Source organism: Streptomyces sp. NPDC002209, assembly GCF_042890265.1.
Classification (GTDB): Bacteria; Actinomycetota; Actinomycetes; order Streptomycetales; family Streptomycetaceae; genus Streptomyces.
This window is the reverse complement of record NZ_JBIARX010000002.1, coordinates 564,947-620,099: the sequence shown is the minus strand read 5'-3', so window position 1 is coordinate 620,099 and position 55,153 is coordinate 564,947. Positions and strand designations below refer to the sequence as shown.

The following is a 55,153-nucleotide window of genomic DNA, read 5'->3' as shown; positions in this document are numbered from 1 at the left end:
ATCCACCGAAGTGGACGGGGTATCAACTTCTGGCGTTGATTTTTGGCACGCTGTTGAGTTCTCAAGGAACGGACGCTTCCTTTGTACTCACCCTCTCGGGCTTCCCTCCGGGCTTTCGTTCTTGCGTTTCCGACTCTATCAGAGTCGGTCCCGCTTGCTTTCCAGGTCCTTCGCTTTCGCGCTTTCCCTTTCCGGCGGTTCCAACCTTACCAGATTCTTTCCGCACCGTTTCCGGAGTGGATTTGAATTCGGTGGCCGCTGGAGGGCCTTTTCCCTTTCGGGCGGATCAGACTTTATCAGGTCTCCCTGGGTCTTGAATCCCACCCGCTCGCCGAACACGTCCGGGCACGCGTGCGTGCCGGGGGTCCGTGCGAGGTGGAGCCGTAAACGTACTGGAGCGGGGCCCCCGGATGCAAATCCGGTTGCCCCGCTCCAGTGACGGCGCTACGGCGAGGCTCAGACCTCGACGACGACCGGGAGGATCATCGGGCGGCGGCGGTAGCCGTCCGAGACCCACTTGCCCATGGTCCGGCGGATGAGCTGCTGGATCTGGTGCGGCTCCGCGACGCCGTCGGCGGCGGCGCGGGCGATGGCTTCCTCGATCTTCGGCAGGACCGAAGCGAAGGCCGAGTCCTCGATGCCGGAGCCGCGGGCCTGGATGTTCGGGCCGCTGACGACCTTGCCCGTGGTGCTGTCCACCACGACGAAGACCGAGATGATGCCCTCGTCGCCGAGGATCTTGCGGTCCTTGAGGTGGACTTCCGTGACGTCGCCGACCGACAGGCCGTCCACGTACACGTAGCCGGCCTGGACCTTGCCGGAGATCCGGGCCTTGCCGTCGATCAGGTCGACGACCACGCCGTCCTCGGCGATGACGATGCGGTCCTTCGGGACACCCGTCATGGCGCCGAGCTCGGCGTTGGCGCGCAGGTGGCGCCATTCGCCGTGGACCGGCATCAGGTTCCGCGGCTTGCAGATGTTGTAGAAGTACAGCAGCTCGCCTGCGGAGGCGTGGCCGGAGACGTGCACCTTGGCGTTGCCCTTGTGCACGACGTTGGCGCCCCAGCGGGTCAGGCCGTTGATCACGCGGTAGACCGCGTTCTCGTTGCCCGGGATCAGCGACGACGCGAGGATCACGGTGTCGCCGGGGACGATCCGGATCTGGTGGTCGCGGTTGGCCATGCGGGACAGGGCCGCCATCGGCTCGCCCTGGGAACCCGTACAGACGAGCACGACCTCGTCGTCCGGCAGGTCGTCGAGGGTCTTCACGTCGACGACGAGGCCGGCCGGGACCCGCAGGTAGCCCAGGTCGCGGGCGATGCCCATGTTGCGGACCATCGAGCGGCCGACGAACGCGACGCGGCGGCCGTACTCGTGGGCGGCGTCGAGGATCTGCTGGATGCGGTGCACGTGGCTGGCGAACGACGCCACGATGATCCGCTTCTGGGCACCCGCGAAGACGCCGCGGATGGCGTTGGAGATGTCGCGCTCCGGCGGGACGAAGCCCGGGACCTCGGCGTTCGTCGAGTCCGAGAGGAGGAGGTCGATGCCCTCTTCGCTCAGGCGCGCGAAGGCGTGCAGGTCGGTGAGGCGGTTGTCCAGCGGCAGCTGGTCCATCTTGAAGTCGCCGGTGGCGACGACGAGACCCGCGCCGGTGCGGATCGCGACGGCCAGGGCGTCCGGGATGGAGTGGTTGACCGCGATGAACTCGCAGTCGAACGGGCCGAGGTTCTCGCGCTCGCCCTCCTTCACCTCGAGGGTGTAGGGGCGGATGCGGTGCTCCTGGAGCTTGGCCTCGATGAGGGCCAGCGTCAGCTTGGAGCCGATCAGCGGGATGTCCGGCTTCTCCCGGAGGAGGTAGGGGACGGCGCCGATGTGGTCCTCGTGGCCGTGCGTGAGGACGATGCCCTCGATGTCGTCGAGCCGGTCCCGGATGGACGAGAAGTCCGGCAGGATCAGGTCGATGCCCGGCTGCTCCTCCTCGGGGAAGAGGACGCCGCAGTCGACGATCAGCAGGCGGCCGTCGAACTCGAAGACGGTCATGTTGCGGCCGATCTCGCCGAGACCGCCCAGGGGGGTGACCCGCAGGCCGCCCTTGGGGAGCTTCGGCGGCGGGCCGAGTTCAGGGTGCGGATGGCTCAAAAGTATCTCCTCACCACACACGCCACGTACCTCGTAAGGCACGTGGCGCGCATGTCATTCGTGCACTTGCATTCGTCTGTTTTGTTCGTCTTGCGTATTCAGTTGTGAAGTCTGATGTCAGAGCTGTACCCCGCCGGCGGCAAGATCGATCTTGAGCTGGGCCGTCTCTTCGGCCGTCAGCTCGACGAGCGGGAGCCTCAGCGGGCCCGCGGGCAGGCCCTGCAGGTTCAGGGCGCCCTTGGTGGTGATCACGCCCTGCGTACGGAACATGCCGGTGAAGACGGGGAGCAGCTTCTGGTGGATCTCGGTGGCCTTCTGGACGTCGCCGCCCAGGTGGGCCTCGAGCATCGCGCGGAGCTCGGGGGTGACCACGTGGCCGACCACGGAGACGAAGCCGACGGCGCCGACGGACAGCAGCGGCAGGTTCAGCATGTCGTCGCCGGAGTACCAGGCGAGTCCGCTCTGGGCGATCGCCCAGCTGGCGCGGCCGAGGTCGCCCTTGGCGTCCTTGTTGGCCACGATACGGGGGTGCTCGGCGAGCCTCACCAGGGTTTCGGTGTTGATCGGGACACCGCTGCGGCCGGGGATGTCGTAGAGCATCACCGGGAGCTCTGTGGCGTCGGCGATCGCCGTGAAGTGCCGGTAGAGGCCTTCCTGCGGCGGCTTGCTGTAGTACGGAGTCACCGCGAGCAGGCCGTGTGCGCCGGTGCGCTCGGCCTGGCGGGCCAGCTCGAGGGTGTGGCGGGTGTCGTTGGTGCCGATGCCGGCGACGACGTGGGCACGGTCGCCGACCGCTTCGAGGACGGCTCGTACGAGGTCGTTTTTCTCCGCGTCGGTGGTGGTCGGGGACTCGCCGGTGGTCCCGTTGATGATCAGGCCGTCGTTGCCTGCGTCCACCAGGTGGACGGCGAGCTGCTGCGCGCCGTCGAGGTCGAGTGCGCCATCCGCCGTGAAGGGCGTGATCATGGCGGTGAGGACCCGCCCGAAGGGGGTCTGCGGAGTCGAGATCGGAGCCATGGGTAACACGCTACTCGCTGCCATGCTCACGGTGTCCCCTCGGGGGACGTCAACGGGGTGTGGCTCCCGGCACGGGCTGTCAGGACTGTTGGATCCCGGCACTGCCTGCTCGGGGGTTCAAGCAGTGCCGGGTCCGTTTGATCAGCCTAGATGAACTTTACGAAACGTGGCAATACGGACACTTCGGACTTGACTCCGTACATCTGTACGGAGTGGGTCCATCCGTGCCCATCGGGGTGTACCGACCCTTACGGGGCGACGCGACCGTTGGCGTTGTACGCCGCGTACGTCAGCGGCATGAGCGCGGCCCAGTGCTGCTCCATCTTCTCGCCGACCATCTCGATCTCCCGCTGCGGGAAGGAGGGAACGGTCGCGAGCTCGTGCTGCGTGCGCAGGCCGAGGAAGTGCATGAGCGAGCGTGCGTTGCAGGTGGCGTACATCGAGGAGAAAAGTCCGACCGGCAGGACCGAACGGGCAACCTCGCGGGCCACGCCCGCGGCCAGCATCTCCTGGTAGGCCTCGTAGGCCTGACGGTACGAGTCCTCCATCACCCGGCCCGTCAGTTCCTGCTGGGCCGTGGTGCCCTCGACGAAGACGTACTTGCCCGGGCGGCCCTCCTGGACGAGCTTGCGCTCGGCGTCCGGGACGTAGAAGACCGGCTCGAGCTCCCTGTAGCGGCCCGATTCCTCGTTGTACGACCAGCCGACGCGGTGGCGCATGAACTCGCGGAACACGAAGATCGGGGCGCTGATGAAGAAGGTCATCGAGTTGTGCTCGAAGGGGCTGCCGTGGCGGTCCCGCATCAGGTAGTTGATGAGGCCCTTGGAGCGCTCCGGGTCCTTCTGGAGCTCCTCGAGCGACTGCTCGCCGGCCGTGGAGACACGGGCGGCCCACAGCACGTCGGAGTCGGCGGCGGAGTGCTTCACCAGCTCCACCGTCACATCACTGCGGAAGCTGGGTTTCAGGTCTGAAGCGGCGGTCTCGCTCACCGGGGGTCCTTCCGAACGACTCACATGGGGCGCGCCCACTCTACGGCGCGGCCGACGGCTCCCCGCGCAGCTCTCGGGCGGATCGGGCACGGGCCGCGGCGGCGGCTCGGTCACCCTTTCAGCTGACACCCAGCCATAAAATTTGGTTAATGTCCCGAATTCCGGCACCGATTGAGCGGCTCGTACGTCTTCACCAGTACACGCCACACGCACCCGCCACCGCCGCCCCAGGGCCCTGACCGTGAGGAGAGTCGCTCTATGTTCCGCCGGAGCGAACCCGTCCCGTTCGCCTTCGTCGCCGAGGCCGACCGTTTCCGCAGCAATGTCACTCCGCCGCCGCGCGAGCGTCTGGGCGTGGCCCAGATGGCCGCCCGTAGTCTGGTCGGGCTGACCGTGGTGGCGGGGCTCGTCGGTTCCCTGCTCTTCGGCATGCCCGCACTGCAGCCCCACCAGGCGCCCGCCAAGTCGCAGCAGTCGGAGGCCTCCGAGGGGCGGTAGCCTCACGGGCACAGCCCAACCGAACGTGCATGTGAGTGAGGTACAGCCGTGCCCCTGCCCTTCTTGACGGCCGACCGCGCGTTCGACGCGCACGAAGACACCGCCGACGAGGACGTACTGGCCCACGAGGACCCCGACCGCTGGCGCCGGCCGTACCGGCCCGGGCCCTGGCGGGTGGCCGGCGCCGCCCTGCTGCTCCTGCTGGCCGCGTTCATGCTGCTCGCCACGATGATCATCGCGTTCGCGGGTGCATGGGCCGGTGCCGGTGTCTGCGTGGCCGCCGCGCTCGCCGTGATCGGGTCGGCGCTGCGCCTGCTGATGGCGGGCGTCTGGGTGAGCCCTGCGGGGCTTCGCCGGGTGGGCTTCTTCCGGACCCGTTCGATCGGCTGGGACGAGATCACCGAGGTCCGTACGGTCCAGCAGCCGGTGCGCTGGCTGGGGCTGCCGCGGACCGTTCAGGGTCAGGCCCTGACGGCGGCCGCGCGCGACGGTGCGGAACTGCCGGTGCTGCTGACCGACCACAACGCCGATTTCCTGTCGCGGACCGAGGCGTTCGACCGGGCCGCCGACATGGTCGAGGCCTGGGCCGACGAGTACCGGGCCGTGCCCGCCTGACACCGACGTGCAGTGCCCCGGAAGCCCGTACAGCCCCGCCTGGGCGGGGGCTGTACGGGCTTCCGGGTTCTACGGGCCTGCGGGCTTCGTGGGCCGGCTCAGCGGCGCGGTCCGCCGTGCAGGGCGATGGCCCGCTGCATGGCCTTGCGGGCCCGCGGGGTGTCCCGGGCGTCGTGGTAGGCGACGGCGAGGCGGAACCAGCTGCGCCAGTCCCCCGGCGCGTCCTCCGTCTCGGCCTTGCGGCGCGCGAAGACCTCGTCGGCGGAGTCCCGCACGATCCGGCCGTACTCGTCCCGCTCCAGCTCGTCCACGGGCAGTCCGCCCTCGGCCTCCAGCTCGGTCGCGAGCTGGTTCGCCTTCGTCACGAACTGCGTGTTCTTCCAGAGGAACCAGACGCCGATGACCGGCAGGATCAGCACGGCCGCCCCGAAGGTCACGGTCAGCCAGGTGCCCTGCCGGATCAGCAGCACGCCGCGGCTGCCGACCAGGACGAAGTAGACGACCAGGACGGCGGCCGTGAGGAAGTAAGTGATCTTCGCGCGCATGGGTACTACTGCCTGCTCATCAGCCGAGGTCGAGGAAGTTTTCCAGGCCGAACGTGAGGCCCGGGTGCTGCACGACGCGGCGCGCGCCGAGCAGGATGCCCGGCATGAAGCTGCTGTGGTGCAGGGAGTCGTGACGGATCGTCAGGGTCTCGCCCTCGCCGCCGAGGAGCACCTCCTGGTGGGCCAGCAGGCCGCGCAGGCGGATCGCGTGCACCGGGACGCCGTCGACGTCCGCGCCGCGCGCGCCGTCCAGGGCGGTGGCGGTGGCGTCGGGCTGCGGGGCGCAGCCGGCCTCCGCGCGGGCGGCCGCGATGAGCTGCGCCGTACGGGTCGCCGTGCCGGAGGGGGCGTCGACCTTGTTGGGGTGGTGGAGCTCGACGACCTCGACGGACTCGAAGTAGCGGGCGGCCTGGGCGGCGAACTTCATGGTGAGGACCGCGCCGATGGAGAAGTTCGGGGCGATGAGCACGCCGGTCTGCGGGGAGGCGGCGAGCCAGGTGTCCAGCTGGGCGAGGCGCTCCTCGTTCCAGCCGGTGGTGCCGACCACGGCGTGGATCCCGTGGCGGACGAGGAAGTCCAGGTTCTCCATGACCGAGGCGGGGGTGGTCAGCTCGACCGCGACCTGCGCGCCGGCCTCGGCCACCGTCTCCAGCTTGTCGCCGCGGCCGAGGGCGGCCACCAGCTCCATGTCCTCGGCGGCCTCGACGGCCTTGACCGCCTCGGAGCCGATGCGGCCCTGGGCGCCGAGAACGGCCACCCGCAGCTTGCTGCTCATGCTTCTTCGCTTCCTGTCGTACGGGCCGGGCACCGGCCGGCGGCCGGTGCCCGGCCCCAAGGTATCCAGGGTCTCGGGGTCTCAGGACACCGCTTCGTCGAGGCGGGCGGCCTGCTTCTCCTTCAGCGGGCCGATCACCGCGAGCGACGGCCGCTGGGCCAGTACATCCTGCGCGACCGAGCGGACGTCGTCCGGGGTCACGGACGCTATCCGGGCCAGCATGTCGTCGACCGACATCTGGTCGCCCCAGCAGAGCTCGCTCTTGCCGATGCGGTTCATGATCGCGCCGGTGTCCTCCAGGCCGAGGACGGTCGAGCCGGACAGCTGGCCGATGGCCCGCTTGATCTCCTCGTCGGTGAGCCCCTCGGAGACGACCTTGTCGAGCTCGCCGCGGCAGATCCGCAGTACGTCGTGGACCTGGTTCGGGCGGCAACCCGCGTACACGCCGAAGAGCCCGGTGTCGGCGAAGCCCGAGGTGTACGAGTACACGCTGTAGGCCAGGCCGCGCTTCTCCCGGACCTCCTGGAAGAGGCGGGAGGACATGCCGCCGCCGAGGGCCGTGTTCAGCACGCCGAGCGCCCAGCGGCGCTCGTCGGTGCGGGCCAGGCCGGGCATGCCGAGGACCACGTGGGCCTGCTCGGTCTTGCGGTTGATCAGGTCGACGCGGCCGGAGGTGCGGATGCGCTTGGCTCCGGAGCGCGGGCCGATCGGCTCGGCGTCGGTGTGCCGCAGGGCGCCGGCCTTCTCGAAGGCCGCGCGGACCTGACGTACGACCTTGTTGTGGTCGACGTTGCCGGCCGCGGCCACCACCAGGTGGCGGGGGTCGTAGTGCTTCTTGTAGAAGCGACGGATCCGGTCGGCGCCGAGGGCGTTGATCGTGTCGACGGTGCCGAGGACGGGACGGCCCAGCGGGGTGTCGCCGTACATCGTGTGCGCGAACAGGTCGTGCACGCAGTCGCCCGGGTCGTCCTCGGTCATCGCGATCTCTTCGAGGATGACGCCGCGCTCGGCGTCGACGTCCTCCTCGCGGATCAGCGAGCCGGTGAGCATGTCGCAGACGACGTCGATCGCCAGCGGCAGGTCGGTGTCGAGCACCCGTGCGTAGTAGCAGGTGTACTCCTTCGCCGTGAAGGCGTTCATCTCGCCGCCGACCGCGTCGATCGCGGAGGAGATGTCGAGGGCGCTGCGCTTGCCGGTGCCCTTGAAGAGGAGGTGCTCGAGGTAGTGCGTGGCGCCGTTGAGCGTGGGCGTCTCGTCGCGGGAGCCGACGTGCGCCCAGATGCCGAAGGTGGCGGAGCGGACCGAGGGCAGCGTCTCGGTGACGATGCGCAGTCCGCCGGGGAGGACGGTGCGCCGGACGGTGCCGATGCCGTTCTCGCCCTTGAGGAGGGTTTGGGTACGTGTGACGGCCCGCCCCTCCGAAGAGGGGCGGGCCGTCACACGGGAACTACGCGACGTCACTTGTCGGAGTCGTCCTTGTCAGCGTCGTCGCCGGCGGCCTCGCCGTCGATCACGGGGATCAGGGAGAGCTTGCCGCGCTGGTCGATCTCGGCGATCTCGACCTGGACCTTGGTGCCGACCGCGAGCACGTCCTCGACGTTCTCCACGCGCTTGCCACCGGCGAGCTTGCGGATCTGCGAGATGTGCAGCAGGCCGTCCTTGCCCGGGAGCAGGGAGACGAAGGCACCGAAGGTGGTGGTCTTGACGACCGTACCCAGGTAGCGCTCGCCGACCTCCGGCATGGTCGGGTTGGCGATGCCGTTGATCGTGGCGCGGGCGGCCTCGGCGGCCGGGCCGTCGGCGGCACCGATGTAGATGGTGCCGTCGTCCTCGATCGTGATCTCGGCGCCGGTGTCCTCCTGGATCTGGTTGATCATCTTGCCCTTGGGGCCGATGACCTCACCGATCTTGTCCACCGGGATCTTGACGGTGATGATCCGCGGGGCGTTCGGGGACATCTCGTCCGGCGTGTCGATCGCTTCCATCATCACGTCGAGGATGTGGAGGCGGGCGTCGCGGGCCTGCTTGAGGGCCGCGGCCAGGACGGAGGCCGGGATGCCGTCCAGCTTGGTGTCCAGCTGGAGGGCGGTGACGAACTCCTTGGTGCCGGCGACCTTGAAGTCCATGTCGCCGAAGGCGTCCTCCGCACCGAGGATGTCGGTGAGGGCGACGTAGTGCGTCTTGCCGTCGATCTCCTGGGAGATCAGGCCCATGGCGATGCCGGCGACGGGGGCCTTGAGGGGCACACCGGCGTTCAGCAGCGACATGGTGGAGGCGCAGACCGAGCCCATGGACGTCGAACCGTTGGAGCCGAGGGCCTCGGACACCTGGCGGATCGCGTAGGGGAACTCCTCGCGGGTCGGGAGGACCGGCACGATCGCGCGCTCGGCGAGCGCGCCGTGGCCGATCTCGCGGCGCTTCGGCGAACCGACGCGGCCGGTCTCGCCGACGGAGTACGGCGGGAAGTTGTAGTTGTGCATGTAGCGCTTGCGGGTCACCGGGGAAAGGGTGTCCAGCTGCTGCTCCATACGGAGCATGTTGAGGGTGGTGACGCCCAGGATCTGGGTCTCGCCACGCTCGAACAGCGCCGAGCCGTGCACGCGCGGGATGGCCTCGACCTCGGCGGCGAGGGTACGGATGTCCGTGATCCCGCGGCCGTCGATGCGGACCTTGTCCTTGATGACGCGCTCGCGCACCAGGGCCTTGGTCAGGCTGCGGTAGGCGGCGGAGATCTCCTTCTCGCGGCCCTCGAAGGCCGGGAGGAGCTTCTCGGCGGCGATCTCCTTGACGCGGTCCAGCTCGGCCTCGCGGTCCTGCTTGCCCGCGATGGTCAGCGCCTGGGAGAGCTCGCCCTTGACGGCGGCCGCGAGGGCCTCGTACACGTCGTCCTGGTAGTCCAGGAAGACCGGGAACTCGCCCTCGGGCTTGGCGGCCTTGGCCGCCAGGTCCGCCTGGGCCTTGCAGAGGGCCTTGATGAAGGGCTTCGAGGCCTCGAGGCCGGCGGCCACGATCTCCTCGGTCGGCGCCTCGGCGCCGCCCTTGACCAGGGTGATGGTCTTCTCGGTGGCCTCGGCCTCGACCATCATGATCGCGACGTCGCCGTCCTCCAGGACGCGGCCCGCGACGACCATGTCGAAGACGGCGTCCTCGAGCTCGGTGTGCGTCGGGAAGGCCACCCACTGGCCGCGGATCAGCGCGACGCGGACGCCGCCGATCGGACCGGAGAAGGGCAGGCCGGCCAGCTGCGTGGACGCGGACGCGGCGTTGATCGCGATGACGTCGTACAGGTGGTCCGGGTTCAGCGCCATGACGGTGGCGACGACCTGGATCTCGTTGCGCAGGCCCTTCTTGAAGGACGGGCGCAGCGGGCGGTCGATCAGACGGCAGGTGAGGATCGCGTCCTCGGAGGGGCGGCCCTCGCGGCGGAAGAAGGATCCGGGGATCTTGCCGGCCGCGTACTGGCGCTCCTCGACGTCCACCGTCAGGGGGAAGAAGTCGAGCTGGTCCTTGGGCTTCTTCGACGCGGTGGTGGCGGAAAGCACCATCGTGTCGTCGTCCAGGTAGGCAACGGCGGAGCCGGCGGCCTGGCGGGCCAGACGGCCCGTCTCGAAGCGGATGGTGCGGGTGCCGAAGGAACCGTTGTCAATGACGGCCTCGGCGTAGTGGGTCTCGTTCTCCACTAGCGTTTTCTCCATTTTCGTCGTCTCCGTCCGCTGCCCGTGTGGCTGCGGACGGTTGCGGAGAAGCGCTCCTTGCGTGCGGGCCGGTCTTCGATCGAAGTACCCGGTTCGGTGCCCGTGGGGCTTTCCGGGTACCACTACCGAGGACCGGCGGCCTGGGAGGGCGCTCCTCCTCTTCAGTTGTGCACGTGGTTCGCAGTGCACCTGCGTCCAGACTACAAAGCGTCCGGTACGTCCCGCACGTAGAGCGAGCGCACGTACAGCAAAGGGAGCGGCCCCCTCAGTGTGGGAACCGCTCCCTTCACAGCGTCTTTACTTGACGCCGGCCGCACCGCGGCGGATGCCGAGGCGCTCGACCAGCGTACGGAAGCGCTGGATGTCCTTCTTGGCCAGGTACTGCAGCAGGCGGCGACGCTGGCCGACCAGGATCAGCAGACCACGACGGGAGTGGTGGTCGTGCTTGTGGGTCTTGAGGTGCTCGGTCAGGTCCGTGATGCGCTTGGAGAGCATGGCGACCTGGACCTCGGGGGAGCCGGTGTCGCCCTCCTTGGCACCGAACTCGGCGATGATCTGCTTCTTCGTAGCGGCGTCGAGCGACACGCGTACTCCTCGTTTAGGTCTTCGTGGCCACCGAGTGCCCCAGGTCGAATTCTCTGGGGATCTTCCGTAACTCGGGAGGCGGGGTCCGCTGAGCGCAGTCCACAGACCCCTTGTCGAGGGATCCGGGGGCGCGTACACAAACGGCCGTCACACAGCGTACCAGGCTGCCGCCCGGCCCCGTCTCAGCTGGTGAGAGACCGGGCCCTGGCGTACACGTCCAGCACGGCGAGGGCCAGCGGGACAAGACTGAGCAGTACTGCCGCCTCGGTGAGGTCGAGCAGCCGTCCCCAGAAGGGTGACAGGCCCTTGCGGGGGATGACAAGTGCAATACCCGCGAGGAGGGCGGCGCCGGCGGCGACGGCTGCGGAGAGCCAGATCGTACGGAGGTCCAGGCCGCCGTGGTCGTGGTACTGGACGAGCTCGCGGACCAGGTCGGCCGGCGGGCGCAGGGCCAGGCCCAGGATCAGCAGTGCGATGGCGGCCAGGCCGGCGACCAGGGTGCACACGACCTGGGAGGTGTAGCGGAAGAGGCGGGCGCGCAGCAGCATGGCCAGCCCGGTGGCGAGGGCCAGCAGCCGGCCCCAGGTGTTGTCGGAGAAGCCGAGGACGGCGGCGGAGCCGACGACGACCGCGGCGCAGCCGCCGACCAGGCCGAGGAGCATCTCGTGGCCGCGGCGGGCCTGGGTGGCGATGGCCTCGGCGTCGAGCGGGGCGCCCGTGTCGTGCTGCTCGGAGCCGGCGGGGTCACCGTACGGCTCGGTCTCGTAGCGGTCCGGGGTCTCGTAGCTCTCGACGGCGCTCTGCGGGGCGGCGTAGCCGATGGGCAGCCGGGCGAAGCGGGCGGAGAGGCCGGGCAGGAAGGCGACGAGGCCGATGGCCACCGGGGCGCAGACGGCCGCGGTCGCGGTGGCCGAGGCGTCGGTGACGATGGCGACGAACGTGGCCAGGGTTCCGGTGGTGGCGAGGAAGGTGGCCGCGACGAAGGGGGCGTCCCCGTTCGGGGTGAGCGCGACCAGGGCCACGGAGGCGACCAGGACGCAGACGCACCCGAGCAGGAACTGCAGCCGGCCGGGTCCCTCGCCGGCGCCGGCGGCGATGATGCCCGAGCCGGCGATCAGCAGGTGCGGAAGGGCGCCGAGGCCGAGGGCGACGGCGGAGCCGCGGTCGCGGTAGACCCGGGCGCGCACTCCGGCGGCGGCGGTGAGCAGCACGCCCACGGCGCCGGCGATGATGCCGGGCAGGCCGTGCATGTCGTGGCGGACGGGGTCGGCGTACCAGAGGACGAAGCCGAGCAGGACGAGCAGCAGGGCGGCGCCGGCCAGGCCCGCGCCGCGCAGCATGTCGTCGCTCCAGAGGTGGCGGTCGCGGACGACGGCGGAGGCGACGGCGTCGGAGACGTCGTCGAACACGGCCGGCGGCAGCGACTCGGCGAACGGACGCAGGCTCAGCACCTCGCCGTCGAGGACCTGCTGGGCGGCGAGGGTGCGGGCGCCGTCGAGGACCGTGCCGTCGCGGCGGACCAGGTGGAAACCGGTGGGGGCGCCGACGGGCTGGGTCTGGCCGGTGAGGCGCAGGAGTTCCGGATAGACGTCGGCGACGGCGATGTCCTCCGGGAGGGCGACGTCGATGCGGCTGTCGGGGGCCACGACGGTGACCCTGCAGAAGCCCGTCGTTGCGGCCGTACTCACCTGTGTGACCCCCCTGGTTGGCGAAGCGGGTGCATGGGCTCTCGCCTTGGATTCGCGGATGCGCATACTGCGCGGGCCACCCTACCGGGAGTATGAGTGACTGTCGGCAAGTAGGATCACCGTCGCGCAGGGGAGACCCCCTTCGCGCCCGGGACTTGGGGGCGCCGGTTGCGACGTCCCGTCCGTTTTCGAGGGATTGATGCTCCGGTGAGTCAGATCGTCGTCAAACGCCCGCCGCGGTCCTTGCCGCCCGAAGTTCCTTCGGACGAGCTGAGGCTGGAGGCTCCGCCGGAGCTTCCCCGCGGGCAGCAGGAGGGCATGCTGATGCAGCTCCTGCCGATGCTCGGCATGGGCTCGTCGGTCGTCTTCTTCTTCATGCCGGGTGCGGCGCCCTTCATGCGCATCATGGGTGTGCTGATGCTGGTGTCCACGGTGGGCATGGTCCTCGCCCAGCTGGTGCGCCACCGGCGCGGTACGCAGGGGCAAATGGCCGATGTGCGGCGGGACTACCTGAAATATCTTGCGCAGACCCGGCGTCAGGTCCGCAGGACCGCGCGGGCGCAGCGTGACGCGCAGCTGTATCTGCACCCGGCCCCCGAGCAGTTGTGGTCGGTCGTGGCCGAGGGTTCGCGGCTGTGGGAGCGGCGCGTCGGCGACGAGGACTTCGGCCAGGCCCGGCTCGGGCTGGGCGCGCAGCGCCTCGCGACTCCGCTGGTGGCGCCGGACACGGCGCCGGTGGACGAGCTGGAGCCGCTGACGGCGGGCGCGATGCAGCGCTTCCTGAAGGTGCACTCCTCGCTGGACGGGCTGCCGGTGGCGGTGTCGCTGCGGGCGTTCTACCACGTGACGGTGTCGGGCGAGCCGGAGTCGGCGCGCGGGGCGGCGCGGGCGCTGGTGGCGCAGCTGGCGACGCTGCACTCCCCCGAGGACCTGGTGGTGGCCGTGGTGGCCGCGCCCGGTGCGGCGCCCTCGTGGGACTGGACGAAGTGGCTGCCGCACACGCAGGTCCCCGGCCAGGTCGACGGGGCCGGCACGAAGCGGCTGTTCAGCGATGACCTGACCGAGCTGGAGGGGCTGCTGGCACCGCGGCTGGAGGGGCGGCCACGGTTCAGCCGGGACGTTTCCCCGGTGCTGGACCAGCCGCACCTGGTCGTCGTACTGGACGCGAACTCCCGGGGCGGCCTGGTGCCGCCGGACTCGGCGTTCGCGGCGGCCGAGGGGCTGCAGGGCGTGACCATCGTCGAGGTGGTCGCGGGCGAGCTGGACGAGCCGCGCGGCGGGCTGTCGGTCGTGGTGCGGCCGGGCCGGCTGCGGCTGGAGTCGGGCGCGGGGGTCGCGTACGAGGGCGTACCGGACACGCTGTCGCTGCCCGCGGCAGAGGCGCTCGCGCGGCAGCTGGCGCCGCTGCGCACCGGTGGCGGGGACGACGACGAACCGCTGCTGGCCAACCTGGACTTCACGGACCTGCTGAACCTGGGCGACGCGGCCTCGATCGACGTGGCCCGTACCTGGCGGCCGCGTTCGGCCGGTGAGCGGCTGCGCGTGCCGATCGGTGTCGGCGAGGACGGCGCCCCGGTCATGCTGGACCTCAAGGAGGCCGCGCAGGAGGGCATGGGCCCGCACGGCCTGTGCGTGGGCGCGACCGGTTCCGGCAAGTCGGAGCTGCTGCGCACGCTGGTGCTGGGCCTCGCTGTCACGCACACCTCGGAGACGCTGAACTTCGTACTCGCCGACTTCAAGGGCGGTGCGACGTTCACGGGCATGGGGCAGATGCCGCACGTGGCCGCCGTCATCACCAACCTGGCGGACGACCTCACGCTCGTGGACCGCATGGGCGACTCGATCCGCGGTGAACTGCAGCGCCGGCAGGAGCTGCTGCGCTCGGCGGGCAACTACGCGAACATCCACGACTACGAGAAGGCGCGCGCGGCGGGTGCCCCGCTGGAGCCGCTGGCCTCGCTGGTCCTGGTCATCGACGAGTTCAGCGAGCTGCTGACCGCGAAGCCCGACTTCATCGACATGTTCATCCAGATCGGCCGCATCGGCCGCTCGCTGGGCGTGCACCTGCTGCTGGCCTCGCAGCGCCTGGAGGAGGGCAAGCTGCGCGGGCTGGACACCTACCTGTCGTACCGGATCGGTCTGCGGACCTTCTCGGCGGCGGAGTCGCGGACCGCGATCGGCGTGCCGGACGCCTACCACCTGCCGTCGGTGCCGGGTTCGGGCTACCTGAAGTTCGGTACGGACGAGATGACGCGGTTCAAGGCGGCGTACGTCTCGGGCACCTACCGCTCGGGCGGGCCGGACCTGTCGGTCGGGCTGTTCCCGGTGGAGCGGCGCCCCGCGCTGTTCACGGCGGCGCCGGTGCCGGTCGTGTACGCGGCGCCGGACCCGGCGTACCTGGCGGCGCAGTCGGAGCGGGAGGACGACGCGCTCGCGGACACGGTGCTGGATGTGATCGTGGCCCGGCTGGAGGGCCAGGGCGTGCCGGCGCACCAGGTGTGGCTGCCGCCGCTCGACCAGGCCCCGCCGCTCGACCAGCTGCTGCCGGCTCTGGCGCCCTCGGCGGAGCGGGGGCTGCACGCGGAGGGGTACACGCGGCCCGGCGGGCTCGTCGTACCGCTCGGCCTCATCGACAAGCCCTTCGAGCAGCGCCGCGAGGTGCTGTACCGGGACTTCTCGGGTGCGGCGGGCCACATGATGGTGGTCGGCGGTCCGCAGTCGGGCAAGTCGACGCTGATGCGGACGCTGATCTCCTCGTTCGCGCTGACGCACACGCCGCGCGAGGTGCAGTTCTACGGACTGGACTTCGGTGGCGGCAGCATGTCGTCGATCGCCGAGCTGCCGCACGTCGGCGGGATCGCCTCGCGCCTGGACCCGGAGCGGGTGCGGCGTACGGTCGCGGAGGTGGGGGGAATCCTCAACCGCCGCGAGGAGTTCTTCCGCGCGAACAACATCGACTCCATCGGCACGTACCGGCGGCGGCGCGCGGCGGGCGAGCTGCCCGGCGAGGCGTGGGGCGACGTGTTCCTCGTCGTCGACGGCTGGGGCGGCTTCCGCACCGAGTACGAGGGCCTGGAGTCGGTGGTCACGGACATCGCCTCGCGCGGTCTGGGCTACGGCATCCACGTGGTGATCACGGCGGCGCGCTACATGGAGGTGCGGGCCGCGCTCAAGGACCAGATGCTGAACCGGCTGGAGCTGCGGCTCGGCGACGTCATGGACTCCGAGTTCGACCGCAAGGTCGCGGCGAACGTCCCGACGGGCATGCCGGGCCGCGGGCAGGTCGCGGAGAAGCTGCACTTCCTCGGCGCGCTGCCGCGGATCGACGGCGCGCACGACCCGGAGGACCTGTCGGAGGCCACGGCCGCCTTCGTGTCGGCGGTGAAGCAGAACTGGGCGGGGGCCGCGGCTCCCGGCGTACGGCTGCTGCCGCGCCTGCTGCACGCCGACCAGCTGCCCCGGGGCGGGGACAACCCCGGCCGCGGGCTGGCCATCGGCATCGACGAGACGAACCTCGAGCCGGTGTTCGTCGACTTCGAGAGCGACCCGTTCTTCCTGGTGTTCGGCGAGAGCGAGTCCGGCAAGACGAACCTGCTGCGGCTGATCTGCCAGCAGATCGCGGAGCGGTACACCCCGGACCAGGCGCGTCTCGTCGTCGGCGACTACCGGCGCAGCCTGCTCGGTGCGCTGCCGGAGGAGCACCTGCTGGAGTACGCGCCGATGGCGAGCTCCCTGCAGACGCACATGGAGGCGCTGGGCGGGGTGTTCTCCCGCCGGCAGCCGCCGACCGACGTCACTCCGCAGCAGCTGCGCGACCGCAGCTGGTGGACCGGCCCCGACGTGTTCATCATCATCGACGACTACGACCTGGTGGCCACGAGCCAGGGCAATCCGCTGGCCCCGCTGGTGGAGTTCCTGCCGTTCGCCCGGGACACGGGTGTCCGCTTCATCATCGCGCGCAACTCGGCGGGCGCCTCGCGTTCGCTGTACGAGCCGTTCATGCAGCGCTTCAAGGAGCTGGGCGCGCAGGGCGTGGTGCTGTCGGGCGATCCGTCCGAGGGCGACCTGATCGGCAACGTCCGGCCGCGGCCGATGCCCCCGGGCCGGGCGTACTTCTCCTCGCGCAAGCGGGGCACGTCCCTGGTCCAGCTGGGCCGCCTGCCGGGAATGTAGGACGGAGACGCGCGCCGACGAGAAAGCGGGGCCCGGCCGGCGGCCGGGCCCCGCTTTCTCGTGATCAACGGCAAACACTCCCCCGGCCCGGTCCGCAGGACCGATAATCGGTGGTGAAGACCGCGGTAGCACCGCACCGCCGAGGGAAAGGCCGCACATGGGCACTCAGCAGGAGAAGGACGAGCTGTACGCGCTCGACATCAGCGGCGTGGAGTGGGAGGGCCCGCCCGGGACCAGCCCCGACGAGGAGCGGGTCGAGATCGCCCGGCTCCCCGAGGGCGCCGTGGCCATGCGGTCCTCGCTCGACCGGGACACCGTCCTGCGCTACACGGCGGCCGAGTGGGAGGCCTTCGTGCTCGGCGCCAGGGACGGGGAGTTCGATCTCGACCGCGGCCCCCGCTGAGGCAGGTACCCCTGGGTACGACGACGGGGCGCGCCCGGTGCGGGCGCGCCCCGTATCCGCATGCGGCTGCGGTCGACCCGGCTCAGTAGGCCTCGGTGAACAGGCGCGAGGCCTTCACGTCGGTGGCGCGGTAGTCGCCCTTGCCGCGCTCGATCAGCGAGGCGACCTGCTCGAGCTGCCTGTGCATGTCGTCGGCCTTGCTCTTGTACTGCTTCTGGAGGGTGAGGTACGCCTGGTGCGCGTCACCGTCCCAGGTGTCCGTGACGACCTTGATGGCCTGCTCCATCTCCTGCAGGTCCGTCACGATCTTCTTCGAGACGACGCGGATGCGGTTCGCCATCTCCTGGACGCTCTCATACCGGACCTTGGTGTGGCCGCCGTCGGAACCAGCCATGTTCTTCTCCTTCGCGCTGAGCTGAGTGGGAAACGACGTGAAGACGTAAAGGGCGGGTCAGATGCCGTTGAGGCCGGAGCCGCCCTGGCCCGCGGAGGCCTGCACGTTCTTGAACGCCGCGCGCACCTCGTCGTCCTGCGCGTTGCTGAGGTTCTTGGTCTGCGAGACCGCGTTGTGCAGCACCCCGAGCAGACGACGGATCGCGTCGTGGTCCTCGTTGACGACCGTCTGGGCGGAGACGAAGCCCGACGCACCCACACCGGTCCAGCCGGCGCTCACCGTGGCGAGGATGTCGGCCAGCTCGCGGGACTGGGTGGTGACGGCGCGGGCCGTCGTCTCGATCTTGTTCTTCGCCTGGACGATCGGATCGTCTGCGAGTCCGAAATTGCTCATCCGAAGCTCCTCACTTCTCAATTCGCCGGCAGAACCGGCGGATTGCGCAGCAGAGCGGGCGTTCCCGGCGTGGATTCGAGCCACGCGCCCTGGAACTCCCCCTCCGCCTCACGCGATCCCCCGATCACAGTCGTGAAGCCTGGTGTCACTCTAGCCAGTTCATCGGACGGTCCCAACACCGGTGGGCCGCTTCCGTTGATGAACTGTGACGGTTCACTGCAAACGACCCCGTCGCTTGCGGGCATCCCGGACCACCGTCGCCGTGCCCGCGATGACCGCGATCAGCACGCCTGCGATCCCGAGAGCGTACGTTCCGAACCGCTCCTCGCGCTCCTGCGCCGTCTCGGACACCCGCAGCGCCGCCGCCTCGGGGGCGGCCGCCGGCGGCGGGCCGGGGTCCGGGACGGGGGCCTTGGGACGGTCGTGGTCCTGGGTGACCGCGCGGACCGGGTCGACGACGCCCCATCCGACGTAGTCGTCACGGCCGTTGATCGAGCGCTCGGCGGTCCCCTGGATCTGCCAGACGATCTCCTGCGGGGACCAGTCCTCGTGCTTCGCGCGCAGCAGGGCGGCGACTCCGGCGACGTAGGGCGCCGAGAAGCTGGTTCCGTTGTCGATGCACTGGCCGAAGCCGGGGACGGTGGAGACCATGTCGACGCCGGGCGCGGCGACCCCGATGAAGTCGCCGGGCTGGGAGAACGGGGACCGCTCGTTGTTGCGGTCCGAGGAGGCCACGGCGAGGACGCCGGGGAAGGCCGCCGGGTAGGTCCTGCGCTTCTCGCCGCTCATGCCGTCGTTGCCGGCCGAGGCCACGACCACGACCTTCGCGTCGATGGCGCGCTGGACGGCCTTGCCGAGCTCGGAGTCGGCGCTCAGGGGGACGTCGGTGTCCTGCGAGATGTTGATGACCTGGGCGCCCTTGGACACCGCGTGGTCGATCGCCTGGCCCAGGGAGAGGGCGTTGCCCTTGCCCTGCCCGTCGTTCTGCCGGATCGGGATGATCGTCGATTCGGGGGCCAGGCCGACGAAGCCGGTGCCTTCCTGCGGCCGGGCCGCGATCAGCCCGGCCACCTTGGTGCCGTGGCCGACCGTGTCGCTCGTGCCGTCGCCGCCCTTGGGGTCGACGAAGTCCTTGCCGGCGCCGACGTCGATGGCGCCGCTGAGCTGCGGGTTCGCCCGGTCCACGCCGGTGTCGATGACGGCGACGCGGACGGGCTTGCCGTTCTTGTCCTTGCCCTTGGTCTGCGCCCAGAGCGCGTCGAGCAGCAGCCGCTGCAGGGCCCAGGGCCGGTCGGCGATCTGCTTCTTCATCGGGAAGGTGCACTCGCCGGCGCCCGCGAGGTCCAGGGCCGGTGCGCGGACGGGTTCCGGGCGCGGCGGCGCGGCGGTGGCGGCCCCGGCCGTGGCGGTCGTGCCGGACAGGGCGGCCACGGCGAGCGCCGCGGTGGCGAGTGCGCTGCGCGCGTACGGGGGCATGGGCATCGGCGGCTTCCTCACGAACCCTGGGGCTGGCGGGCGGAGTTGGTGTCCAGGCGCGGCCCCTTCGAGAGGAACTCGGACCAGGCGATGGGCACCAGGGCCGGGGTGACCGTCCCGTAGCCGAGCCGGATCTGCGCCTGGCTGGCCTCGGGGCGGCCGTCCGCGCCGGCCTGGCCGTTCGGCTGGTCGGGGGCGCCGATCTTCGACTTCTCGGAGTCGCTGTCCCCGTTGGCCTGCACCGCGTACCGCAGGCCGGTGTCGGTGACCAGGAAGAGGGCGCCGCCCGCGGTGGTCTGCTTGCCCTGGACCTGCGTGTAGAGCAGTCCCGAGCCCGGCGTGACGTACGCGCTCGTCCCGCTGGCGGTGATGTCGATGGGGAATCCGGTGCCGGCCCAGGTGCTCAGCGTCTGGTTGCCCTGGCCGTCGACCGAGCGCAGCACGTTGCAGACGGTGTCGCGGGCGCCGGAACCGGCGGCCTGGTTGATCCGCTCGGACTTCTTCTGCGGCCACCTGGCCTCGCCCTTGAACGCCGTGGCGTCCGGGTTGAGCGACTGGAGGTCGACCTCACGGGGCTTGCCGTGCATGTTGAGGCCGTCCGTCGCGGGCGCCGAGATCAGCAGCCACGCCACGAAGTCGGAGACGGGCGCGACCTTCCCGGGCAGCACGACGTAGTGCTGCGTACCGGAGCCGGTCTGTGCCTTCAGCACCATCCCGACCTTGTTGTCTCCGGTGGTCAGGCCCTGCACGTCGGCCTTCGTGCCGGCCGCGACGGGCAGCTGCGGGAAGACCAGGTCGTCACCGGAGTTGAGGGTGGCCAGCCACGTCTCGGTGACCTGCTGCGGGGTGGCGCCGGTGTTGCCGACCAGCGCGTTGGTCATCTTCCCTGCGTCCGCGCCGCCTTCGGGGAACTTGTACTTCGTCCCCGTCGCGTCGACCAGGTAGCGCTCCTTGGCCCCGCCGGTGCTCTGCACGTACAGCATCTGGCTGTCGGTGACCTTGCGGGTGTCGTCCATCAGCCCCGCCTCGCGGTCGGCGAGGACGAACGTCGCGGTCTGCACGGTCTTGCCGTTGCCGCCCGGCGCCTGGCAGACGGCCCAGCGCTTCGCCTTGCCGGCGTCCTGCGGGGCGGGCAGCCGGTCGGGGGCGTACGGGATGCCGATGATGGGCCCGCGCGGCGGCTTGCCCGCGTCCAGGATCTTGTCGTCGATCTGGATGACCTTGAACTTCTGCGGATCCAGGAGGAGTCGGGCGGAAGCCAGGTTGAGCACCGGGTGCAGCCGGGTCTGGTCCTTGCCGTTCACCTTGGTCGTGAGCACCACGTACCGGGTCGTCGACTGCTTGCCGACGATGACCTTGGTGCCGGCCTCGTCCCAACCCTTGGGCGCCTGCGGCTTGAACATTCCCCAGGCACCGAACGCGGCGAGTACGAGCGCCCCCGCCACCAGCCCGGGCAGGACCGCGCGCAGCGGACGCGGCGCACCTTCCTCGGACCCCGTGGCGGAGGGCTGGAGGAACGCGGCCACCGTGCGCCGCTTCGCAAAGGTGTACGCGTTGAGTTCATCACGTCGTGATGCCATGACCGCCTGCTTCTCCCCGCACGGCCCGGTCGGTGAGTACGGTCCCCGGGCCTCGATTGTCGGACCGGGGACCTACTATGCCTCTTGACGGAGGGTGCGCAGGGGCCGGGTAGGGTGAGGCCGCCGCTCACTGTCTTCCGGACCGCGCGATTCAGGGGTCGTCGGGGTATTCAGGGCTTGTTGGGGTGGATTGGGGAGATCCGGGGTCATGCGGCGGGCAGCGCCCGGCTCCGGCACTCACGGGGTACGGCCCCGGGAAGGGGAGGTGGGCGAGTGATGGCCACCGCGACGCAGCCGCAGACGGGTGCACCCGCACCCGCTCGCGGCGGGGTGACGCCGTATCCGAAGTCGAGCCCGGGCCGTTTCGGCCCGTTCCGATTGCAACAACTCGTACTGCTCCAGATCGCCGTGGCCGCCCTGCTGGTGGCCTGGGTCGTGGAGCCGATGCTGCTGATTCCCGCCGGTGTCCTGGCGCTCGTCCTGGTGGTGCTCGCCGTCGTACGCCGCCACCAGCGCTCCCTGCCCGAGTGGATCGGCGGCGCGCTCGCCCTGCGCTCCCGGCGGCGCCGGGCCGCGTCGTTCACGGTGCCCGCGGGTACCGAACCGGGGCTGGCCCCGCTCGTCGAGGCCGATCCGGCGCTGCGGACCCTCACGTTCAGCGACCGCGACCGGCGGCCCGTCGGAATGGTCGGTGACGGGACGTTCCTGACCGCCGTCGTCCAGGTGGACACGGACGCCACCGCGCTGCGGCCCGACCGCGGCGCCCGACCTCTGCCGCTGGCCCTCGTACGGGACATCCTCGAAGTCGACGGCATCCGGCTGGAGTCCGCGCAGCTGGTGCTGCACACCCAGCCCGCGCCGGCCCCGCACCTGCCGGCCCAGTCGATGGCCACGCGCAACTACGCGCCGCTGCAGGCCGCCACGGGCACCCCGGCGGTGCGGCTGACGTGGATCGCGCTCAAGCTCGACCCGGAGCTGTGCCCCGAGGCGGTCACCGCACGCGGCGGCGGGCTGGCGGGCGCGCAGCGCTGCGTGGTGCGGGCGGCCGACCAGTTGGCGAGCCGGCTGACCGGGGCCGGGTTCCGGGCGACCGTGCTCACCGAGCAGGAACTGACGGCCGCACTGGCCACCTCCTCGTGCGCGAACCCGATGGCGATCACGCAGGCGGGGCGCTCGGCGACCACCGGCCGGCGGACGGAGGAGACGGCGCGGATCTGGCGCTGCGACGACCGGCGGCACACCACGTACTGGATAGGCCGCTGGCCGCAGCTCGGCGGCAGCGGGGCGGCGTCCCTGCCCCAGTTCGTGGCGTTGCTGACCTCGCTGCCCGCGCTGGCGACGAACTTCAGCCTGACGTTGGCCCCGGCGGAGCGCCAGGGCGTGACGCTGACGGGGCACGTACGGGTCACGGGGCGCAGCGACGAGGAACTCGTGGCGGCCCGCCGGGAACTGGAACGGACGGCACGGGGCGTACGCACCGGGCTGGTCCGGCTCGACCGTGAACAGGTACCGGGGCTGCTGGCCTCGCTGCCGCTGGGAGGGGCGCGATGAGGGGCGGGTTCGGGCTGATCGGCCCGCGCCGCGAGCGGCATGCGGTCCCCGCGGCGGACCTGGACGCGCTGGCGCTGCCCGTCGGGGACGACGGGGTCGTCATCGGCATGGACGCCGAGGGGCGTCCGGCGGTGCTCGGCATCAACCGGCCGACGCCGTACGAGGTGACGCTCATCGGCGGCCTGTGGACGGCCCAGGTGCTGGCGCTGCGCGCGGCGGCCACGGGCGCGCGGGTGGCGGTGGAGACCGGGCGCGGGCAGGTGTGGTCCGGGCTGGCCCAGGCGGCGGGCGGCGGCCAGCAGTGCGTGACGCTGCACGAGGTCGGCCGGGTGCCGCCGCAGGGCGCGTCGGCGGGCAGCCCGGTGCTGGTGATCCGCGACTGCGGGATGCGGCCGCCGCGCGGGCGCGTGGTGGCGGGACCCTGGCAGTCGGTGCTGACCCTGTTGCCGTACCTGAGCCCGACGGCGCCGCGGCTGCTGCAGAACTCCTCCCTGGTGGGCGTCCAGCGGGTGTCCCCGGACGAGGCGGAGCAGCTCGGCCGCCTGATGAACCTGCCGCGGGCGGCGGTGGATTCCCTGCCGACGCTGGGCGACGGGGTCACCCTGTGGTGCACGCCGAGGGACCGCCAGTTCGTGATGACCCAGGGCACGGAACCGGAAACCGGCCTCCTGGGCCCGTCCCGCCGCATCGACTGACCACCCCGATGCCCCACCGCCAAGCCTGCGCCGGGGCGCGGGTCGTACGGGCGGAACCCCGGGGGCACCTCCCGGCGGGGGCCGGGGGAGAACGGCGAAAGGGCGGGGCGGGAAGAAGGGCCCCGCGCAGCGTCACCCCACCCGGCGGGTGACGGTTGCTCAGGGAGCGGCCACCCTGTAGGCAGGACGGCAAGGACGACGGCACGCGGCCGGCCCGCAAGGCCCCCGCACCGCGGGACGTCCAACGGGGGCGGACACCGCTGTCGGCACGCGATTAGGCTGGACGCGGGCGCGGCGTCGAGGTGGGCGCCGGACCAGTGTTCGACAGACCAGGAGGACCAGTGAGCGGCGATCGGAACGAGAGGCGCGGCGGGACTTGGGACGTCCCGACGGACGATCAGTCCGACGCGGAGCCCGAGGTGACGGGCGAGTTCACCATCGACTACACCCCGCCGGCCTGGTACACGCAGGGCGCGGCCCCGGCCACTGCGGTTCCGGGCCTCCCCGAGGGCAGCGGCTTCGAACCCCACCGCCCGTCGGACGTGGCCTCGCCCTCGACGATGCGGATCGCCCCGCCGGCCCAGCGCACCCCGTCGGACGGGGCGGGCGTGCCCTCGCCGTTCCCGGCACCGGCCCCGCCGGCCCCGGCACCCTTCAGCCCCCCGGCCGACCATGCCGCCCCGCCTGCGGCTTTCCCGCCCGCGGCACCCGCCGACACCACCGGCGCCCCCTCGGCGCCCCCGGCACCCTTCAGCCCGCCGGCCGAGTCCACCACCGGCGCGCCCGCGCCGGTCCCGGCACCCGCCGAGGTACCGGCTCTGCCGGCACCGGCGCCCGTCGGTCCGCCCGCGGCGGGCCCGGCCCTGGACAAGGCACCCGATCTGCCGACCCCGGCTGCCGCCCCCGCACCGGCACCCTTCGACATGCCCCCCGCCGAGGCGCCCACGGATGCACCCGGACCGCTCGTGAAGGCCTCCTTCGAGGGATCCGTCTCCGTCCAGCGGCACGACACCCCGCCCGACGGGACGGCCATCCCGTTCGCGAACCCCGAGCCCGCGGCTCCGCAGGCTCCCCTGGACGCGGCTCCCGCGCCGGTGGCCGACGTCGTCCCCGCGCCCTTCGCGCCCCCCGTACCGGAGGCTCCGGAGCCCGTCACCCCCGTGGATGCGGTTCACCCGCCCGTGGAAACCCCCTTCGGGGGACCCGGGGGCGAACTGCCCGCGCTGCCGCCCGCGTTCCCCGCCACCACGGCACCGCAGGACGGGTACGGCTTCCCGGCTGCCCCCGTCCCCGCCACCACCGCACCGCAGGACGGATACGGCTTCCCGCCCGCGCCGCAGAACGGGTACGGGTTCCCCCCGGCCTCCGGCCCGGCCACCACCGCGCCCCAGGACGGGTACGGCTTCCCGCCGGCCCCCGCACCGGAGCAGCACCAGCCCCAGCCGCAGCCGCAGCCGCCCGTGGACGCCGGCGACTACGCCTTCCCGCCCGCGCAGCCGGCCCCGGCCCCGGCCCCCGCGCCCGTACCCCCGCAACACCAGCAGCCGCAGCAGCCGTACGACCCCCGTACCGGCGGCGCCCCGTGGTCCGCCGGGCCCCAGCCGGGCCCGCAGCCGCACGACCCCCGCTACCAGCCCGGCCCGGCCGGCGGCGGAGCGCCCCTCGGCTACACCGCCGCCGTCGAGCTGTCCTCCGACCGGCTGCTGCGCGGCAAGCAGAAGCCCAAGCCCCAGCGCGCAGGCTTCCGCTTCGGCGGCAAGGCCGCCGAGGCCGAGCGCCTGCGCAAGCTCGAGCTCATCCGCACCCCGGTCATGTCCTGCTACCGCATCGCCGTCATCAGCCTCAAGGGCGGCGTCGGCAAGACCACGACCACCACAGCCCTCGGCGCGACCCTCGCCACCGAGCGCCAGGACAAGATCCTGGCCATCGACGCGAACCCCGACGCCGGCACCCTCGGGCGCCGCGTCCGCCGCGAGACCGGGGCCACGATCCGGGACCTGGTCCAGGCGATCCCGTACCTGAACTCGTACATGGACATCCGGCGGTTCACCTCCCAGGCCCCCTCCGGCCTGGAGATCATCGCCAACGACGTCGACCCGGCCGTCTCCACGACCTTCAACGACGAGGACTACCGCCGCGTCATCGACACGCTCGGCCGCCAGTACCCGATCATCCTCACCGACTCGGGCACCGGCCTCCTCTACTCCGCCATGCGCGGCGTACTGGACCTGGCCGATCAGCTGATCATCATCTCGACCCCGTCGGTGGACGGTGCCAGCAGCGCGAGCACCACGCTCGACTGGCTCTCCGCCCACGGGTACGCCGACCTGGTCTCGCGATCCCTCACCGTCATCTCGGGGGTCCGCGAGACCAGCAAGATGATCAAGATCGAGGACATCGTGCAGCACTTCGAGACCCGCTGCCGCGGCGTCGTCGTGGTGCCGTTCGACGAGCACCTCGCGGCCGGTGCCGAGGTCGACCTCGACCTGATGCGGCCGAAGACCCGGGAGGCGTACTTCAACCTCTCCGCGCTCGTGGCCGAGGACTTCGTCCGCGCCGCCCAGCAGGCCCCCCAGGGCCACTGGGGAGCGCCGCAGCAGCCCCAGCAGCAGCCGCAGCCGCACCAGTCACCGCAGCAGCCCCAGCCTCAGCCGCAGGGCCAGCCGTACGGCCAGCCCCAGGGTCCGTCCCCGTACCAGCAGCCGCAGCCGTACGCGCAGCCGTACCCGCAGCCCGGCCAGCCCTGGCAGCCGCAGCAGCAGCCGCCCCAGCAGCCCCAGCACCCGCAGCAGCCCCCGCGCGACCCGCGCCTCGGCTGACGACGGCAGCAGGAAGGGCCCGTACCTCCCCGGGGAGGTACGGGCCCTTCTCGTGCGCGCCGGGCAGCCGCCCGCGGCTCACCGCTCCGCGTCGTACGCCTCGGTCAGCGTCCGCGCCCGCTTCACGTCGTCGGCGATGGCCTCGAGCAGGCCGTCCAGCGATTCGAACTTCGCCATGCCGCGCACGTACGCGAGGAAGTCCACGGTCACGTGCAGGCCGTACAGGTCCAGGCCGATCCGGTCGATCGCGTACGCCTCCACGGTCCGCTCGGTGGCGTCGAACTGCAGGTTCGTGCCGACCGAGATGGCCGCGGGCATCCGCTCGCCGTTGGCCGTGAGCCAGCCCGCGTACACGCCGTCCGCCGGGATGGCGGTGTGCGGGGCGGTCTCGACGTTGGCCGTCGGGTAGCCGAGCTCGCGCCCGCGCTGGGCTCCGCGTACGACGACGCCCTCGACGCGGTGCGGCCGTCCGAGGATCTCGGCTGCACCCGCCATGTCGCCCTCTGCGACCAGCTTTCGAGCCAGCGTCGAGGAGAACGGCACGCCGCCGCCCGCCGCGCCGCGCTCGACCAGGTCCACGACGTCGACCTCGTAGTCGTACGTGCCGCCCAGCTCGCGGAGGAAGTCGACGTTTCCGGCGGCCCGGTGGCCGAAGCGGAAGTTCGGGCCCTCGATGACGGCCCGCGCGTGCAGCTTGTCGACGAGCACCTTCACGATGAAGTCGGCCGGGGAGAGCTGCGAGAACTCCGCCGTGAACGGCAGGATCAGCAGCGCGTCCACGCCCAGCCCGGCCATCAGTTCGGCACGGCGGTCGTACGGGGCCAGGATCGGCGGGTGGCTGCCCGGGCGTACGACCTCGCTCGGGTGCGGGCTGAAGGTGACGACGACGGACGGGACGCCGAGCGCGCGCGCCTTGGCCACGGCCCGCCCGATGATCAGCTGATGGCCCCGGTGCACACCGTCGTACGAGCCGATGGTGACGACGCTGCGTCCCCAGTCCTGGGGGATGTCCTCCAAGCCACGCCAGCGCTGCACTGTGACCGCTCCTCGCCCGAACCGTGTAGGCCCTGTCCTGGTTGCCGATTGCAGGTCTAAGACTGCCATGCCCGTGCCCGGGGCCCAGCATCGGCATCTGGCTGGGGGCGCTCTGTGTCACCTCGGCAGGGCGGAGCCCCCGCTCGCGGATGTAACGGTGGGGGCGGCTGCGGCCAAGTAAGGGGTGGAGGGGCTCGTACGGGTCCCCATTACGAGGGAGGGGGCCCGGTGAGCAGCACCGAGCAGGAGACCGTGCAGGCGGGGACCGGACCGCCGGATCTGACCACACCCGAAGGATTCGGGGCGTTCTACCAGGAGCACATAGACGCGGTTCTGGGTTTCGTCACGCGCCGCGTCGCGGACCCGCATCTGGCGGCTGACCTCACGGCCGACATCTTCCTCGCGGCGTTGAAGGCCGCTCCGGGCTACCGGCCCGACCGCGGCGTCCCGGTCGCCTGGCTGTACGGCATCGCGCGGCATGTCCTGGCGGGCCATGCCCGCGGCCGTGCCCGCGAGCGCGGTGCACTGGAGCGGCTGAGCGGCCGCCGGCTGCTCGACGAAGAGGACGTCGCCGCGCTGGAGGAGCGGATCGACGCCCAGCGGGCGTTCCGGGCACTCGCCGAGAGACATGCCGCCCTCTCCGATCCGCTTCGGGCCGTCCTCGACCTGATCGTCGTGGACGGGCTCAGCCCGGCCGAGGCCGCGCAGGCCCTCGGCGTCACCCAGGCCACCGTCCGGGTCCGTCTGCACCGCGCCCGGCGCATTCTGCGGACCGCGTCCACCTCTTCCGAACAGCCCGTCCCGGCGCACCAGTTGGAGGCAGCACGATGAACAGCAGGCCCACCCGGTTCGAGGAGCGTCTCAAGCAGGAGCTCCTGGCGATCGCCGCCGACCGGAGCAGGATCGAGGAGCAGGTCGATTTCTCCGTCCGCTCCCCCGCCCGCCGGTTCCGGATGCCGCTCGCCGTCGGCGTGACAGCAGCGGCGGCGGCCGCGGGCCTTCTGGTCGCCCTGCCGGTCCTCGGCGACGACGGGGGCCCCTCGGCCGCGTATGCCGTGTCCAAGGGCAACGACGGAACCATCACGGTCAGGCTCTTCCATCCCGAGGGGATGCCCGGGCTGGAGCGGGAGCTCCGCGCGCTGGGCGTCAGCGTCGCCCTGGTTCCCAGGATCCCGGCGGCTCAGTGCACCGAATGGCCGGCCGGCGGTTTCGACTCCGCAGAGGGGCTGCTCAGCAGCGACGGCAGCGGATTCGTACTGAAGATCAACTCGGCGACGCTTCCGCCGGGGCGCACCCTCGTGCTCGGACGGTCCCGAGCGCATCCCGAGGCCGTGTCCTTCGGCTCGCTCAAGACGTCGCTGGTGCCGTCCTGCCTCCCCGAGTACCCGGGCCCGCCCGCGCCCCCGGCGCCGGACAGCGGCATAAAGCCTGGTGGGGCCGTCGGGGAGTAGCGGACCCGGCGGGGGCGGCCGGCGCATGCAGGCCAAGAGGAGGAGCACAGGTGGCAAAAGCGCCCCCTTACGCTCCCTCCAGTCACTCCGCGCGCCTGCTCGGACGGGTGAATACGGGGGTCCGGCTGGATAGACACCTACCCGAGGGGGGTCGTGGAGCGGTGAGCAGCAGGCGATGTGCGCTCACCGCTCCACGTCAAAGCGGATCAGACGAAGACGGCCAGCGACTTCGCCTTGCCGCCCTTGCTCTCCACCAGCCCGAGCAGCTGGCCCTCCGGCCCGTAGACCGCCACCGTCTTGCCTGCGGGGTACGCGTCCGGCATCTCGATGCGCACGCCGTTGGCGAGCAGCGAGGCCCGCCGGGCGTCCAGGTCCCAGCGCGGGAAGGCCGCGGCCGCCGCCTCGCCGATCGGCATGACGGTCAGCTCCTCCTGGAGCTGGTCCAGGGTCCGCGCCCGGTCGATCTTGTACGGGCCGACCCGGGTGCGCCGCAGCGCGGTGAGGTGCCCGCCGACACCGAGGTCGGCGCCCAGGTCACGGGCCAGGGCGCGGATGTACGTACCGCTGGAGCAGACCACGGAGACGACGAGGTCGACGACCTTGGTGCCATCCTCGGCCTCTGCGTCCCGCATGTCGTACACCTGGAACGAGGAGATGGTCACCGGCCGGGCCGGGATGTCGAAGTCCTCGCCGTCGCGCGCACGCTTGTAGGAGCGCACGCCCTTGATCTTGATGGCGCTGACCTTCGACGGGACCTGCATGATCTCGCCGGACAGCTTGGCGATGCCCTTGTCCACGGCCTCTCGGGTCACCGCGGAGGCGTCCGTCGAGGAGGTGATCTCACCCTCCGCGTCGTCCGTCAGGGTGTTCTGACCGAGGCGGATCGTCCCGAGGTATTCCTTCTCGGTGAGCGCGAGGTGACCGAGGAGCTTGGTGGCCTTCTCCACGCCCAGGACGAGGACGCCCGTCGCCATCGGGTCGAGCGTGCCGGCGTGGCCGACGCGGCGGGTCTTGGCGATCCCGCGCATCTTGGCGACCACGTCGTGCGAAGTGAAGCCGGACGGCTTGTCGACGATGACAAGGCCGTCCGGAGTCTTCCCTGCGTTGGTGCTCATTCCGCGGCTGCGTCCTCGTCGTCGTCCTCGCCCGGCTTCTTGTACGGGTCGGCATCGCCGGCGTACTGCGCGCCGGAGGAGACCTCTCGCACCTGGGCGTCGGAGGCGCGCGCCTTGTCGAGGAGGTCCTCGATGGTCTTGGCGTTCTCCGGGAGGGCGTCCGCGACGAAGGTCAGGGTGGGCGTGAACTTGGTGCCCGCCGCCCGGCCGACCGCGGAGCGCAGTACGCCCTTGGCGCTTTCGAGACCCGCTGCCGCGCTGGCGCGGTCCTCGTCGTCACCGTAGACCGTGTAGAAGACCGTGGCCTCCCGCAGGTCGCCGGTGACCCGGGTGTCCGTGATGGTCACGTGCGTACCGAGGCGGGGGTCCTTGACACCACGCTGCAGCTTCTCGGCCACCACCTCCCGGATGAGGTCCGCCAGCTTCTTCGCCCGCGCATTGTCGGCCACTGGTCCGTCTCCTTCTTTGTCTTGCAATCAGTCTTCATCACCGTGCAGCCGCCGTCTCACCGACAGCAGCTCCACTTCCGGACGTGCCGCGACCAGCCGCTCGCAGCGGTCCAGTACATCCGAGAGGAACCCCGCGTCCCCACTGACCAGAGCGACCCCGATACGGGCCCTGCGGTGCAGATCCTGGTCCCCCACCTCGGCCGCACTGACCGAGAACTTGCGTTGGAGCTCGGCCACGATGGGCCGGACGACGGAGCGTTTCTCCTTCAGCGAGTGGACGTCGCCGAGGAGCAGATCGAAGGACAGAGTCCCCACGTACATTCAGTTCCGGATATCCCGCCGGTGCGGGTTCGGTGGCCTGCCGGGCCGTCGCGCGGCAGGGTCACCAGAACCGTACACGCAACGGCCGGGGCCGATCGACGGATATTCCGCCGACCGGCCCCGGTGTTACGACACGGTACGAACCGCCTCGCGCTTACGCGCGGGGCTTCTCGCGCATCTCGTACGTCGCGATGACGTCGTCGATCTTGATGTCGTTGAAGGAACCGAGGTTGATACCACCCTCGAAGCCCTCGCGGATCTCGGTGACGTCGTCCTTGAAGCGGCGCAGACCGGAGATGGTGAGGTTCTCCGCGATGACCTTGCCATCGCGCAGGAGCCGCGCCTTGGTGTTGCGCTTGACCTCGCCGGAGCGGATGAGAACACCCGCGATGTTGCCCAGCTTGGACGAGCGGAAGATCTCGCGGACCTCCGCCGTACCGAGCTCGACCTCTTCGTACTCCGGCTTGAGCAGACCCTTGAGGGCCGCCTCGATCTCCTCGATGGCCTGGTAGATCACCGAGTAGTAGCGGACGTCGACACCCTCGCGGTCCGCCATCTGCGCGGCACGGCCGGCCGCACGGACGTTGTAACCGATGACGATGGCGTCGGAGCCCATCGCCAGGGCGATGTCGGACTCGGTGACCGCACCCACACCGCGGTGCAGGACGCGGATGTCGACCTCTTCGCCGACGTCGAGCTGGAGCAGCGAGGACTCGAGAGCCTCGACCGCACCGGACGCGTCGCCCTTGATGATGAGGTTGAGTTCCTGGACCAGACCGGCCTTGAGGACCGAGTCGAGGTCTTCCAGGGACACCCGGCGGACGCGCTTGGCGAAGTTGGCGTTGCGCTCACGCGCAGCACGCTTCTCGGCGATCTGACGGGCGGTGCGGTCCTCGTCGACGACGAGGAAGTTGTCGCCGGCGCCGGGGACGTTGGTGAGACCCAGGACCAGGACGGGGGTCGACGGACCCGCTTCCTCGACGTTGTTGCCCTTGTCGTCGAGCATGGCGCGCACTCGGCCGTAGGCGTCGCCCACGACCATCGTGTCGCCGACGCGGAGGGTACCGCGCTGGACGAGGACGGTGGCGACGGCACCGCGGCCGCGGTCGAGGTGGGACTCGATCGCAATACCCTGAGCGTCCTGCTCCGGGTTGGCGCGCAGGTCGAGCGAGGCGTCGGCGGTGAGGACGACGGCCTCGAGCAGGGAGTCGATGTGCAGACCCTGCTTGGCGGAGATGTCGACGAACATCGTGTCGCCGCCGTACTCCTCGGCGACCAGACCGAACTCGGTGAGCTGACCGCGCACCTTGACCGGGTCGGCACCCTCGACGTCGATCTTGTTGACCGCGACGACGATCGGGACGCCGGCGGCCTTGGCGTGGTTCAGCGCCTCGATCGTCTGCGGCATGACGCCGTCGTTGGCCGCGACCACGAGGATCGCGATGTCGGTCGACTTGGCACCACGGGCACGCATGGCGGTGAACGCCTCGTGACCGGGGGTGTCGATGAAGGTGATCTTGCGGTCTTCACCGTTGACGTTGGTGCCCACCTGGTAGGCACCGATGTGCTGGGTGATGCCGCCGGCCTCGCCCGCGACGACGTTCGTCTTGCGGATGGCGTCGAGCAGTCGGGTCTTACCGTGGTCGACGTGACCCATGACGGTGACGACCGGCGGACGCGGCATGAGGTATTCCTCGCCGCCCTCGTCCTCGCCGAACTCGATGTCGAAGGTCTCGAGGAGCTCGCGGTCCTCCTCCTCCGGGCTGACGATCTGAACTTCGTAGTTCATCTCGCCCGCGAGGAGCTGGAGGGTCTCGTCGGAGACGGACTGCGTGGCAGTGACCATCTCGCCGAGGTTCATCATGACCGCGACCAGCGACGCCGGGTTGGCGTTGATCTTCTCGGCGAAGTCGGTGAGGGACGCACCGCGCGACAGGCGAACGGTCTCGCCGTTGCCGCGGGGCAGCATCACGCCGCCGACCGACGGGGCCTGCATGGCCTCGTACTCCTGGCGCCTCTGACGCTTCGACTTGCGACCGCGACGGGCGGGCCCGCCGGGACGGCCGAAGGCACCCTGCGTGCCACCACGGGCACCGGGACCGCCGGGACGGCCACCGAAGCCGGGACGACCGCCGCCACCGGCACCGGCCGGGCCGCCGCCGAAGCCGCCGCCACCCGGACGCGGGCCGCCGAAGCCGCCGCCGCCCGCGGGACGCGAGCCGGGACCGGCCGGACGGCCGGCGAAGCCGCCGCCACCGGGACGACCGGCGCCACCGGGACGCGGGCCACCGGCACCGGGACCACGGCCACCGGGGCCGCCGCCGGGACGGGGACCGGGACCACCGGCAGCGGGACGCTGCGGCATCATGCCCGGGTTCGGACGGTTACCGCCGGGAGCACCACCGGGACGCGGGGCGCCGCCCTGCGGACGGGGCATGCCGCCCGGGGTCGGACGACCGGCACCGGGACCCTGCGGACGCGGAGCGCCACCGGGACCACCCTGCGGGCGGGGAGCACCCTGGCCGCCGCCGGCGCCGGGGGCACCGGGACGGGGAGCGCCGGCCGGACGGGGCGCCTGCGGGCGCGCCATGCCGGTGGAGCCACCAGAGGTGAACGGGTTGTTGCCCGGACGGGGACCGGCCGGACGGGCGCCCTGCGGACGCGGGGCCTGGCCACCGGGACCGGCGGGACGCTGTCCCTGGCCGCCGGGGGCGGAGCCGGCCGGACGCGGGGCGCCGGGACGGGCACCGGCCTGGCCGCCCTGGGCCGCGGGACGCTGCTGCGCCGGACGCGGGCCGGGGGTCGCGCCGGGACCGGCGGGACGCTCGGTGCGCGCCGGGGCGGCCGGGGCCGCCGGAGGCGCGGAGAACTCGGTCGCCACGGGAGCCGCCGGAGCGGGCTTCGGGGCGGCCGGAGCCTTGGGACCGGGACGCGGGCCGGAAGCGGCCGGAGTCACCGGGGCGGACGCGCTGGGAGCCGGAGCCTCGGCAGCGGCCGGCTTGGGGGCCGGGGCGCCGGGCTTGGGGGCAGCGGGACGTGCAACGGCACCCGGGGTGGGAACCCCGGGCTTGGCGGGCGCAGCCTTGCGGGGCGCACCCGGCTTCGCAGCGGACTTGCCGGCGCTGCCGCCGGGGCCCTGCAATGCGTCGGTCAACTTGCGTACAACCGGCGCCTCGATCGTCGAGGACGCCGAACGGACGAACTCACCGAGTTCCTGGAGCTTGGCCATGACGACCTTGCTCTCAACTCCGAACTCCTTGGCGAGTTCGTATACCCGGACCTTAGCCACTTCGCTCCTTTTAGGTCCGGGTTACGCCGGACCGTCGCTACTTCATGGGCGTACTCATCGCGTACTCATCGAGTGCTCATCGCAATCTCGACCTACTTCCAACTCGCGAGGTACCTGACCGCACGGGGCATCCGTGCCGTACTACTTCTTACGGTGTCGCCTCGGCCACGATGGCCACGGCTTTGCTCAGTCCGGTCGTGTCGAGTGCTCCCGGGGACCGAAGGGCCCGGGGGAACGCTCTGCGACGGACCGCCTTGTCCAGACAGACCACGGCAGGGTGCACATAGGCGCCCCGGCCGGGCAGCGTACCGCTTGGATCGGGGACGCATTCGCCCTCGATCGCCACGATGCGCAGCAGATCGCTCTTGGCCGCTCGCTCCCGACACCCCACACAGGTGCGTTCGGGGCATGCGCGGGCTTGCGTCCGGCCAGACACGCCTAAGTCTACCTCCCCGCACCGACCTCACCCCTTCGGGCGAAAAATCGAACGGATGTTGTCGAGATCTGCTGTCTTGATCCTGTCTACCGGCCGGACAGCTCCGGCCGGTAGCGGATTTATTCCCCGCCCCGGTCCCGGTCGGCGTCCGGGGACGCCTCGGTGTCGGGACGGATGTCGATGCGCCAGCCGGTGAGCCGCGCGGCGAGGCGGGCGTTCTGGCCCTCCTTGCCGATGGCCAGCGACAGCTGGTAGTCGGGCACGGTCACCCGGGCGGAGCGCGAGTCCCAGTCGACGACCTCGACCTTGCTCACCCGGGCGGGTGACAGCGCGTTCGCGACCATCTCCGCCGGGTCGTCCGACCAGTCGACGATGTCGATCTTCTCGCCGTGCAGCTCGGCCATGACGTTGCGCACACGGGCGCCCATCGGGCCGATGCAGGCGCCCTTCGGGTTGAGGCCCGAGCGGGTGGACCGTACGGCGATCTTGGTGCGGTGGCCGGCCTCGCGGGCGATCGCCGAGATCTCGACGCTGCCGTCCGCGATCTCCGGGACCTCCAGCGCGAAGAGCTTCTTCACCAGGTTGGGGTGGGTGCGCGACAGGGTCACGGACGGACCGCGGACACCCTTCGCCACCCGTACGACGTACGCCTTGATCCGCAGACCGTGCGTGTACTCCTCGCCGGGGACCTGTTCCTGCACCGGCAGGATGGCCTCGAGCTTGCCGATGTCGACGAGGACGTTCTTGGGGTCCTTGCCCTGCTGGACGACACCGGTGATGACGTCGCCCTCACGGCCGGCGAACTCGCCGAAGGTCAGGTCGTCCTCGGCGTCGCGCAGACGCTGCAGGATCACCTGCTTGGCGGTCGTCGCGGCGATCCGGCCGAAGTCCGACGGGGTGTCGTCGAACTCCTTGGCCTCCTGCCCCTCCTCCAGGTCCCGCGGGTCCTCCGTCGCCCACACGACGACGTGGCCGTTGGTGCGGTCCAGCTCCACGCGTGCGCGCCGGAAGCTGCCCTCGGTGCGGTGGTACGCGATGAGGAGGGCCGACTCGATCGCCTCGACGAGCAGGTCGAAGGAGATCTCCTTCTCCCGGACCAGACCCCGCAGGGCACTCATGTCGATGTCCACGGCTACGCCTCCTCTTCCTTCTTGTCCTTGCGGTTGAACTCGATCTCGACCCGCGCCTTGGCGATGTCGGAAAAAGCAATGCGGCGGGCGGTCGCCTTGCGGCCCTTCACGCCCGGGACCTCCAGGTCCATTCCCTCGTCGTCCACGTCGAGGATGCGGGCGATCACTTCCCCGCCCTCGGCGAGCTGGAACTTCACGAGGCGGCCGATCGCCCGTACGTAGTGACGGTGCTCGGTCAGCGGGCGGTCGGCGCCCGGCGAGCTCACCTCGAGGACGTACTCGTCCTCGCCCATCACATCGGATTCGTCGAGCGTGTCGGAGACCTCACGGCTCAGCTCGGCACACGCGTCCAGTTCCACGCCCTCGTCGGAGTCCACGATGATGCGCAGCATCCGGCGCTTGCCGGCCTTGGACATCTCGATGTCCTCGAGATCCAGGCCCTTGGCGGCGACGAGCGGCTCCAGCAATCCGCGCAGCCTGTCGCTCTGGGTGGTGCTCATCCGGGTGACTCCTCGGCCGCGTGTGCTGTTGTGGTTTACGTCGCGTGTCAGGTCAAAGGGTATCCGGTCGCGGAGGGTGTTGCCGTCCTCCGCGGGGACAGGGCCCCGGGTACGGTGATCACACCCTGTCCCGTCATCACCTCCGAGGACGTCGCCGTGCCCTGGACTTCGCCTTTGCGGCTCTCCCGCAGGAGCCTGCTCTCCGGTGCCGCCGGCGTGGCCGGCGCCGCGCTGCTCACCGGGTGCTCCGACGGGGACGGCTCGTCGGACACCGCCGTCGGGGTTCCACTCGAACGGCGGATGCGTGAGACGGCTGTTCGAGACAGTGAGCGGCTGCTGGAACGTTACGACGCCACCGCCCTCGCCCATCCGGCCCTGGCCGCGCGCCTCGCCCCGCTGCGCGCCGCGGTCGCCGCGCACACCGGGGCGCTGGCCTCCGCGGATTCCGCGGCCGGCAGGCCCTCGGGCTCCGCCTCGCCCTCCTCCTCCGCCGCCGCCGGCGCCGCCTCGTCCGCGCCGGCCGGCGCCCCCGCGGTGAGCGGCGAGCCCGTGCCGCCGAAGCCCGAGGAGGCCCTGTCCGCCCTCGCGGACGCCGAGCGGAGCCTGTCCGAGGCCCGGACCATCGCCCTGGCCGGGGCGCCCGGGGAGCTGGCCCGGCTGCTGGCCTCGGTGGCCGCGTGCGGCGCCGTACACGCCTACCTGCTGACCTCGCCCCAGGGAGCCAAGCCGTGAAGCCCGAACCCTCCCCCGCGAACCGCGCCCTCGAGGCCGCGCAGTCGGCGCTCGCCGCCGAGCACGCGGCCGCGTACGGCTACGGGGTCATCGGCGCGCGAGCCTCCTCCGCGCGCTCCGCCGAGGCCCGCGAGGCGCACGGAGGCCATCTGTCCCGCCGGGACGCGCTCGCCCGGACGGTGCGCGAGATGGGCGGTTCGCCGCGGCCCGCGGAGGCGGCGTACGCCCTGCCCTTCGAGGTCCGCACCCCGGCCGATGCCGAGGCCCTGGCCGCCGAGATCGAGGACCGGGTGGCGGGTGCCTACTCCGACCTGGTGCGGGCGGCGGACGGCCGGCTGCGCCGCGAGGCGGCCGACGCGCTGAGCGCCGCGGCCGTCCGCGCGGCACGCTGGCGTGGGGTCGGCGTAGCCTTCCCTGGGCTCACGGAACGTGGAGAACGAGCCCGGACCAGCTGAAAGGGATCACGCACGCATGGCTTTCGAACCGCCGCAGCGGCTTGTACGGGCGCTCGGCGAGACGCCGGATCCGGCCCAGAACGCGGACTGGCTGGGGCAGTTGCCCCGGCTCGCCGAGGAGGCGCTGGCCCGGCGTGGGGTGCGGGCCCAGCGGGTGCAGGCCCCGGGCGGCCGGAGCAGTCTGGTCGTCCTCGTCCACTACGCCGACGGGACCCCGGCCGCGGTGAAGCTGGCTCCGCCGTCCGCGCGGCCCGACCGGGAGCTGGCCGCGCTGGCGCACTGGGGCGGCTTCGGCGCCGTACGGGTCCTCGACACCCGGCACCACGAGGAGGACGGGGCGCTGCTGCTGGAGCGGCTCCACCCGGAGGTGTCGCTGCGGTCGCTGCCGGAGGCGAAGGCCCTGCTGGAGGCGAGCGGGACGCTGCGCAGGCTGTGGGTGACCCCGCCGCCCGGACACCCCTTCGAGACGGTGGCCGAGCGCACCGCGCAGCAGGCGGAGGTGCTGCGCAAGGCCCCGCCGGAGGCCGAGGCGCTGGCGTCCGCCGCGCTCGCGGTCCGCGAGGAGCTGACGGCGCTGCCCGGTGAAGAGCTGCTGCTGCACGGGAACTTCCGGCAGGGCAAGGTGCTGGCGGGCGAGCGGGCGCCGTGGCTGGCGGTCGGCCCGGACCCGCTGGTAGGGGACCGTGCGTACGACCTGGCCCGGCTGGTCCGCGACCGGCTGGAGGACCAGGTCGCGTCCTCGGCGGGGGCGGCGGGCGCCCGGCGCCGCGTGAACAAGCTGGCCGACTCCCTGGAGGTGGACCGGGACCGGCTGCGGGGCTGGACGCTGTTCCGCGCGGTGGAGTCCGGGAACCGGGCGCTGGCCGCGGGGCGGCGCCGGGACGCGGAGCTGCTGCTGGAGTTCGCGGCCTGGTTGTAGGGCATACCGTTTAGGTAGGTATGCACGTCCGGCAGGGGGCCGTCATGGTCGAAGAACTGCTGACAGCGGCGATCGCCGCGGGTGTGGGCGTCCTGGTCTACATGGGCGCCGCGGCCCGGGTGGTGAAGCAGTACGAGCGGGGTCTGGTCTTCCGCTTCGGCAGGCTGCGCGAGGAGATCCGGCCACCCGGCTTCGCAATGATCGTTCCGGTGATCGACCGGATCCACAAGGTGAACATGCAGATCGTGACGCTGCCCGTGCCCGCGCAGGAGGGCATCACGCGGGACAACGTCACGGTGCGCGTGGACGCCGTCGTGTACTTCAAGGTCGTCGACCCGGCGAACGCGATCGTGGCGGTGGAGGACTACCGCTTCGCCGTCTCGCAGATGGCGCAGACCTCGCTCAGGTCGATCATCGGCAAGTCGGACCTGGACGATCTGCTGTCCAACCGGGAGATGCTCAACCAGGGCCTGGAGCTGATGATCGACAGCCCGGCGGTGGGCTGGGGCGTGCAGATCGACCGGGTCGAGATCAAGGACGTGTCCCTTCCCGAGACGATGAAGCGGTCGATGGCCCGACAGGCGGAGGCGGACCGGGAACGGCGTGCCCGTGTCATCAACGCGGACGCGGAGCTGCAGGCCTCGCACAAGCTGGCCCAGGCGGCGGAGGTCATGTCGGAGCAGCCGGCGGCGCTGCAGCTGCGGCTGCTGCAGACGGTGGTGGCGGTGGCCGCGGAGAAGAACTCCACGCTGGTCCTCCCGTTCCCGGTGGAACTCCTGCGCTTCCTGGAACGCGCGGCCCCGCCGCAAACGGCCCCGGACGCACCGCAACACCCGGCGACCACGCCCGCCGACCCCACGCTCGCCGCCGCGGCGGCCCCGGACCCCGCACTGGACGGCCCGCCGGCCCCGGACCCCGCACTGGACGGCCCGCCGGCCCCCGATCCCGCAGTGGACGGCTCCCCCGGCCCCGGCCCCGTGTGGGACGGCTCCGGGGATCCCCGGCCCGGGCTGAACGGATCCCCGGACCCGGGCCCCGGCCCGAGCGTGGACGGCTCCCCGGGCCGGGCCCCGGACGCCGCCACCGCGCCCGGCACGGACGAGGCGCAGGCCGGGTGACCGCACCGGCTGCGCGGGCCCGTGACCGGGAGCGGGTGGCCGGCTGCCGGAGGCGGGCAGGGATCAGGGCGTCAGGCGCGACAGGGCTTCGGCCAGGGGGAGTTCCTCGCGGGTGCCCGTGGCGCGGTGCTGGAGTTCGACCACCTCGTCCGCCGAGCGGCGGCCCGCCACCAGGATCCACGGGACGCCGATCAGCTCCGCGTCCGTGAGCTTCACGCCCGGGGACAGGCCCGGGCGGTCGTCCAGCAGGACCCGCAGCCCGGACCCGGCCAGGGCCTCGGCCGCCCGCTCCGCCAGCGCCAGCGGCACCGCCTTGCCCGCCGCCACCACGTGGACGTCCGCCGGGGCCACCGCCGCCGGCCAGGCCAGGCCCCGCTCGTCGGCGGTCTGCTCGGCCAGCGCGGCCACCGCCCGCGATACGCCGATGCCGTACGAGCCCATCGTGACCCGCACCGGCTTGCCCTCCCGGCCCAGCACGTCCAGCCCGAACGCGTCCGCGTACTTGCGGCCCAGCTGGAAGATGTGCCCGATCTCGATCGCGCGGTCCAGCCGCAGACCGGCCCCGCAGCGCGGGCAGGGGTCGCCGGGCTCGACGACGACCACGTCGAGGTACTGGTCCACCTCGAAGTCCCGCCCGCAGACCACGTTCCGGGCGTGCGTGTTCTCGCGGTTGGCCCCCGTCACCCACGAAGTGCCGGGCGCGACACGGGGGTCGGCCAGGTAGCGGACCTTGCCGAGACCCTGCGGTCCCACGTAGCCGCGTACCAGGTCGGGGCGGTCGGTGAAGTCCTCGGCCGTCACCAACTCCACGACCGCCGGGGCCAGATGCTCGCCGAGCTTGCCGAGGTCCACCTCCCGGTCGCCGGGTACGCCCACGGCCGTGATCTCGCCGTCGACCTTCACCAGGAGGTTCTTCAGCGTCGCCGACGCGGGCACACCCAGGTGCGCGGCGAGGGTCTCGATCGTCGGGGTGTCGGGGGTGTCCACCTCCTCGAGCGCGGGGTGCTCGGCGTCCACCGGGGTCAGCGCGAAGGTCACGGCCTCCGTGTTCGCCGCGTAGTCGCACGACGGGCAGTCCACGAAGGTGTCCTCGCCCGCCGGCGCGGGCGCCAGGAACTCCTCCGACGCCGAGCCGCCCATCGCCCCCGACACCGCGGACACGATGCGGTGGTCCAGGCCGAGGCGCTCGAAGATCCGCTGGTACGCGGCCCGGTGCAGGGCGTAGGACTCCGCGAGACCCTCGTCGCTCACGTCGAAGGAATACGAGTCCTTCATCTGGAACTCGCGGCCGCGCAGCACGCCGGACCGCGGCCGGGCCTCGTCGCGGTACTTGGTCTGGATCTGGTAGAGCATGACCGGCAGGTCCTTGTAGGACGTGCACTGGTCCTTGACCACCAGGGTGAAGATCTCCTCGTGGGTGGGGCCGAGGAGGTAGTCCGCGCCCTTGCGGTCCTTGAGCCGGAAGAGCAGGTCCCCGTACTCCGTCCAGCGCCCGCTGACCTCGTACGGCTCCTTCGGCAGCAGCGCCGGGAGCAGCACCTCCTGGGCCCCGATGGCGTCCATCTCCTCGCGGACGATGCGCGAGACGTTGTCGAGGACCTTCTTGCCGAGCGGCAGCCAGGTCCACACGCCCGCGGAGCTGCGGCGGACGTATCCGGCGCGGACGAGGAGCCGGTGGCTGAGGGTCTCCGCGTCGGCCGGGTCCTCGCGGAGGGTCTTGGCCATGAGACGGGACATGCGCTGTACGTGTTGCGATGACATGACGGGAGGCTACCCGGGGCACCCGGCCCCCCGGAAACCGTTTCAGGCGCGGCGCAGCGGCAGCGGGGCCCCCATCACGGCGTACGGGAGGCTCGCGCTCGGGAAGTGCACCTGGCGGGCCAGGTCGGCGTAGCCGAGGGCCCGGTAGAGCCCGCGGGCCGGGCTCTCGGTGTCGATGGCGGAGAGGATGGAGCGGGGCTCCTCGGCGGCGTCGGTGAGCCGGGTGATGAGGGTGCGGCCGACGCCGTGGCCCTGGAACCCGGGGTGGACGTGCAGCTCGGTGATCACGAAGGCGCCGTCGAGCCAGCCGTCGTGGCCCTCGGCCCGCAGGTACGGCTCGACGACCGAGGACCACCAGTAGGCCCGGTCGTTCGGCATCCCGTACACGAACCCGGCGAGCGCCCCGTCCTCGGTGAACGCCCCGAGGGCGCGGGCTCCGCGGCAGGTCATGTGGCGCTGCACGATGTAGCGCCGGATGCCGACCTCTTCCTCGCTGAGCCCGAAGGCCACGGCCTGCACGCGCAGCGCCTCGTCCACGCGGTCGGCGAGGTCGAAGGGACCGATGCGGAGTCCGGCGGGCCGGTCGGGGTCGTCGCCCCCGGGGGTAGGCAGCATGCGGCCGACCTTACTGGGCACGCCCCGCCCCCGTCCGTACGGCCCCCGCCCCGGCCGAACCCCGGGGCCGAGCGGCGCGTTCAGAAGAGCACGCTCATGAACGCGCCCACCTCGCGGAACCCCACCCGCCGGTACGCCGCCCGCGCAGCGGTGTTGAAGTCGTTGACGTACAGGCTCACCACGGGCGCGACATCGCGCAGCGCGAACTCGACGACGGCGGCCATCCCCGTCTCGGAGTGCCCGCGGCCGCGGAACTCGGGGTCCACCCACACGCCCTGGATCTGGCAGGCCCTGGCGGTCGCGGCGCCGATCTCCGCCTTGAAGACGACCTTGCCGTCCTCGATGCGGGCGAAGGAGCGGCCGGTGCCGACCAGCTCGGCGACCCGGGCCTGGTAGAGCAGCCCGCCGTCGCCGGCCATCGGCGAGACGCCGACCTCCTCGGTGAACATGGCCACGCAGGCGGGCATGATCAGGTCCATCTCGTCCTTGCGGATCCGCCGCACCAGCGGGTCGGGGCGCACGTTTGCGGACGTCTGCTCGGTGACCATGAGCGGCTGGTGGGAGCGGACGTCGCGGGCCGGTCCCCAGCTGGGCTCCAGGAGCCGCCACAGCAGCCGGGTGGCGTCGGCGGGGCCGACGATGGAGGAGCAGCGGCGGCCGGTGCGGCGGGCCCGGTCGGCGAAGGCGCGGACGGCGTCGGGGTCGGCGCAGACGGGGACCAGGTTGGCGCCCGCGTAGCAGAGGGAGCGCAGCTGCCCGTCGGCGTAGTAGCCCCACATCTCGCCGCCCAGGCGCCAGGGGTCGAGTCCGGCGACCTGGACCCGGGAGGTGACGAAGGCGTTCTCGACCGGCTCGCGTCCGAGGACTTCGAGGGCGGCGTCGAGATCACTGGGCTCAAGGACCCGGGTGGTGGTCTGCGTCAACACTGGGGCCTCACCATACAAGTCTGCTGATCTCCGAACTGTACCCGCCGCCACCGGAGGATGCCTGGTCCCACGGGTCACGAAAAAGCCCCGGCCCCGCCCGCGAGCTGCGGGAACGGGGCCGGGGCCGATGCGTGCGGGGCGCCAGCCGGGGCGCCCGGGGTGCTCAGACGCCGATGGCGACGGTGGGCTCGCCGGACATCACGCCGTCCTTCTCCATCTGCTCGGCGATCTTCATCGCCTCTTCGATGAGGGTCTCCACGATCTTCGACTCGGGGACGGTCTTGATGACCTCGCCCTTCACGAAGATCTGGCCCTTGCCGTTGCCGGAGGCGACGCCGAGGTCGGCCTCGCGGGCCTCGCCCGGGCCGTTGACGACGCAGCCCATGACCGCGACGCGCAGCGGGACCTCCATGCCCTCCAGGCCCGCCGTGACCTCCTCGGCCAGCTTGTAGACGTCCACCTGGGCGCGGCCGCAGGACGGGCAGGAGACGATCTCCAGGCGGCGCGGCTTGAGGTTCAGGGACTCCAGGATCTGGATGCCGACCTTGACCTCCTCGACCGGCGGGGCCGAGAGGGAGACGCGGATGGTGTCGCCGATGCCCTCGGAGAGCAGCGCGCCGAAGGCGACGGCGGACTTGATGGTGCCCTGGAAGGCGGGGCCGGCCTCGGTGACGCCGAGGTGCAGCGGGTACGTGCACTGGGCGGCGAGCTGGCGGTAGGCGTTGACCATGACGACCGGGTCGTTGTGCTTGACCGAGATCTTGATGTCGCTGAAGCCGTGCTCCTCGAAGAGGGAGGCCTCCCACAGCGCGGACTCGACCAGCGCCTCGGGGGTGGCCTTGCCGTACTTCTTGAGCAGGCGGGCGTCGAGGGAGCCGGCGTTGACGCCGATGCGGATCGGAGTGCGCGCGTCGTTGGCGGCCTTCGCGATCTCCTTGACCTTGTCGTCGAACTGCTTGATGTTGCCCGGGTTCACGCGGACGGCGGCGCAGCCGGCGTCGATCGCGGCGAACACGTACTTGGGCTGGAAGTGGATGTCGGCGATGACCGGGATCTGCGACTTCTTCGCGATGACGGCGAGGGCGTCGGCGTCGTCCTGGGTCGGGCAGGCCACGCGGACGATCTCGCAGCCGGAGGCGGTCAGCTCGGCGATCTGCTGGAGCGTGGCGCCGATGTCGGAGGTACGGGTGGTGGTCATCGACTGCACCGAAACGGGTGCGTCGCCACCGACGGCCACCGAACCGACCTGGATCTTGCGGCTGACCCTGCGGTCGGCAAGCTTCGTCGGCACGGCCGGCATTCCGAGAGAGATGGCAGTCATCTGCTGTGCAACCCCAAGGTGTGGATCAAGGTCCCGAGATCGGCGGGCTCCAGGCTTCGAGATTACGCCAACCACGGGGCGGCCCCTGCATCCGAGGGCCCGGAACACCCGAACGTAGGGAGCCGGGCACGAAGCGTGCCCGGCTCCCTACGCGTCCGGCGTACATGCGGACGTACTAGGTGATCTTGATCGGGTTCACCACGTCGGCCACGAGCACGAGCAGCGTGAAGCAGACGAACACGCCGGCCACCACGTACGCGGCGGGCATCAGCTTCGCCACGTCGAACGGGCCGGGGTCGGGGCGCCGGAAGACCCGGGCCACGGTGCGCCGGACCGACTCCCACAGGGCGCCCGCGATGTGCCCGCCGTCGAGCGGGAGCAGCGGGAGCATGTTGAACAGGAACAGCGAGAGGTTGAAGAACCCGACGAGCTGGAGGAAGAACACCAGCCGCTGCTCGGCCGGGATGTCCAGGGTGGCGATCTCGCCGCTGATCCGGGCCGCGCCGACGATGCCCATCGGGGAGTCGGGCTCGCGCTCGGCTCCGCTGAAGGCCGCGTCCCACAGGGCCGGGATCTTGGCGGGCAGCTTGAGCAGCCCCTGGACGCTGTTGTCGACGACCTCGCCCATGTGGTCGACGGACTGGCCGAAGGACAGCGGGGCGATCTCGCTCTTCGGGCTGAAGCCGAGCCAGCCGGCCGTCACGTACCGGCCCTTGACGTACCCGCCGTGGCCGTCCGTCTTGGCGACCTTGTTCTCGATCAGGTTGACCGGGAGGGTCTGCTGCTTGCCGTCCCGGACGACCGTGACGGTGGCGGGGCCGACGGTGTCGCGGATCTGCTTCTGCAGGGCGGCCCAGTCGGCCACCTTGTGGCCGTTGAACGCCACGATCCGGTCCCCGGCCAGCAGGCCGGCGGCCTTGGCCGGGGCGACCGGGTCGCCGGCCTTGCAGATCTCGCGCTTCTCGCTCTGCTGGATGACGCACGGCGAGACGCTCGCGACCTGCGTGGTCGTCTGGTTGATCCCGAAGCTCATCCAGACGCCGAAGAAGATCGCCAGGGCCAGCACCAGGTTCATGAACGGGCCCGCGAACATCACGATCACGCGCTTCCACGGCCTGCGCGTGTAGAACAGCCGGGTCTCGTCGCCGGGCTGGAGCTCCTCGTACGCCGCCGAGCGCGCGTCCTCGATCATCGAGCGGAACGGCGAGGTCGACCGGGCGGTCACCTTGCCGTCCTCGCCGGGCGGGAACATCCCGATCATGCGGATGTAGCCGCCCATCGGGATGGCCTTGATCCCGTACTCGGTCTCGCCCTTGTGGCGCGACCAGATGGTCGGGCCGAAGCCGACCATGTACTGGGGCACACGGATGCCGAAGAGCTTGGCCGTCGAGAGGTGGCCGAGCTCGTGCCAGGCGATGGAGACGAGCAGCCCGAATACGAAGATGAGTATTCCGAGCACCGTCATGAGTGCTGTCATGCGCGCGCCTCCACGGCGGCCCGGGCCGCCATCTCCTGTGCCCGGGCCCTGGCCCAGGTCTCCGCTTCGAGGACGTCCGCGACGGTGAGAGAAGTTCCCGCGTCCGGCGTCCCGTGCTCATCGACCACGGCAGAGACCGTATCCATGATTGCTGTGAACGGCAGCCGACCGGCCAGGAACGCCTCCACGCACTCCTCGTTCGCCGCATTGAACACGGCGGGGGCGGTGGAGCCCAGGGTGCCGACGTGCCGGGCCAGTCCCACCGACGGGAAGGCCTCGGTGTCCAGCGGGAAGAACTCCCAGGTCGAGGCCTTGGTCCAGTCGAAGGCCGGGGCCGCGTCCGGGACGCGCTCGGGCCAGCCGAGGCCGATCGCGATGGGTCCGCGCATGTCCGGCGGGGTGGCCTGGGCGAGCGTGGAGCCGTCGGAGAACTCCACCATCGAGTGGACGTAGGACTGCGGATGGACCACGACCTCGATGCGGTCGAAGGGGATGTCGTAGAGCAGGTGCGCCTCGATGACCTCCAGCCCCTTGTTGACCAGGGTCGCCGAGTTGATGGTGATCACCGGGCCCATGGCCCAGGTGGGGTGCGCGAGGGCGTCCTTGACGGTGACGCCGGCCAGCTCGGCGCGCGTGCGGCCGCGGAAGGGCCCGCCGGAGGCGGTGACCACGAGCTTGCGCACGTCGGCCCGGGTGCCGGCGGCGAGCGCCTGGAACAGGGCCGCGTGCTCGGAGTCGACCGGGATGATCTGGCCGGGCTTCGCGAGGGCCTTGACCAGCGGGCCGCCGACGATCAGCGACTCCTTGTTGGCCAGGGCCAGGGTCCGGCCGGCCTTCAGCGCGGCGAGGGTGGGCGCGAGGCCGATGGAACCGGTGATGCCGTTGAGGACGGTGTGGCACTCGGAGGCGGCGAGCTCGGTCGCCGCGTCGGGCCCGGCCAGGATCTCGGGCAGCGGCTCGGAGGGCCCGTACTGGGCGTTCAGCGCCTCCTTCAGGGCCGGTACGACGTCCTCGCGGGCGACGGCCACGGTGTTCACCCGCAGCTGCCGGGCCTGCTCGGCCAGCAGCGCGACGCGCCCGCCGGCGGCGGACAGCGCCGTCACCCGGAACCGGTCGGGGTTGCGCAGGGCGAGGTCGATGGCCTGGGTCCCGATGGACCCGGTGGACCCGAGGATGACGATGTCCCGCCGGCCGGCCGCGGGGTCGAAGAGGAGGTGCGGATCGGCGAGGGGGGCTGGGCGGTCGCTCATGCCCCCATTGTTGCCGCAACTCAGGAGCGGTTGGACACGGAGTCCCCGTGAACGGCTCCGGCGAGCAGTTCGGGCAGTGTTCCGGCGAAGTCCGGGAGGGCGCGGGCGGCCCGCCACCAGGCGTCGGCGTCGCCGCCGAGGGCCGCTTCGAACAGCCGGTCCGCCTCGGCGCGGGCGGCCAGGACCGCCGGGTGGTGGTCGTGGCGGTCGGGGTGGTCCACCTCCCCCAGCCAGTGGCCCTCGTCCAGGGCCCAGGCGGCGGGGGCCTTGTGCCGGATCACGTCGGCGCCGGCCAGGATGCCGTCGTCGAGGCAGGCGCGGACCCAGCGGACGTCCTCGCGCAGATCGCCCATGGCGTTGGGCACCCCGAGGCTCGCGAGGGCCAGCTCGCGGTTCACGCTGTCGTCCGGCACCCACGCGGATCCCGGCGCGAGGGCGTCCACGGCCGCGGCGAGGCCGGGTATCGCGGCCTGCGGCGGCGGCGCGGCCCCGGCGGCGACGGCGGCCGCCAGCTCGGGCAGGGTGCCGGTGGACCCGGGGGCGTGGCGGTGCAGCTCGGCCCACAGCCTCGGGTCGTCGCCGAGCGCCGGGCGCAGCACCCGCAGCAGGGCGGAGCGCATCCCGGCCCACTCGGCCAGGTTCCAGCCGAGTCCGCCGGCGGCGTGGGCCTGCCCGAGGAGCAGGGCCCGGTGGGCCGGTGCGACGGCCGCCGCGAGCTCGTCGAAGGTCAGGGTGCCGGTCCGGACTGCGCGGACCGCCGGCCGGTGCCATGCCGGTCCGTACGAGGTCTGCGCGCGGGTGTCGAGCAGTGCGAGCCGGGTCCGCCGGTCCGGATCGGCGACCAGCAGCAGGGCTTCCACGGAGCCGGGCGGCAGCGGGGCGCGGGCGTGCTCGCGCAGCAGGGTCTCGGGGTCGAGCTCGTGCGGGAGGGCCAGCACGTCGAGCGGGATGCGCGGCCGGCGGCTGCCGTGCCGGCGCAGCAGCCCGATGAGCTCGGGGCCGGTCAGCGGCGGCCCGGCGGGCCCCGCGGCGGACGGCGGCGGCGCGAGCGGGCGGCCGAGCTCGGCGCCGAGGGTGGCGAGCAGCTCCGGCGAGGGGCCGGGGCGGGCCGCGTACCGCGCGGGGCCGGGCAGGCCGGGCAGCGGTCGGCCGTGCACCTGCGGGCTGCGGGCGATGGTGCGGCGGTCCTCGTCGGTGCCCTCGCGCAGCAGCAGGGTGACCGCGGAGGCCGGGAGGTACTCGTCCCGGCACAGGAACCGGCGGGTGGGCGCGTCGAGCCGCCCAAGGAGGTCGGAGGCGACGGCGTCCGGTGCGTGGCGCAGCAGGAGCGCCACGCACCAGGCGAGCCGTCGGCTCTCCCTGTCCACGTTCACATGCATCCGCTTCCCCGGGTTCCCTGTCGCCAGTGTCGTACGCCTGACGGGCACCCGGCGATGATCGCAGGTCAGCGGATGGGTCGGTGGACGTTCTTCTGAGTCGACGGGCCGGGGGTGGCGTCCGCGATCCAGGGGCCGTCGCCGGAGGGGTCGAGCACGCCCTCCTCGAGCCACGTGTAGGTGCCGGAGAGCACCCCGGCGACGACCTTGCGGTCCAGGTCGTCGGTGTTGGACCAGAGCCTGCCGAAGAGCTCCTCGACGCGGATCCGGGACTGCCGGCAGAAGGCGTCGGCCAGCTGGTAGGCCTCGCGGCCGTGCTCCCCGGAGGCCCGCAGGTGCTCGGCGCGCACGCAGGCGGCGCTCATCGCGAAGAGCTCGGCGCCGATGTCGACGATCCGGCCGAGGAAGCCCTGCTTGGTCTCCATGCGGCCCTGCCAGCGGGACATGGCGTAGAAGGTGGACCGGGCGAGTTTGCGGGCGCTGCGCTCGACGTAGCGCAGGTGGACGGAGAGGTCGGGGTGGCCGCCGGGGTGGAAGGCGCGGTACGCGCCGGGGACCTGGCCGGGGCCGGTGGCGAGCTTGGGCAGCCAGCGGGCGTAGAACCCGGCGGCGCGGGCTCCTGCCTTGGCCTTGTCGCCGAGCGCCTTCTCGGGGTCGATGAGGTCGCCGGCGACCGACAGGTGGGCGTCGACGGCCTCGCGGGCGATCAGCAGGTGCATGATCTCGGTGGAGCCCTCGAAGATCCGGTTGATGCGCAGGTCGCGCAGCATCTGCTCGGCGGGGACGGCGCGCTCGCCGCGGGCGGCCAGCGACTCGGCGGTCTCGAAGCCGCGCCCGCCGCGGATCTGGACGAGCTCGTCGGCCATCAGGCAGGCCATCTCGCTGCCGTAGAGCTTGGCGAGGGCGGCCTCGATGCGGATGTCGTTGCGGTCCTCGTCGGCCATCTGGGAGGCCAGGTCGACGACTGCTTCGAGGGCGAAGGTGGTGGCGGCGATGAAGGAGATCTTGGCGCCGACGGCCTCGTGCCGGGCGACCGGGCGGCCCCACTGCTCGCGGACGCCGGACCATTCGCGGGCGATCTTCAGGCACCACTTCCCGGCGCCGACGCACATGGCGGGCAAGGACAGCCGGCCCGTGTTCAGGGTGGTCAGCGCGATCTTGAGCCCGGCGCCCTCGGCGCCGATTCGCTGTGAGGCGGGCACCCTGACCTGGTGGAAGCGGGTGAGGCCGTTCTCCAGGCCGCGCAGGCCCATGAAGGCGTTGCGGTGCTCGACGGTGATCCCGGGGGAATCGGCCTCGACGACGAAGGCGGTGATCCCGCCGCGGTGGTTCTCCGACTTCGGCACCCGGGCCATCACCACCAGCAGGTCCGCGACGACCCCGTTGGTGGTCCAGAGCTTCACACCGTCGAGGACGTAGGCGTCCTCCCCGTCGGGGACGGCGGTGGTGGCCAGCCGCGCGGGGTCGGAGCCGACGTCCGGCTCGGTGAGCAGGAAGGCGCTGATGGCGGTGGTCGCGCAGCGCGGCAGGAAGGTTTCCTTCTGCTCCTGGGTGCCGAACATCTTCAGCGGCTGCGGGACGCCGATCGACTGGTGGGCGGAGAGCAGGGCCCCGATGGCGGGGCTGACCGACCCGACGAGGGCCAGCGCCTTGTTGTAGTACACCTGGGTCAGGCCCAGCCCCCCGTACTTGGGGTCGATCTTCATGCCGAGGGCGCCGAGCTCCTTGAGCCCGCGCACGGTCTCGTCGGGGATCTTGGCCTCGCGCTCGATGCGCGCGCCGTCGATCTCGGTCTCGCAGAACGCCCGGAGCCGGGCCAGGAAGGCCTCGCCGCGCCGGACGTCCTCGTCCGCGGGCATCGGGTGCGGGTGGATCAGGTCGAGCCGGAAGTGCCCCAGGAACAGTTCCTTGGCGAAGCTGGGCTTGCGCCAGTCCTGTTCCCGGGCCGCTTCCGCGACCTGCCGTGCCTCGCGCTCGGTCACCTTGGGCTGTGCGGGCTGTGTTGCGGACATGAGGGGACTCACCTCGCCGCCGGAGTCGGTGGTACCGGCCTACTGGCCGGTGCTACCTGTGAGTCGTACCCTCTCCGGCCCTCCGGGAAAAGCCGGGGCGGTCCGAGTGAGGGAAAACGAGCCCGGCCGGGCGGTTACCTCCCGGCGAGTGAGCCGAAAGGGACGCGCCGACCGCACCCCGGCGAGTGAGCCGAAAGGGACGCGCCGACCGCACCCTGGCGAGTGAGCCGAAGGGGGCGCGCCGGCGAAGAAGGCCGAGCGCCCGGAGAAACGGCGAGGCACGAGCCGTTTCGAGGACGCACGGTCTTCTGGAGCCGGCATCAGCGCCCCCGGAGGCGAACCGAGCCGCAAACAAAAGGGGGACGGCCGGAGCCCCCGCACAGTAGGCTCCGGCCGTCGGCTTGCGGGCCGTACGAGATTCAGATGTCGAGGCCGGTCAGGACCAGGACCCGCTCGTACGTGTAGTCGTCCATCGCGTAGCGGACACCCTCGCGGCCGACACCCGACTGCTTGACGCCGCCGTACGGCATCTGGTCGGCGCGGTAGGACGGCGCGTCGCCGACGATCACACCGCCGACCTCGAGCTCGCGGTGGGCGCGGAACGCGGTCTGGATGTTCCGGGTGAAGACGCCGGTCTGCAGGCCGAACTTCGAGTCGTTGACGGCGGCGAAGGCCTCGTCGGTGTTCTCGACCTTCGTCAGCGTCAGCACCGGCCCGAAGACCTCCTCGACGGCGAGGGTGGTGTCGGCGGGCAGGTCGGCGATGACGGTCGGCTCGTACGAGGCACCCTCGCGCTTGCCGCCGGTGAGCAGCTTGGCTCCGGCGGAGATCGCCTCGTCGACCCAGGACTCGACGCGCTTGGCGGCGTCCTCGGAGACGAGGGGGCCGACGTCGGTGGCGGAGTCGGACGGGTCGCCGGTGACCTGCGCCTGGACCTGGGCCACGACCTTCTCGACGAGGCGGTCGTAGACGGAGGCGTCGGCGATCACGCGCTGCACGGAGATGCAGGACTGGCCGGCCTGGTAGTTCGAGAAGGTCGCGATACGGGTCGCGGCCCAGTCGAGGTCGGCCTCGGAGGACCAGTCGTCCAGGACCACGGCGGCGGCGTTGCCGCCGAGCTCCAGGGTGCAGTGCTTGTGGGGCACCGACTGCTGGATGGCGTAGCCGACCTTGTCGGAGCCGGTGAAGGAGATGACGGGCAGGCGCTCGTCCTTCACCAGGGCGGGCATCTTGTCGTTGGCGACCGGCAGGACCGACCAGGAACCGGCCGGGAGGTCGGTCTCGGCGAGCAGCTCGCCGAGGATCAGGCCGGAGAGCGGGGTGGCCGGGGCCGGCTTCAGGATGATCGGCGCGCCGACGGCGATGGCCGGGGCCACCTTGTGGGCGCACAGGTTCAGCGGGAAGTTGAACGGCGCGATGCCGAGGACCGGGCCCTTGACGAAGCGGCGGGTCAGGGCGAGACGGCCGACGCCGCCGGCGTCGGTGTCGAGGCGCTGGGCCTCTCCGCCGTTGAAGCGGCGGGCCTCTTCGGCGGCGAAGCGGAACACGGACACCGCACGGCCGACCTCACCGCGGGCCCACTTGACGGGCTTGCCGTTCTCGGCGGAGATCAGCTGGGCGATCTCCTCGGTGCGCTCGGCGAGGCGCTTGGACACGTGGTCCAGGGCGGCGGCGCGGACGTGGGCGGGAGTCGCGGAGAACTCGGCCGTCACGGCGTACGCCGCGGCCACGGCCTCTTCGACCTGGGCGTCGGTGGGCACGCTGACGGTGCCGACGAGCCGGTTGTCCCACGGGGAGTGGACGTCGAAGCTGTCCTCGCCGGTGGCCTGGCGGCCGGCGAGCCAGAAGGCGTGGGTGGAAGTCATGCGAATCCCGGCCCTTCGAGTGTGTGCGGGGTCCTTGTCCCCTCCACCGTAGGACTCCGTCCGGGTTTCGGCGTTTATCCGGGGTGGAGTGTGCGGGCCCCGCCCCGCGCCGCTTTGTCACTGTCGCCGCCCCGTCCCGCTGCGCGGGGGCGGGGGCCGCGCAGCGGCGGCCCGGCGCGGCTACGCCGCGGGCGAGGTGGCCTTGAGGGCGAGCCACAGCTCCATGCGGACGTCCGGGTCGTCCAGGGAGCGCCCCAGGATCTCCTCCACCCGCCGCATCCGGTACCGCAGCGTATGCCGGTGCACGCCCAGGTCGGCGGCGGCCGCATCCCACTGCCCGTGCCGCGACAGCCACGCCTGCAAGGACGCCACCAGATCCCCGCGCCCCTTCTCGTCGTGCTCGCGCAGCGCCCGCAGGGTGCCGTCCGCGAAGGCCCGTACCGCCTCGTCCGCCAGCAGCGGGAGCACCGACCCCGCCGCCAGGTCCTCGTGCTCCACCATCGGCCGCCCCCGCCGCCGGGCCACGGCCAGGGCCTGATCGGCCTGCTTGAAGGCCGCCGACACCCCCGCAGGCACCGCGGCGGCGGACAGGCCGATCACCAGCTCGTCCGGCTCCGGACCCGTCGCCTCCCGCCCGCGCCGCGACTCCAGCGCCTCCGCGTGGTCCGCGCACGCCTGCACCGCCGAGCCCCCGTCGGCCGCCAGTACCACCAGCCGCCCCGGCTCCGGCACCACCAGCAGCGCCTCCCCCGACCGGGCCGCCGCCGATTCCACCGCGTCGGCCAGCAGCGCCAGCCCCTCCGGCTGCGCCGTGCCCGGCAGCGCCGGCTCCGCCACGATCAGCCGGAACGGCGCCTCCAGCAGCGCCCCGTACAGGTCCCCGGCCACCGCCCGTGCGTGCTCGGCCTCCCCGTCGAGCAGCATCCGCAGCACCGCCGCCCCGAGCCGGGACTCGGCGTCGTGCAGCGACCTCGAGCGCTCGGTGGTCAGGGTCAGCAGGGCCACTGCCGAGTGCACGGCGTACCGCTCGGCCGTGCCCAGCGGGGCGCCGGTGCCGACGGCGAGGGCGCCGCGGGCCCGCCGGCCCGTGCCCAGCGACTGGAGCTCGACCCGGTCCTCCGAGCCGCCGACCACCGCGCTCGCCGGCGCCGGCCGCTCCCGCAGCCGCTCCACGTCGGGGGTCAGCCGGGCGGCCCTGCGGGCGGCCCACTCCGGGGCGGCCGCGACCACCGCGCCCGAGGTGTCGTACAGGGCGGCCCAGCCGTGCACGTGCGCGGCCAGCTTCGACAGCAGCTCGCCGGGGCCGTCGGCGGACAGCGCGGCCCGCGTCAGCTCCCGCTGCGCCTCGAACCCGGCGGTCACCGCGCGGTACTGGTCCGCGGCGAGGGCCGCCGAGACGGCCTTGCTGATCGCGAGGAACGGGGTCCTGCGCGGCACCTCCAGCAGCGGCAGGTCCTCGGCCCGGGCGGCTTCGACCAGCGCCTCCGGGACCGCCTCGTAGTTCACGCCGACGGCGAAGCCGATGCCGACGACCCCGGCCGCGGCGAGGCGGCGTACGTACCGGCGCATCTCCTGCGGATCCTCCGCGTCCAGCTTCATCGCGGTGATCAGGAGCAGCTCGCCGCCCTCCATATAGGGGACGGGGTCGGCGAGCTCGCTGACGTGGGCCCAGCGGACGGGGGTGTCCAGACGGCTCTCCCCCGCCCGGACGCTGAGCTTGAGCGCCGAGTGCTGGACGAGCGAGGCGAGGGTGAGCGGCATCGGGTACCAGGGGCCTTAGGGGAAGGAGGGGCGCGGCGCGGAATTTCGCCTTGTCGTATGAACGACTCCCCTCGATTCTGCCACCTCGTACGGGTCGGCTCAGCCCGTCGCGGCCAGCCGGACCAGCAGCGGAGCCGCCCGCTCGCCGCGGACCGAGGTCAGCGAGAGCACCGCGTACCCGGGCGGTACGGCGTGCGCCAGCTCGGAGGCCGACCACCGTTCGCGCTCCACCTGGCGCACGGTCACCGCGTCCGTGGTCACGGCCTTGCCGGTGACCAGCTTGCGGAAGGCGTGGATGGCCCGGGTCAGCGGCTGGTCGGCGAAGACGGTCCGGTGGGTGACGTCGCGCGTCTCCACCCACTCGGTGCCCCAGGCTTCGGCGAAGCGCTTGCCGTCCCAGGTGGTGACCCCGGAGAAGGCCATCCGGCAGCCGACGGCCCCGAGCAGCGGGGTGCGCAGCGCCTCCGGTACGTCGTCCAGCGTGCGCAGCGTCAGCAGGACGCCCGCGTTCGCCGAGCGCAGCCGCTGCAGGCCCCGCACGGTCTGCGGGGTCAGGGTGTGCGAGGCGTCGTCGAAGGCGAGGAACGCGAACAGGGACCGGTCGGCGCGGGCCGCGGCGGAGGCGTTGAACTGCGCCAGCAGCAGCCGGGCCAGGATGCGGGAGGCGTCGGCGTGGCCGCGCTCGGGCAGGTCGATGCGGACGCGCAGCGGGTGCTCCAGGGCGCGCAGCGAGAAGGGCCGCCCCTGTCCGGTGGTGTCGAAGAACCCGGCGAAGGCGGGCCGGTCGAGCAGGGCCACCCGGTCCGCGAGGGCCGGTCCCGGGTCGCCCTGGGCCGCGTACTGCCGTTCGCGTGCGTCGAGTTCGCGCAGCATCACCTGGTGGCCGGCGGCTTCGAGGGCGCTGCGCAGTGCGCCGAGGGCCTCGGGTACCCGGTCGAGCAGTTCGCGCAGTTCGGGCACGGCGGGGAAGCGGCCGTACGCCGCGCGGAACGGGCCGAGCAGCTGGGCGAGGGCCGTCGCGGCCCGGCGTACCTCCAGGCCGGGGACGTCGCCGACGAAGGCTTCGGCGAGCAGGGTGGCCGCCTCGTCGGCGTCGGTGGTGCCGCCGTAGAGGTCGAGGTCGTAGACGGATTCGGGGTCGCCGACGCGGACCACGACGTCGTACGCGGTGTCCGGCCCGAGCTGGGTGCCGGCCGAGGCGACGGCGATGACGGCGGCCTGTCCGGCGAGCGCCTGGAGGGCGAGCGATTCGACGACGGGGCGCACCAGCTGCCGGGTCTTGCCCGCGCCGGAGGGGCCGACGGCCAGCAGCGAGGTGCCGAGGACGGCGGGGTCGAGGGCGAGGCGGGTCCCGCGCCGGCCGTACGGGTTGCGCTCGCTGTCGTCGACCGTGCCGAGGAGCACTTGGCGGGCCAGCAGGTCGTGCCGCGCGGCCCGGACGGGCAGGTCCCGGGCCCCGGAGGGGTGGACGCAGGCGCCCGCGCCCTTGTCGCGCACGGCGTCGGCGAAGGCGGCGGCCCGCGCGGGCTCGGCCCGCACGGACTCCCAGGCGCGCCGGATCCGGGCGTAGTCGACGTCGTTCATCCGCCCGGACCCGGCCTCGGCCCCGAGCCGGTCGGCGATCTCCCCGAGCCCGGCCCCCCGCACCTGCGGCCAAGCAACGGGATCCTCGGGCCCGCCCTCCTCGGGCCGGGCGGGGACGGCGGCCTGCACGGCCTGTACGGCGCGGCTGCGGAGCATCCGGCGGGCCAGTTCGGGCCAGCGGCCGAGCCGCCCGAAGCCGACGGTCAGGGTGGCGATGACCAG

Annotated in this window: 45 protein-coding genes (1 of these 45 only partly in view); 13 read left to right on the top strand and 32 right to left on the bottom strand. The window is 72.1% G+C overall.

Translation table 11 applies throughout. The annotated features are described in order from the left end of the window. Nucleotides 1-456: 456 nt before the first annotated feature. The 3 genes from ACFYXK_RS07675 to thyX all read right to left on the bottom strand — a co-directional run bounded on the left by ACFYXK_RS07675 (nt 457) and on the right by thyX (nt 4,148). Nucleotides 457-2,142, bottom strand: a complete 1,686-nt coding sequence (locus tag ACFYXK_RS07675) for a ribonuclease J (protein ID WP_383515094.1) — start codon at nt 2,140-2,142, stop codon at nt 457-459. A 117-nt stretch (nt 2,143-2,259) separates the two neighbouring features. Next, nucleotides 2,260-3,159, bottom strand: a complete 900-nt coding sequence (gene dapA, locus ACFYXK_RS07670; RefSeq protein WP_266636202.1) for a 4-hydroxy-tetrahydrodipicolinate synthase — start codon at nt 3,157-3,159, stop codon at nt 2,260-2,262. 248 nt (nt 3,160-3,407) lie between these two features. After that, on the bottom strand, nt 3,408-4,148 hold the full coding sequence (gene thyX, locus ACFYXK_RS07665) for an FAD-dependent thymidylate synthase (RefSeq protein WP_389410233.1): 741 nt from the start codon (nt 4,146-4,148) through the stop codon (nt 3,408-3,410). A 258-nt stretch (nt 4,149-4,406) separates the two neighbouring features. Here thyX and ACFYXK_RS07660 point away from each other — a divergent pair, with 258 nt between their 5' ends. Both ACFYXK_RS07660 and ACFYXK_RS07655 read left to right on the top strand, forming a co-directional pair. Further along, complete coding sequence (locus ACFYXK_RS07660; RefSeq protein ID WP_365957972.1) at nt 4,407-4,646, top strand: hypothetical protein; 240 nt, start codon at nt 4,407-4,409, stop codon at nt 4,644-4,646. Between the two features lie 48 nt (nt 4,647-4,694). Further along, nucleotides 4,695-5,261, top strand: a complete 567-nt coding sequence (locus tag ACFYXK_RS07655; protein ID WP_389410232.1) for a PH domain-containing protein — start codon at nt 4,695-4,697, stop codon at nt 5,259-5,261. A gap of 98 nt (nt 5,262-5,359) precedes the next feature. On the opposite strand, the gene ACFYXK_RS07650 is transcribed toward ACFYXK_RS07655, so the two are convergent. From ACFYXK_RS07650 to eccD, 6 genes are all read right to left on the bottom strand, one after another. Beyond that, complete coding sequence (locus tag ACFYXK_RS07650; RefSeq protein ID WP_389410231.1) at nt 5,360-5,806, bottom strand: hypothetical protein; 447 nt, start codon at nt 5,804-5,806, stop codon at nt 5,360-5,362. Between the two features lie 19 nt (nt 5,807-5,825). Beyond that, nucleotides 5,826-6,581 carry a 4-hydroxy-tetrahydrodipicolinate reductase gene (gene dapB / locus ACFYXK_RS07645; protein WP_389410230.1) on the bottom strand — a complete coding sequence of 252 codons (756 nt, stop codon included), beginning with the start codon at nt 6,579-6,581 and terminating at the stop codon, nt 5,826-5,828. An 81-nt stretch (nt 6,582-6,662) separates the two neighbouring features. Beyond that, nucleotides 6,663-8,042: a M16 family metallopeptidase gene (locus ACFYXK_RS07640; RefSeq protein WP_389410229.1), complete on the bottom strand. Its 1,380-nt coding sequence runs from the start codon at nt 8,040-8,042 to the stop codon at nt 6,663-6,665. After that, nucleotides 8,039-10,261 (bottom strand): polyribonucleotide nucleotidyltransferase, encoded by a 2,223-nt coding sequence (locus tag ACFYXK_RS07635; protein WP_389410256.1) that lies wholly within the window; start codon nt 10,259-10,261, stop codon nt 8,039-8,041. Before ACFYXK_RS07635 ends, ACFYXK_RS07640 begins: the two co-directional genes overlap by 4 nt. Before the next feature lie 312 nt (nt 10,262-10,573). Continuing rightward, nucleotides 10,574-10,861 carry a 30S ribosomal protein S15 gene (gene rpsO / locus ACFYXK_RS07630; protein WP_030161433.1) on the bottom strand — a complete coding sequence of 96 codons (288 nt, stop codon included), beginning with the start codon at nt 10,859-10,861 and terminating at the stop codon, nt 10,574-10,576. 182 nt (nt 10,862-11,043) lie between these two features. Continuing rightward, the gene (eccD, locus tag ACFYXK_RS07625; protein WP_389410228.1) at nt 11,044-12,549 is read right to left on the bottom strand and encodes a type VII secretion integral membrane protein EccD; all 1,506 of its coding nucleotides are present in this window, start codon (nt 12,547-12,549) and stop codon (nt 11,044-11,046) included. 207 nt (nt 12,550-12,756) lie between these two features. On the opposite strand from eccD, the gene eccCa reads away from it, so the two are divergent. Together eccCa and ACFYXK_RS07615 are read left to right on the top strand one after the other, a co-directional pair. After that, nucleotides 12,757-16,722 carry a type VII secretion protein EccCa gene (gene eccCa, locus ACFYXK_RS07620; RefSeq protein WP_389410227.1) on the top strand — a complete coding sequence of 1,322 codons (3,966 nt, stop codon included), beginning with the start codon at nt 12,757-12,759 and terminating at the stop codon, nt 16,720-16,722. A 157-nt stretch (nt 16,723-16,879) separates the two neighbouring features. Next, entirely contained in the window at nt 16,880-17,125 is a 246-nt protein-coding gene (locus tag ACFYXK_RS07615; protein ID WP_030303613.1) for a DUF397 domain-containing protein, read from the top strand. An 82-nt stretch (nt 17,126-17,207) separates the two neighbouring features. On the opposite strand, the gene ACFYXK_RS07610 is transcribed toward ACFYXK_RS07615, so the two are convergent. The 4 genes from ACFYXK_RS07610 to eccB form a co-directional block, all read right to left on the bottom strand. After that, nucleotides 17,208-17,519: a WXG100 family type VII secretion target gene (locus ACFYXK_RS07610; RefSeq protein ID WP_389410226.1), complete on the bottom strand. Its 312-nt coding sequence runs from the start codon at nt 17,517-17,519 to the stop codon at nt 17,208-17,210. A gap of 57 nt (nt 17,520-17,576) precedes the next feature. After that, entirely contained in the window at nt 17,577-17,912 is a 336-nt protein-coding gene (locus ACFYXK_RS07605; protein WP_383515117.1) for a hypothetical protein, read from the bottom strand. A gap of 213 nt (nt 17,913-18,125) precedes the next feature. Further along, a complete protein-coding gene (mycP, locus tag ACFYXK_RS07600) occupies nt 18,126-19,388 on the bottom strand; it encodes a type VII secretion-associated serine protease mycosin (protein WP_389410255.1) in 1,263 nt (420 codons plus the stop codon). A 17-nt stretch (nt 19,389-19,405) separates the two neighbouring features. After that, nucleotides 19,406-20,968 carry a type VII secretion protein EccB gene (eccB, locus tag ACFYXK_RS07595; RefSeq protein ID WP_389410225.1) on the bottom strand — a complete coding sequence of 521 codons (1,563 nt, stop codon included), beginning with the start codon at nt 20,966-20,968 and terminating at the stop codon, nt 19,406-19,408. Nucleotides 20,969-21,244: 276 nt separating this feature from the next. Between eccB and eccE the strand changes: the two genes are divergently transcribed. The 3 genes from eccE (at nt 21,245) to ACFYXK_RS07580 (ending at nt 26,033) form a co-directional block, all read left to right on the top strand. Then, nucleotides 21,245-22,519: a type VII secretion protein EccE gene (eccE, locus tag ACFYXK_RS07590; RefSeq protein WP_383515123.1), complete on the top strand. Its 1,275-nt coding sequence runs from the start codon at nt 21,245-21,247 to the stop codon at nt 22,517-22,519. After that, complete coding sequence (locus tag ACFYXK_RS07585; RefSeq protein WP_389410224.1) at nt 22,516-23,214, top strand: hypothetical protein; 699 nt, start codon at nt 22,516-22,518, stop codon at nt 23,212-23,214. The genes eccE and ACFYXK_RS07585 overlap by 4 nt, the downstream gene beginning before the upstream one ends. 341 nt (nt 23,215-23,555) lie before the next feature. Next, nucleotides 23,556-26,033, top strand: a complete 2,478-nt coding sequence (locus ACFYXK_RS07580) for an SCO5717 family growth-regulating ATPase (RefSeq protein ID WP_389410223.1) — start codon at nt 23,556-23,558, stop codon at nt 26,031-26,033. Between the two features lie 78 nt (nt 26,034-26,111). Here ACFYXK_RS07580 and ACFYXK_RS07575 read toward each other — a convergent pair whose 3' ends face one another. Further along, nucleotides 26,112-27,068: a bifunctional riboflavin kinase/FAD synthetase gene (locus ACFYXK_RS07575; protein ID WP_389410222.1), complete on the bottom strand. Its 957-nt coding sequence runs from the start codon at nt 27,066-27,068 to the stop codon at nt 26,112-26,114. A gap of 228 nt (nt 27,069-27,296) precedes the next feature. Here ACFYXK_RS07575 and ACFYXK_RS07570 point away from each other — a divergent pair, with 228 nt between their 5' ends. Both ACFYXK_RS07570 and ACFYXK_RS07565 read left to right on the top strand, forming a co-directional pair. After that, the gene (locus ACFYXK_RS07570) at nt 27,297-27,899 is read left to right on the top strand and encodes an RNA polymerase sigma factor (RefSeq protein ID WP_389410221.1); all 603 of its coding nucleotides are present in this window, start codon (nt 27,297-27,299) and stop codon (nt 27,897-27,899) included. After that, nucleotides 27,896-28,519, top strand: a complete 624-nt coding sequence (locus tag ACFYXK_RS07565) for a hypothetical protein (RefSeq protein ID WP_389410220.1) — start codon at nt 27,896-27,898, stop codon at nt 28,517-28,519. Before ACFYXK_RS07570 ends, ACFYXK_RS07565 begins: the two co-directional genes overlap by 4 nt. A 206-nt stretch (nt 28,520-28,725) precedes the next feature. On the opposite strand, the gene truB is transcribed toward ACFYXK_RS07565, so the two are convergent. The 7 genes from truB to rimP all read right to left on the bottom strand — a co-directional run bounded on the left by truB (nt 28,726) and on the right by rimP (nt 35,759). Beyond that, nucleotides 28,726-29,634: a tRNA pseudouridine(55) synthase TruB gene (truB, locus tag ACFYXK_RS07560; RefSeq protein WP_383515137.1), complete on the bottom strand. Its 909-nt coding sequence runs from the start codon at nt 29,632-29,634 to the stop codon at nt 28,726-28,728. Then, on the bottom strand, nt 29,631-30,083 hold the full coding sequence (gene rbfA, locus ACFYXK_RS07555) for a 30S ribosome-binding factor RbfA (RefSeq protein ID WP_389410219.1): 453 nt from the start codon (nt 30,081-30,083) through the stop codon (nt 29,631-29,633). Before rbfA ends, truB begins: the two co-directional genes overlap by 4 nt. A 27-nt stretch (nt 30,084-30,110) precedes the next feature. Next, complete coding sequence (locus tag ACFYXK_RS07550) at nt 30,111-30,404, bottom strand: DUF503 domain-containing protein (RefSeq protein ID WP_030651158.1); 294 nt, start codon at nt 30,402-30,404, stop codon at nt 30,111-30,113. Between the two features lie 154 nt (nt 30,405-30,558). Continuing rightward, on the bottom strand, nt 30,559-33,693 hold the full coding sequence (gene infB / locus ACFYXK_RS07545) for a translation initiation factor IF-2 (protein WP_389410218.1): 3,135 nt from the start codon (nt 33,691-33,693) through the stop codon (nt 30,559-30,561). 148 nt (nt 33,694-33,841) lie between these two features. Continuing rightward, the gene (locus ACFYXK_RS07540) at nt 33,842-34,129 is read right to left on the bottom strand and encodes a YlxR family protein (protein WP_389410217.1); all 288 of its coding nucleotides are present in this window, start codon (nt 34,127-34,129) and stop codon (nt 33,842-33,844) included. Between the two features lie 119 nt (nt 34,130-34,248). Beyond that, entirely contained in the window at nt 34,249-35,259 is a 1,011-nt protein-coding gene (gene nusA / locus ACFYXK_RS07535) for a transcription termination factor NusA (protein ID WP_389410216.1), read from the bottom strand. Nucleotides 35,260-35,261: 2 nt separating this feature from the next. Then, nucleotides 35,262-35,759: a ribosome maturation factor RimP gene (gene rimP / locus ACFYXK_RS07530; protein ID WP_389410215.1), complete on the bottom strand. Its 498-nt coding sequence runs from the start codon at nt 35,757-35,759 to the stop codon at nt 35,262-35,264. Nucleotides 35,760-35,915: 156 nt separating this feature from the next. On the opposite strand from rimP, the gene ACFYXK_RS07525 reads away from it, so the two are divergent. From ACFYXK_RS07525 to ACFYXK_RS07510, 4 genes are read left to right on the top strand one after another with little or no spacing between them, the layout of a single operon-like run. Continuing rightward, nucleotides 35,916-36,491, top strand: a complete 576-nt coding sequence (locus ACFYXK_RS07525) for a hypothetical protein (protein ID WP_389410214.1) — start codon at nt 35,916-35,918, stop codon at nt 36,489-36,491. After that, a complete protein-coding gene (locus ACFYXK_RS07520; protein ID WP_389410213.1) occupies nt 36,488-36,946 on the top strand; it encodes a ferritin-like domain-containing protein in 459 nt (152 codons plus the stop codon). Before ACFYXK_RS07525 ends, ACFYXK_RS07520 begins: the two co-directional genes overlap by 4 nt. A gap of 16 nt (nt 36,947-36,962) precedes the next feature. After that, nucleotides 36,963-37,865 carry an aminoglycoside phosphotransferase family protein gene (locus tag ACFYXK_RS07515; protein WP_389410212.1) on the top strand — a complete coding sequence of 301 codons (903 nt, stop codon included), beginning with the start codon at nt 36,963-36,965 and terminating at the stop codon, nt 37,863-37,865. A 44-nt stretch (nt 37,866-37,909) separates the two neighbouring features. Next, entirely contained in the window at nt 37,910-38,983 is a 1,074-nt protein-coding gene (locus tag ACFYXK_RS07510) for an SPFH domain-containing protein (RefSeq protein ID WP_389410254.1), read from the top strand. A gap of 63 nt (nt 38,984-39,046) precedes the next feature. Here ACFYXK_RS07510 and ACFYXK_RS07505 read toward each other — a convergent pair whose 3' ends face one another. The 11 genes from ACFYXK_RS07505 to ACFYXK_RS07455 all read right to left on the bottom strand — a co-directional run. After that, nucleotides 39,047-40,744 (bottom strand): proline--tRNA ligase, encoded by a 1,698-nt coding sequence (locus tag ACFYXK_RS07505; RefSeq protein ID WP_389410211.1) that lies wholly within the window; start codon nt 40,742-40,744, stop codon nt 39,047-39,049. 42 nt (nt 40,745-40,786) lie between these two features. Next, on the bottom strand, nt 40,787-41,359 hold the full coding sequence (locus ACFYXK_RS07500) for a GNAT family N-acetyltransferase (protein WP_389410210.1): 573 nt from the start codon (nt 41,357-41,359) through the stop codon (nt 40,787-40,789). Between the two features lie 80 nt (nt 41,360-41,439). Next, complete coding sequence (locus ACFYXK_RS07495; RefSeq protein WP_389410209.1) at nt 41,440-42,285, bottom strand: GNAT family N-acetyltransferase; 846 nt, start codon at nt 42,283-42,285, stop codon at nt 41,440-41,442. Between the two features lie 163 nt (nt 42,286-42,448). Further along, complete coding sequence (gene ispG, locus ACFYXK_RS07490) at nt 42,449-43,606, bottom strand: flavodoxin-dependent (E)-4-hydroxy-3-methylbut-2-enyl-diphosphate synthase (protein WP_383515159.1); 1,158 nt, start codon at nt 43,604-43,606, stop codon at nt 42,449-42,451. Between the two features lie 175 nt (nt 43,607-43,781). Continuing rightward, nucleotides 43,782-45,083 carry a M50 family metallopeptidase gene (locus ACFYXK_RS07485; RefSeq protein ID WP_383515162.1) on the bottom strand — a complete coding sequence of 434 codons (1,302 nt, stop codon included), beginning with the start codon at nt 45,081-45,083 and terminating at the stop codon, nt 43,782-43,784. Continuing rightward, nucleotides 45,080-46,333: a 1-deoxy-D-xylulose-5-phosphate reductoisomerase gene (dxr, locus tag ACFYXK_RS07480; protein ID WP_389410208.1), complete on the bottom strand. Its 1,254-nt coding sequence runs from the start codon at nt 46,331-46,333 to the stop codon at nt 45,080-45,082. The genes ACFYXK_RS07485 and dxr overlap by 4 nt, the downstream gene beginning before the upstream one ends. Nucleotides 46,334-46,353: 20 nt before the next feature. Beyond that, nucleotides 46,354-47,700 (bottom strand): hypothetical protein, encoded by a 1,347-nt coding sequence (locus tag ACFYXK_RS07475; RefSeq protein ID WP_389410207.1) that lies wholly within the window; start codon nt 47,698-47,700, stop codon nt 46,354-46,356. Between the two features lie 77 nt (nt 47,701-47,777). After that, complete coding sequence (locus ACFYXK_RS07470; protein ID WP_383515168.1) at nt 47,778-49,721, bottom strand: acyl-CoA dehydrogenase family protein; 1,944 nt, start codon at nt 49,719-49,721, stop codon at nt 47,778-47,780. A gap of 419 nt (nt 49,722-50,140) precedes the next feature. Further along, nucleotides 50,141-51,586, bottom strand: a complete 1,446-nt coding sequence (locus ACFYXK_RS07465; protein WP_389410206.1) for an aldehyde dehydrogenase family protein — start codon at nt 51,584-51,586, stop codon at nt 50,141-50,143. A 180-nt stretch (nt 51,587-51,766) separates the two neighbouring features. Further along, the gene (locus ACFYXK_RS07460) at nt 51,767-53,347 is read right to left on the bottom strand and encodes a PucR family transcriptional regulator (RefSeq protein ID WP_389410205.1); all 1,581 of its coding nucleotides are present in this window, start codon (nt 53,345-53,347) and stop codon (nt 51,767-51,769) included. A 99-nt stretch (nt 53,348-53,446) separates the two neighbouring features. Then, nucleotides 53,447-55,153 carry the 3' portion of an ATP-binding protein gene (locus tag ACFYXK_RS07455; protein WP_389410204.1) on the bottom strand. The gene runs 405 nt beyond the window's last position, so only the last 1,707 of its 2,112 coding nucleotides appear in the window; the start codon falls outside the window, past its right edge; the stop codon is at nt 53,447-53,449.

What these genes read in the sequence shown, in the direction of transcription:
- dapA (WP_266636202.1), bottom strand. Translation starts at nt 3,159, where the DNA reads ATGGCTCCGATCTCGACTCCGCAGACCCCCTTCGGGCGGGTCCTCACC.
- ACFYXK_RS07660 (WP_365957972.1), top strand. Translation starts at nt 4,407, where the DNA reads ATGTTCCGCCGGAGCGAACCCGTCCCGTTCGCCTTCGTCGCCGAGGCC.
- ACFYXK_RS07650 (WP_389410231.1), bottom strand. Translation starts at nt 5,806, where the DNA reads ATGCGCGCGAAGATCACTTACTTCCTCACGGCCGCCGTCCTGGTCGTC.
- dapB (WP_389410230.1), bottom strand. Translation starts at nt 6,581, where the DNA reads ATGAGCAGCAAGCTGCGGGTGGCCGTTCTCGGCGCCCAGGGCCGCATC.
- ACFYXK_RS07615 (WP_030303613.1), top strand. Translation starts at nt 16,880, where the DNA reads ATGGGCACTCAGCAGGAGAAGGACGAGCTGTACGCGCTCGACATCAGC.
- ACFYXK_RS07610 (WP_389410226.1), bottom strand. Translation starts at nt 17,519, where the DNA reads ATGGCTGGTTCCGACGGCGGCCACACCAAGGTCCGGTATGAGAGCGTC.
- ACFYXK_RS07605 (WP_383515117.1), bottom strand. Translation starts at nt 17,912, where the DNA reads ATGAGCAATTTCGGACTCGCAGACGATCCGATCGTCCAGGCGAAGAAC.
- mycP (WP_389410255.1), bottom strand. Translation starts at nt 19,388, where the DNA reads ATGCCCCCGTACGCGCGCAGCGCACTCGCCACCGCGGCGCTCGCCGTG.
- eccB (WP_389410225.1), bottom strand. Translation starts at nt 20,968, where the DNA reads ATGGCATCACGACGTGATGAACTCAACGCGTACACCTTTGCGAAGCGG.
- eccE (WP_383515123.1), top strand. Translation starts at nt 21,245, where the DNA reads ATGGCCACCGCGACGCAGCCGCAGACGGGTGCACCCGCACCCGCTCGC.
- ACFYXK_RS07585 (WP_389410224.1), top strand. Translation starts at nt 22,516, where the DNA reads ATGAGGGGCGGGTTCGGGCTGATCGGCCCGCGCCGCGAGCGGCATGCG.
- ACFYXK_RS07565 (WP_389410220.1), top strand. Translation starts at nt 27,896, where the DNA reads ATGAACAGCAGGCCCACCCGGTTCGAGGAGCGTCTCAAGCAGGAGCTC.
- truB (WP_383515137.1), bottom strand. Translation starts at nt 29,634, where the DNA reads ATGAGCACCAACGCAGGGAAGACTCCGGACGGCCTTGTCATCGTCGAC.
- ACFYXK_RS07550 (WP_030651158.1), bottom strand. Translation starts at nt 30,404, where the DNA reads ATGTACGTGGGGACTCTGTCCTTCGATCTGCTCCTCGGCGACGTCCAC.
- rimP (WP_389410215.1), bottom strand. Translation starts at nt 35,759, where the DNA reads ATGAGCACCACCCAGAGCGACAGGCTGCGCGGATTGCTGGAGCCGCTC.
- ACFYXK_RS07515 (WP_389410212.1), top strand. Translation starts at nt 36,963, where the DNA reads ATGGCTTTCGAACCGCCGCAGCGGCTTGTACGGGCGCTCGGCGAGACG.
- ACFYXK_RS07510 (WP_389410254.1), top strand. Translation starts at nt 37,910, where the DNA reads ATGGTCGAAGAACTGCTGACAGCGGCGATCGCCGCGGGTGTGGGCGTC.
- ACFYXK_RS07505 (WP_389410211.1), bottom strand. Translation starts at nt 40,744, where the DNA reads ATGTCATCGCAACACGTACAGCGCATGTCCCGTCTCATGGCCAAGACC.
- ACFYXK_RS07500 (WP_389410210.1), bottom strand. Translation starts at nt 41,359, where the DNA reads ATGCTGCCTACCCCCGGGGGCGACGACCCCGACCGGCCCGCCGGACTC.
- ispG (WP_383515159.1), bottom strand. Translation starts at nt 43,606, where the DNA reads ATGACTGCCATCTCTCTCGGAATGCCGGCCGTGCCGACGAAGCTTGCC.
- ACFYXK_RS07485 (WP_383515162.1), bottom strand. Translation starts at nt 45,083, where the DNA reads ATGACAGCACTCATGACGGTGCTCGGAATACTCATCTTCGTATTCGGG.
- dxr (WP_389410208.1), bottom strand. Translation starts at nt 46,333, where the DNA reads ATGAGCGACCGCCCAGCCCCCCTCGCCGATCCGCACCTCCTCTTCGAC.
- ACFYXK_RS07470 (WP_383515168.1), bottom strand. Translation starts at nt 49,721, where the DNA reads ATGTCCGCAACACAGCCCGCACAGCCCAAGGTGACCGAGCGCGAGGCA.
- ACFYXK_RS07465 (WP_389410206.1), bottom strand. Translation starts at nt 51,586, where the DNA reads ATGACTTCCACCCACGCCTTCTGGCTCGCCGGCCGCCAGGCCACCGGC.
- ACFYXK_RS07460 (WP_389410205.1), bottom strand. Translation starts at nt 53,347, where the DNA reads ATGCCGCTCACCCTCGCCTCGCTCGTCCAGCACTCGGCGCTCAAGCTC.